Consider the following 55518-nt stretch of genomic DNA (forward strand, 5'->3'; position numbering starts at 1 on the left):
CGCGCGGGACGGCGACAGGATCCGCAACGCCTGAGGGTCTGCCGGCCCGAATGGACCGCCGCCGAGCTACCGCAGCCCATCCGCCCGGCCCAGCCGCCGATCAGCCTTTCAGCCGCCGGCGCGCACTGTGCCGCGCCAGATGCTGCGAAACACCAGCAGCGCCGGCAGCGCCATGATCGCGATCGACACCCAGCCCAGCCAGGCCCCGGTCTCCAGCGCCTGCGACAGGCCGACCATCCAGCCGTAGCCCGGGCGCTCCATGCCTTCGAGGTAGAGGAAATCGGCCGCGCCGTCCAGCAGCATCTCGACGGCCACCACGCCGGTCACCAGCGCGGACAGGCGGAACAGGGCCAGGCTTTCCACCTGCGGGCCCACGCGCTTCCACAGCAGCACCAGCGCCGTCGCCATCGCCAGGCCCAGCACCACGCCCCCCTGCTGCGCTGCCGCCTTCTCGGGCTTCCACACCGAGTTGAGCAGCACCACGATCTCCAGCACCTCGCGCCCCGGCGACGAAGCACGCGAAGCCGGCCACCGCCCACGGCGCCTGCGCATGCCCCAGCGCCCGGCCCAGACGCGCCCGCGTATCGAGCGCGATGCGCGACTCGGCCAGCAGCGAGGTGCTCACCAGGAACAGGATGAGCAGCGCCATGGCGATGTGCACCACCGCCGTGGTGCGCAGATCGGGCTCGGCCCAGTCGAGCAGGCTGGCGCCCATCGCGCCGCCGATGAGCGCGCCCAGCAGGGTGCCGGCAGCCATCGCCGCCAGCCATTGCGCGCGACGTGCGGCATTGAGGCAGGCGTACAGGGTGCCCAGGATCAGCGCCAGCTCGGCCAGTTCCCTGAGCGTGATGAGGAACGTCCCCAGCATGCGGCCCTCCTTCGTTTTTGAGTTTGATTCGCATTCGATTCTAGCGAAGCGCCTACGGCAGAGCGTTGCTGGCTCACGTAGACTCGGCCGCCACGACCGCGCGAACGCTTCCTCATGACCAACCAAGAGTTAATCGAGATCATCGACCGGGCCACCGACGCCTTCCATGGCGATCTGGACGAGCTGGAGCGTGCGATCGGCATGCTCATGCTGGGCCGGCACTACGGCTGGCGCGTGCTCATGCTGATGCACAGCCAGGCCACCATCCGCAAGTACCTCAAGATCCTGGGCATCGACAACCTGCGCGACGTGGTGCCCGAAGTGGGCGTGCTGGCCGGCCGCTCGCGCGCCTGGCGCCTGGTCGAGGGAACCTCCAACTTCTGGCGCGTGGTGCGCGGGCAGGTGGCCAATGTGCGCAGCGGCAAGGTGGATGCCCCCGGCAGCGCGCTGCCGCCCCCCAGCCGGGGCGAACGGTAGTCCACCAAGTACTACCGCATACCGGCGCCGAACTGCGGCGCAGCGCACATGGAGGAGTGATCCTCCATTTTTTTCGCCCTTCAGTAGTACTTGACAGTACTACCAACGCCGCCTACATTTCATTGCAAATACGAATGCATTGCATTCTTATGCCTGGTACGCGACACCTGCCACAGGACCGATGCCAGCCCGCAGCGCCCCGCTTGGGGCGTGTTGTCCCTGCATCCTTCACTGCCGTTGTGCCATGAGTTGCCGCTGCCATCCTCTTCTGCACCGCCGCCTGCCGTCCTGCCGGCCGGCGCATGGCGAGCGCCGCGCGGTCGGCGCTGCCCTGTCGCCGGTGCCTGAGGTCGATGACGCCGCCCCCACGGCACGCCGCCTCCTGCCCCTTTCCGACCACCCGGAGCTTCAGATCTAGACCCCGCCCTGCCGTGGCGACGACACCGCGCTCCCGGCGGAGCGCGGCGCGGCGCGGCATGGCACCGCCCGCCCGGCCTGCGGCCAGAGCACGCACCGCACCCTTTTTTTGTTCTTGAGACCCAGCCTGTCCGCCCATCTATGAAGCCCAACCCCTCCCTCAAGAAGCCGAAGAGCCTGCGCCTGGCCGACACCGTCGCCGCCAGCCTCTCCACCGCCGTCCTGCTGCCCCTGGGCGCCATGGCGCAGATCGCCGCAGCGCCGGCCACGGTGCTGCCCACCGTGACGGTGCAGGAAAAGGCGATCGACCCCAACCCGAACGCAGAAGTGGGCGTGCCCTACAAGGCCAAGACTTCGGCCGATGTGCGCCACACGCGCCCGCTGGCCGAAACGCCCCAGACGATCTCCGTCGTGACCAAGGCCGCCATTGACGACTCCGGCGTCACGGACCTCAAGCAGATCCTGGCCGCGCAGCCCGGCATCACCTTGGGCACGGGCGAGAACGGCAACGCCTTCGGTGACCGCTACATCATCCGCGGCCAGGAAGCGCGTAGCGATGTCTTCGTGGACGGCCTGCGCGACCCCGGCATGACGACGCGCGAGAGCTTCGCCATCGAGCAGCTGGAAATCACCAAGGGCCCCAACTCCTCCTTCGCAGGACGCGGCTCCGCCGGCGGCGCCATCAACGCCATCACCAAGCAGGCCACGCTGGACTACGACTTCACCCGCTTCTCCGCGGGCGTGGGCACCGACAGCCATCGCCGCGTCACGGCCGACGCCAACAAGGCCTTCAACGACCAGTTCGCCCTGCGCGTCAACGCCCTGTACGGCAGCGAGGACGTGCCCGACCGCGGCCCGTCCGCGCGCCGCCGCGACGGCCTGGCGCTGTCCGGCCTGTGGGAAGCCAACCAGGACCTGTCCATCACGCTGGACTACTACGGCCTGCGCGCCAAGGACAAGCACCCCGACCTGGGCGGCTACCTGGTGGGCACCCCGCCCAACCGCAGCCCCGCCACGAACGTGCCCCTGTACGCACAGGACAGCGACTTCCTGCATTCCGACGTCGACACGCTGACCGCGCGCATCAAGTACCGCCTGGCGGCCGACAAGACCATCACCAGCCTGACGCGCTACGGCGAATCCAAGAACAGCTACGCCACCACCGGCGCCTCGCTCAACGCGAATGCCGGCCGCGCGGCGCTGGACGGCGGCCACACCGGCTGGCAGGAGGTGAAGTACTTCGCCCACCAAACCAACCTGCGCTGGGACACGGAGATCGCCGGCAAGAAGAACGAGCTGATCCTGGGCCTGGAATACACCGACCACCAGGTCGTCTCCGGCAACTACGGCATCACCACCAGCGGCACCCCCAACTGCCGCACGGGCGCGGGGGCCGGCCCCAACAACGGCTTCTGCATCACCGACACCGCCGGCAACGCCCTGCCCAACATCAGCGGGCTGACGGGCCGCAGCTACACCCGCAACGGCCGCAGCCGCGACTGGCAGGTCAAGAGCTTCGGCCTGAGCGCGATGGACACCGTGGACCTGACCGACCAGTGGACGGTCTTCGGCGGCCTGCGCGCCGACTACACCGACTTCCGCCTGCGCACGCTGACGCCCGCCACCGGCGTGCAGACGGCCGACTACGGCTACACCGACACCCTGCTCAACGGCCACCTGGGCGTGTCGTACAAAATCAACCCCATGGGCATGGTCTACGCCAGCTACGGCACGGCGCAGGACATCAATGGCGGTGAATCCGACACGGGCACCAGCGCCGGCTACGGCGGCCTGGTCGTGGGCCTGAACGGCAGCCCGGACGGCGCCAAGCCCGAGACCTCGCAGAACTTCGAGATCGGCACCAAGTGGAACGTGCTGGACGACAAGCTGTTGTTCACCGCCGCCGCCTTCCGTACCACCAAGAAGGACGTGATGGAAAGCGCGCCGACCGGCACCGGCTACCAGTCCGCGGGCTCGTTCAACACGGGCAAGAACCGCGTGCAGGGGCTGGAGTTCGGCCTGACCGGCAACGTGACCGACAGGTTCACGGTGCAGGCCGGCATCGCCTTCATGAAGTCCAAGGTGCAGAAGTCCGTGGCGGCAGCCAACCTGGGCCATCCGCTGTCCAACTTCGCCGACCGCTCCTACTCCGTGCAGGGCAAGTACCAACTCACGCCGGCGCTGTCCATCGGCGCGGTGGCGCGCTACGAAAGCGACCGCTGCGGCGGCCAGCCGGACACGGGCGCGGGCTTCAACGCCGCGGGCCAGTGCTCGCAGCCGGTGCCTTCGTACACGGTGTACGACGTGTTCGCTTCGTACCGCGTGAACAAGCGCCTGGACTTCCGCCTGAACGTGCTGAACGCCACCAACAAGGACTACTACACGGCGGTCTACCGCTCGGGCGCCTTCCTGTACAAGGGTGATGCCCGCGCCGTGCGCCTGACGGTGAACTACGACCTGTGATGCAGGCGATGGCGTTCGCGCCATCCGTCTGATCCAATGCCGGGCTCTGCCCGGCATTCCCGCTCCCGATGACGACCTCCGACCGCCCTTTGCACCAGCCGCCGCTCGCGCACCTTCCCGCCACTGTGCAGGGCGCCATCGACTACGCCCTGCGCGCGTCGCAGCACATGGACGCGGGCCACCACGCCTACGTGGCCGGCGGCTGCGGACACGACGTGTCGGCCGCGGCCAACCTGCAGGCATTCGCCCGCTGGGGCGTGGTGCCGCGGTTGCTGCGCGATGTGCGCCAGGGGCACACCCGCACCACGGTCGCTGGCGAGGCCTGGGCGCACCCCATCGCCCTGGCCCCGGTGGCCTACCAGCGGCTGGCGCACCCGCACGGCGAGGTGGACACGGCACGCGCCGCGGCCGCCACGCAGACGCAGATGGTGGCGAGCACGCTGTCGTCCGTGCCGCTGGAATCGATCGCCCAGGCCGCGGGGCCGGGCGCGTGGTTCCAGCTGTACTTCCAGCCGCGGCCCGGCGACACGCTGGATCTTGTGCGCCGCGCCGAGGCGGCCGGCTTTGGCGCCATCGTCGTGACGCTGGATGCCAGCATCCAGCTGCCCAGCCGCAGCGCATTGCAGGCCGGCTTCCGCATGCCGGCGGACTGCGTTGCGGCCAACCTCGCGGGACAGGCGCCCCCGCCGCCCGCGCAGGGGGGCGCCGCTGGCGGCAGCCGCATCTTCCAGGGCGCCATGCAGCACGCACCGACCTGGGCCGATCTGCAATGGCTGCAGGGCGCCACCCGCCTGCCCCTCTGGGTCAAGGGCGTGCTCCATCCCGACGATGCGCGCGCACTGCAGGCCCAGGGCGTGGCCGGTCTAGTCGTCTCCAACCACGGCGGCCGCAGCCTGGACGGCGCACCGGCCGCGCTGCAGATGCTGCCTGCCGTGCGCGAGGCGGTGGGCGCCGGCTTTCCGGTGCTGCTGGACGGCGGCATCCGCAGCGGCACCGACGTGTTCAAGGCCCTGGCCCTGGGCGCCGATGCCGTGCTGGTGGGGCGCCTGCAGGTGTACGCCCTCGCCGTGGCCGGTGCACTGGGCGTGGCGCACATGCTGCGCCTGCTCTGCGAGGAGCTGGAGGCCTGCATGGCGCAGGCCGGCTGCGCCACGCCGGCCGAGATCGGCCCCGGCGCGCTCGTGCCCGTGCCCGTGCCGGCGCCGGCGCCGCAGCCCACCGCCCTTTGACGCCCCTTCTTCTATCCCTTCTTCGCAGACCGCCATGCTGATCACCATCGACAAAGTCCTGGCCAAGGACGACGTGCAACAGTTCCGCCAGCGCCTGGACGCCGCCGCCTGGCAGAGCGGCACCGCCACGGCGGGAACGCTGGCCGGCAAGGTCAAGCAGAACCAGCAGATCGAGGACGGCTCGCCCTTGGCGGTGGAGTTGGGCCAGCACATCCTGCGCGCGCTGGGCCGCCACCCGCTGTTCATCTCGGCGGCACTGCCGCGCAAGATCTACCCGCCCAAGTTCAACCGCTATGCCGACGGCGGCACCTACGGCGCCCATGTAGACAGCGCGGTGATGCAGCTGCCGGGCTCGCACGAATCCATGCGCACCGACGTGTCGGCCACGCTGTTCCTCGCCGAGCCCACCGAATACGACGGCGGCGAGCTGGAGATCGAGGGCCCGTTCGGCGTGCAGAGCGTCAAGCTGGAAGCCGGCGACATGGTGCTCTACCCCTCCACCAGCCTGCACCGGGTCACGCCGGTCACGCGCGGCGCGCGCGTGGCCTCGTTCCTGTGGATCGAGAGCCTGGTGGCTGACGAGGGCGAGCGCACGCTGCTGTTCGACCTGGACCAGGCGATCCAGCAGATCACGCCCACCCTGGCCGCCGACGACCGCCGCCTGCTGCAACTGACCGGCGTGTACCACAACCTGCTGCGGCGCTGGGCCCAGACCTGAGGGGCGCCGCCCCCCGCCGCGCTTTTTAGCTGCGCCCTCGAAGCCATCGATGATCGACAGAACCACAAGGACTCCCCCCATGAGAATCTCCCACCGAATCGCCGCCGCCGTCCTCGCCCTGGCCGCAGGCAGTGCCTGGTCCCACGGCGGCGTGACCTGCCCTGCCCACCCCAAGGCCGAATGGCGCCCCCATACCGAGCTGCACGAGAAGCTGGTCAAGGAAGGCTGGACCATCCGCCGCATGGAGCGCTCGGCCACCTGCTATGAGGTCTACGGCAAGGACCCGCAGGGCAAGCGCGTGGAGGCCTTCTTCGATCCGAAGACCCTGGAACGTGTCGAAGAGTAAGCCGCAGAGGCTGCGGGTCTGGGACAGGCCCGTGCGCCTGCTGCACTGGTCGCTGGCCGCCAGCGTGGTGGTGGCCTGGCTCACGCGCAGCCAGCTGGGGCCGGTGCACGAAGTACCGGGCTATATCGCCTGCGCGCTGGGCGGCGCCCGCATCGCCTGGGGGTTCTGGGGCAGCCGGTACGCGCGCTTCGCCCAGTTCGTGCGCGCCCCCGCGCACACCCTGCACTACCTGCGCGGCGTGCTCGCGGCCCGGGCCCCGCGCTACCTGGGGCACAACCCGCTCGGCGGCTGGATGGTGCTGGCCCTGCTGGCCGACTTAGCCGCCCTCGGCGGCACCGGCTGGCTCTACAACACTGACCTGTTCTGGGGGTACGGCTGGCTGGCCCACCTGCACGCCGGCCTGGGCTGGATGCTGCTGGCCCTGGTCACGCTGCATGTCGGGGGCGTACTCCTGACCAGCTGGCAGCACCGCGAAAACCTGGTGCGGGCCATGCTCACGGGCGACAAGCCCGCCGCAAAGGACGACGACGTGGCCTGAGCGGCCCGCCGGCGTCACATCGGGAGGCTGGCGCCGTCGCCCTCAGAACCGGTGCTGCTGGGCGCAGCCCAGCACGTGGTTCGTGTTGCTGGACATGCACTGGTAGAAGGCGCGCTTGGCACCGGTGGACGATTCGCAGTCGCCCACCGTGATCTGTCCGCGTGTGCTGCGGATCTGCTGGGCGGTGGCGTCGAACTTCTCACGCGTCATGTACCCGTCGCGCATATTCTTCTCGCCGGTCTCCAGCATGGTGTCCAAGCCGTAGGTGGCGTTGCTCACCGCCACCGAGCACGACAGCTTGGGCGTACCCGGCTGGGTCTTCAGCAGCCCGCGGGTCATGTCTTCCACCTGGGCCTGCACTTCCTTGGGCAGTTTCTTGGAGGGCGCTGCGCCCCCACCGCCCGAAGCGCCCGGCCCGAGGTTGTGCAGCCTGGGCTGCTGGGCCGTTTCCAGATCGGGCGGCTGAGAGCCGTACTGCGTGCGGCCCTGCGCATCCACCCATTTGTAGACCGGCTGCGCCTGCGCGGCGCCCACCAGCAATGCGGCAGCAGCCGTCAGCGCTGCAGCCATCCCTCGTTCCAGCATGTGATTCTTCCGATCGCTTGCTTGGCGCAGGCCACCGCGGCCCGCGTCCTCCCACCTGTGCCGGTCCGCAGCGCCCTCCCCAGAGCGCTGCCCGCCGCATCACGTCGTGCGGCGGCCGGCCAGACGGGCGATCATATCGCCGCGTGCGCGCCGCAGGCGTTCAGGGCAGGTCCTTGTTGGGCTCGGGCACCGATGCATCGCGCGGCCCCACCGTCCCCAGCCGCGCCTTGAGGGACTGCGGCTGCCCCGTCAGGATGGCCGCGTAGCTGGTGGTGTTGGACAGCACCTTCTTCACGTAGTCGCGCGTTTCGGAGAAGGGCACGTTCTCGGCCCAGATGGCCGCATCCAGCACCGGTCCGTTGCGCCACACGCGGGGCCGGCCCGGGCCGGCGTTGTAGGCCGCGGCGGCCAGCGGCATGGAGCCGTCGAAGTCGTCCAGCGCGAGCTTGAGGTAGGCCGTGCCGATGGTGATGTTGGTGTCGCGGTCGTTGATCTGGTCGGGCGTGAAGGTCGTCAGCCCGATCTTGCGCGCCGTCCAACGTGCCGTGGCCGGCATCACCTGCATGAGGCCGGAGGCACCCACGCCGGAGCGCGCATCCATGATGAAGCGGCTTTCCTGGCGGATCAGGCCGTAGACGTAGGCCGGGTCCAGCCCGATGGCCTGCGCGCGGGCCACCACCGCGTTGCGGAACGGCATGGGAAAGCGCTGCGACACATCGGCAAAACCCTTGGTGCGCTCGCTGGTGTTGATGCAGCGGTCCCACACCTCGCGCTGGCAGGCCAGGTCGGCCGCGGCCAGCAGCTCGCGGTCGGGCATGCCGCCGGGCGTGTGCAGGTTGGTGGTGTAGTTCCACTCGCGCACGCCTTCGCTGCGCAGGCCCAGCTGGATGGCATAGAGCCCGCGGACCAGGCCGGGGTTGGCGCGTGCGGCCGCCTTCTCTTCGGGCGTGAGCGGTGCGGGCGCCGCCGGCAGGCCCACGCGCTGGCCCAGTTCCTCCAGCGCCAGCTGTTCGTAGAAGCCGCTGTGGCCGGCGATGCGCTCCAGCAGCTGGCGGATCTCGGCGCGGTCTTCGTCGCCGGGGCGGTTGGCGAGCAGGGAACGCGCCTTCCAGTACGTCCAGGTGCTGTCCTTACGCGCCTCGGGGCTCATGGCATCGATGGCGCGGCCGGCCACCTTCCACTGGCCGGCGCGCAAGGCGGCCCGCACCTTCCAGCCGAGCATGTCGTCGGTCAGGTCGGAGTCCTTGGTCACGTTGGCGAAGTAGCCGAGCGCATCGCCCGACAGCGCGATGGCCGATTGCTTGCCGATTACGCCCCACACCCAGTTGCGCTCTTCGGCGCCGAGCTGCACGCCCCACTTGGAATCCAGCAGCTGGGCGGTGGTGGCGAGGTCGCTCATGGCCATCTTGATGAGCGCCAGCCCGATCAGCTCCTGGCGCACCTTGCCGCCGGCCGTGGCGCGGCTGGCCAGGAACTTGGCTGGCGAGCCCAGCACATCGCGCAGCAGGGGCAGCGCCTCGGGCGCGACGATCTCCACCGCGTTCTGCACCACGCGCGAGCGGTTGGCCTCGGCGGCCAGGCGGGCCTTGCGCCACACGTCGGCGGCCTTGATGCGCTTGCTGGCGTACATCTGGGCGGCAGCATGTGTACAGCCGTCGTCCACCTCGCGCAGCGCATACCAGTTGCGCAGCACCTCCTCGTCGGCGCCGGCCGGGGCGGCGCCCTTGATCTGGTCCACCGTGAGGGCGTAGCAGCGCACCTCGCGGTCGTCGGACATGCGGTACTGCGGGTGCAGCTCGGCGAACTGCGCCCAGTCGCGGCGCTGGCCCACCAGCAGCAACCAATCGTTGCGCAGCCGGTCCTCCTGGTAGGTGCCGGCGTAGCGCTGCAGGAAGGCGCTGACCTCGCCGGGCGAGGCCTCGTTCAGCCGGGCCTTCAGCTCCCAGTAGGCGGCCCAGGGCTCCAGGGCGTGGCCCCGGGCAGCCGGCAGCAGCGCCGCCAGCGCGGCCTTGTCGCCCTTGCGGAAGGCTTTCTGCATTTCCAGCACGGCGTCGTCGCCGCGGTTTTGCGCCAGGGCAAGGGGCGAAACAGCCGTCATCAATGCGCCGGCCACGAGCGGTGTCAGAATCTTGAGCAATTGCATTGGGGAATTATGTGATGGACAAAGCCGCCCTGCGCCGCGAACTGGTAGAACAACGCCTCAATTTGGCAGACCGCCTACAGCGCGCAGACCAGCTGCAGCGCGTCATGCGCATCTGGCTGGTGGACCGGCCCGACACCATCATCGGCGCCTACTGGCCCATCAAGGGCGAGTTCGATCCTCTGCCCGCCCTGCACCGCTGGAAGGAAGACGGCGAACTGCTGGACGAGCCGCTGCGCCGGCGCATCGGCCTGCCGGTCGTCGACAAGGTGCACAAGACGCTGACATTCCACGCCTGGTACCCCGGCTGCCCGATGGAGGAAGACGCCTACGGCATCCCCAAGCCCAAGGACACCGAGCTGATCGTGCCGACCCTGCTCTTCGTGCCGTGCGTGGGCTACGGCCCCGGCGGCTACCGGCTGGGCTACGGCGGCGGCTTCTACGACCGCACGCTCGCCACGCTGCAGCCACGGCCCACCACGGTGGGGCTGGGCTTCACGCATGGCTATCTGGACGAGTTCGAGCCCGAGCCGCATGACCTGCCGCTGGACGCCATCCTGAACGACAACGGGGTGGTCTGGCCGGTATAAGGACCATCCCCCTGAGCGGGAGCGCCGCTCCGTGCAGCCGCCAGAGGCGGCAGCCCTTCGCGCACGTCCAAGCCTGCGAGCAGGCTTGGAGCCGCGGCGCTCAGCCCCTTCTCTCACGCTCACGCGTGGGAAGGGGAACGACGCCGGTGGCCGGGCAAAGCCCGTTCCACGGCGTCTGCTGGCATGGCCTGCTCCGCGGCCCTCTGAGGGTTGGAGTGCAGGGGGCAGCGAGCGATGCGCCCCGTGCATCAAACCGGGGCATGCAACGCAACACTGGCGCAGCGTGGGCTGGCTAGACTTTCGGCTCCCTTCATCCCTGTCCGGCAAGGCCTCCCATGCTCCAGCTCTACATCGGCAACAAGAACTACTCCTCCTGGTCCATGCGGCCGTGGGTGCTGCTGCGGCAGGCCGGCATTCCTTTCGAGGAGGTCGTCCTGCGCTTCGACAGCTTCGACGCGGGCTCGCAGTTCAAGCAGCAGATCGGCGCCGTCACGCCCACCGGCAAGGTGCCAGTGCTGGTGGACGACCGCTTCGCCGTGTGGGACACGCTGGCCATCGCCGAGTACGTGGCCGAGCGCCACCCCGACAAGCAGCTGTGGCCGGCCGACGTACAGGCCCGCGCCCGGGCCCGCTGCGTCGTGGCCGAGATGCACAGCGGCTTCGGCAGCCTGCGCAGCGCCTGCCCGATGAACATCGAGGCCCATCTGCCGGACGTTGGCGCCCTGATCTGGCGCGACAACGCCGGCGTGCGCGCCGACGTGCAGCGCCTGGCGGCCATGTGGACCGAGCTGCTGGCCGCCTACGGCGGACCCATGCTCTTCGGCCACTTCACCATTGCCGACGCTTTCTTCGCCCCGGTCTGCATGCGCCTGACCACCTACGCGCTGCCGCTGCCGCCCGCCATCGCCGACTACGTGCAGCGCGTGCGCGCCCTGCCGGGCGTGAAGGACTGGATCGACGGCGCGCTGGCCGAGAAGGATTTCCGCGACTTTGAGGAGCCGTACCGGCTCCAGGCGGACTGACGCAGACCGCTACTTTATTGATAGCTGGATGCGCTTGATTTGATGGGGATTTGGATAGTTTTCAATCCAAAGTCCGCTACTGACAAGCGCTTCACGCTCCTATTTAAGAAGCACATCTCGCGCTGCCCGTCGGCGCCCGCAGCTCAGCGGAACTGCTTGCGCAGATGGGCCCGGTGGCGCGCGATGTGGGCCATCTGCGCTGGCGCAATGGAGCCGCCCAGGTCCTCCCCGTCACCGTTGAGCACGGCGTTGGCATGGGCCAGCGCGCGGGCCACCACCTCCTGCTCGTCCAGGCCCTGCTGCGCCGCCAGGTCCAGCGCCACGCGGCGCATGGCGCGCTGGGCCAGCATCCACATGGCGCCGTAGCGGTCCCAGGCCAGGGCCGTTTCCTGCGCTTTCTCATGGTCGGCCAGGATCTCGCTGAGCGGCTTGTTCAGCACCTCCTGCAGGGCGTCGAGCCGCTCCTGCAAAGCCTCCACACGCTGTTCCATCTGCGCGGCCTGCACCGCCTTGTCGACCACCGCGTTGGGGTCGGCAGGCACGGGCACCGAGCCGTCGGGATTCATCTGGGCGATGGTGAGAGAAGAGGCGATGGACATGGCGGCGAACGCGGCGGCAAGAAAGGAACGCGCCGACTATAGAAGAACGGAACCGGCCGCTGCGCCCTCGCTACACTGCCCGCATGCAAATCTACATGGTCGGCGGCGCCGTGCGCGACAGGCTGCTGGGCCGCCCGGTGCACGACCGCGACTGGGTGGTGGTCGGTGCCACGCCCGAAGACATGGCCGCCCAAGGCTACCTCCCCGTGGGGCGCGACTTTCCCGTGTTCCTGCACCCGCAAACTCGGGAAGAGTACGCGCTGGCCCGCACCGAGCGCAAGAGCGGCCGCGGCTACCGCGGCTTCGCCGTGCAGGCCTCGCCCGATGTCACGCTGGAGCAAGACCTCTCGCGCCGCGACCTCACCATCAATGCCATCGCCGCCAGCGCGGACGATGCCCCCGGCGCGCCGCAGCTCATCGACCCCTACCACGGCGTGCGCGACATCGAAGCGCGCGTGCTGCGCCATGTGACCGACGCCTTCCGCGAGGACCCCGTGCGCATCCTGCGCCTGGCGCGCTTTGCCGCGCGCTTCACCGACTTCAGCGTCGCCCCCGAGACGATGCAGCTCATGCGCGAGATGGTCGAGGACGGCGAGGTGGACCACCTCGTGCCCGAGCGCGTGTGGCAGGAGCTGGCGCGCGGGCTGATGGAAGAGCGGCCGTCCCGCATGTTCGAGGTGCTGCGCGAGTGCGGCGCGCTCGCCGTGCTGCTGCCCGAGGTGGCGCGCCTGTGGGGCGTGCCGCAGCGCGCCGAATACCACCCCGAGGTGGACACCGGCGTGCACCTGATGATGGTGCTGGACATGAGCGCCCGGCTGCAGGCCCCGCTCACCGTGCGCTTCGCCTGCCTGGCGCACGACCTGGGCAAGGGCACGACGCCGGCCCACGTACTGCCGCGCCACATCGGGCACGAAGAGCGCAGCGCGCGCCTGCTCAAGGGCGTGGCCGAGCGCCTGCGCGTGCCGGTGGACTGCCGCGAGACCGCCGACGTGGTGGCGCGCGAGCACGGCAACATCCACCGCAGCGGCGACCTGGGCGCCGCTGCCCTGGTTCGCCTGCTGGAGCGCTGCGACGCCTTCCGCAAGCCGGAGCGCTTCGGGCAGATTCTGCTGGCCTGCGAGTGCGACGCACGCGGCCGCCTGGGAATGGACGAGCAGCCTTACCCGCAGCGCCCCCGGCTGCAGGCCGCCCTGGCCACGGCCAGCGCCGTGGACACCGCCGCCGTGGCCGCCGAGGCCCGTGCCCGCGGCGCCGAAGGTCCGGCCATCGGCCAGGCGATCCAGAAGGCGCGCGTGCGGGCACTGGAAACCGCCGCCAGCCCCACAGCGGAGTGACCGCCCCGGCCGAGCGGCCGGACCATGGGCGTTGCAGCCGCCCCGGACGCAGACGCGTTCAGCCCGCCAGAGCGCCTTGCACCCAGCGCACGATGTCCGCCGCGCCCATGGCGCCGGAGGTGCGCGCCACCTCGCGGCCGCCGCGGAACAACGCCATCGTCGGAATGCTGCGGATGGCATGGCGGGCCCCCAGCGTGGGGTGCGCCTCCGTGTCCAGCTTGGCCACGCGCACCTGCGGCTCCAGCGCCTGGGCGGCCTGTGCATAGGCGGGCGCCATCATCCGGCAGGGCCCGCACCACGGCGCCCAGAAATCCACCAGCACGGGGATGTGGTTGCGCTGGAGGTGCTTGTCGAAGGAGGCCGCATCCAGTTCCGCGGGCGCGCCGGTGAACAACGGCCTGTGGCAGCTGCCGCAGTCCGGCGCCTGGCCGAGCTGGGCACTCTGCACGCGGTTGGTGGTGTGGCAATGGGGGCAGACGATGTGCAGGGCTTCGGTCATGACAGGAGCGGCGCGAGGACGAAAGGAGGTGGCTTGAAATATGCAGTCTCCAGAGGGCGTTTTCAAGGCGCCTACAGGGCAGCGGGCAGGTCGCCTACAGTGTTTTCAAGCGCTTCTGCTAAGGTTCCAGCCAATGCAAACCACCCCTTTGCTGACACCGCACCACGCCCTGTTTCTGGACTTTGACGGCACCCTCGCCGATATCGCCGCACAGCCGCACGCGGTGCACGTTCTCCCCGAAGTCGTCCCCACCCTGCAATCGCTGCACCACTACCTCGGCGGCGCGCTGGCGATCGTGACCGGCCGCACCGTGGCCGACATCGACCACTTCCTGGCCCCGCTGCAACTGCCGCTGGCCTGCGAGCACGGCGCGCAGTACCGCCTGGGCAACGGCCATGCCGGCGGCGTGCCCGCCCCCGACCTCACCCCCGTGCTGGACGCGCTGCGCCCGCTGCTGGCGCTCTACCCGCAGCTCCTGCTGGAGCCCAAGAGCGCGGGGCTGGCACTGCACTACCGGCAGGCCGTCGAACTGGAGCCGCTGTGCCAGACGACCCTGGCACAGGCATTGCAACAGGTGCCCGGCATGGAGCTGATGCAAGGCAAATGCGTGCTGGAGGTCAAGCCCTCCGGCCCCAGCAAGGGGCGGGCGATCGGCGACTTCATGCGCCAGCCGCCGTTTGCCGGCCGCACGCCCCTCTTCGTGGGCGACGACGTGACCGACGAAGCCGGCTTTGCAGCCACGCAGGAACTGGGCGGCATGGGCGTGAAGGTGGGGCCTGGCGACACCCTGGCCATGGCCCGCTTCGAAAGCCCCGCCGCCGTGCGGGCCTGGCTGCAGCAGGCCGCCCTGCACCTCCACACCGTCCCCTCCAGCACGGGAATCGTTCCATGACCGCCACCTCGTTCGGCCCGCCCGCTGCGCCCTCGCTTTCCCTGGGCATGATCGGCAACTGCGCCATCAGCGCCCTGGTGGATGCGCAGGCCCACATCGTCTGGTGCTGCCTGCCGCGCTTCGACGGCGACCCGGTCTTCAACGCCCTGCTGCAGCCGGGCGAGCAGGGCAGCCGCTTCGCCATCGAGCTGGAGAACCTGGCCGCGACGCAGCAGTGGTACGAGCCCAATACCGCCGTGCTGCGCACGCTGCTCACCGACACCGAAGGCAACAGCATCGAGATCACGGACTTCGCGCCGCGCTTCTACGCCCGCTCGCGCTTCTTCCGGCCCATGACGCTGGTGCGCCGCGTGCGGCCCGTGAAGGGGGCGCCCCGCATCCGCGTGTCGCTGAACGTGCGCTTCGAATGGGGTCTGGCCGAGCCCACCATCACCCAGGGCAGCAACCACATCCGCTACGTGGGCGAGCACCTGACGCTGCGCCTGAACACCGATGTGCCCGTGGCCTACGTGCTGTCCGGCCAGCCGTTCGTGGTGAGCCACGAGCACAACTTCATGCTGGGCGCCGACGAGTCCCTGTCCACCGGCATCGCCGACACGGCACGGCATTTCGAGCAGGAGACGGTGGCCTACTGGCGCCAGTGGACACAGCGCCTGGCCCTGCCGCTGGAGTGGCAGGAAGCGGTGATCCGCGCAGCCATCACGCTCAAGCTTTCGCTGTTCGAGGACACCGGCGCCATCGTGGCCGCCATGACCACCAGCATCCCCGAATCCGCCGACAGCGGCCGCAATTGGGATTACCGCTTCTGCTGGCTGCGCGATGCCTTCTTCGTGGTACGCGCGCTGAACAGCCTGTCCGAAACGGCCACCATGGAGGACTACCTGCGCTGGCTGTCCAACGTGGTGGTGGAGGCCGGCAGCGGCCACATCCAGCCCTTGTACGGCATCGGCCTGGAGCGCGACCTGCCCGAGGCGCTGGTGCCGCAGCTGGCCGGCTACCGCGGCATGGGCCCGGTGCGCGTGGGCAACCAGGCGGCCGAGCATTTCCAGCACGACGTGTACGGCAACATCGTCCTGGGCGCCGCCCAGGCCTTCCACGACAAGCGCCTGCTGCACCCGGCGGGCGCCGCCGAGTTCGCCCGCATGGAGCTGATCGGCGAGCTGGCCGTGAAGGTTTACGGCCAGCCCGACGCCGGCATGTGGGAGCTGCGCACCCGCGCGCGCATCCACACCTCGTCCGCCCTGATGAGCTGGGCCGCCTGCGACCGGCTGGCCAAGATCGCCCAGGCCCTGCACCTGACGGACCGCGAGCCGTACTGGCGCACCCATGCCGACCGCATGCGCACCGAGATCCTGGAACGCTCGTGGTGCGAGCGCCGCCAGGCCTTTGCAGAGAGCTTCGGCGGCCACGAGCTGGACGCCAGCGTGCTGCTGATGGCCGAGGTCGGCCTGATCGACCCGCGCGACCCGCGCTTCGTGAGCACGGTGGACGCCATGGAGGCCACGCTCTGCGACGGCCCCTACATGCGCCGCTACGAGGCGGCCGACGACTTCGGCAAGCCCGACACGGCCTTCAACATCTGCGCGTTCTGGCGCATCGACGCCCTGGCCCGCATCGGCCGCAAGCAGCAGGCGCGCGAGATCTTCGAGGCCATGCTGGCCGCACGCAACCCACTGGGCCTGCTGTCGGAAGACACGCACGCCGAAACCGGCGAGATGTGGGGCAACTTTCCGCAAACCTATTCGATGGTGGGCATCATCAACGCCGCCATGCGGCTGTCGGCGCCGTGGGACACGGTGATCTGAGCCCCGCCCTCGCCTTCCAAGGACTTCCGCCATGAGCCGACTCGTCGCCATCTCCAACCGCATCGCAGACCCCCGCAAACCCGCCGCCGGCGGCCTGGCCGTGGCCCTGGGCGAGACCCTGAGCCAGACCGGCGGCCTGTGGTTCGGCTGGAGCGGCACCGTCACCGAGGACGGCCTGCCCGGCGAGGGCACGCTGCACACCCGCCAGGCCGGCAACGTCACCCTGGCCACCGTGGACCTGTGCCGCGAAGACCACGACAACTACTACTACGGCTACAGCAACAGCGTGCTGTGGCCGGTGTTCCACTACCGGCTCGACCTGGCGGACTTCAACGCCAGCTACATCGCCGGCTACCGCCGGGTGAACCAGATGTACGCCCGCAAGCTGCTGCCGCTGCTGCGCGACGACGACACCATCTGGGTGCACGACTACCACCTGATTCCGCTGGCGGCCGAGCTGCGCGCGCTGGGCTGCAAGCAGCGCATCGGCTTCTTCCTGCACATTCCCGTGCCGCCGCCGCTGGTGATGGCGGCCATCCCGCAGCACGAGTGGCTGATGCGCTCGTTCTTCGCCTACGACCTGGTCGGGCTGCAGAGCGAGGCCGACGTGGCCCACTTCACGCGCTACATGAGCAACGAGGCAGGCGCCGAAGACCTGGGCGGCCAGCGCCTGCGCGCCTTCGGTGCCACGGTGCGGGTGGGCGCGTTTCCCATCGGCATCGACGTGGACGAGTTCAGCCGGCTGACGCAGGCGCCCGAGGCCATGGACACTTTCGAGGGCATGCGCAACGAATACTCGCGCCGCCGCCTGCTCATGGGCATCGACCGGCTCGACTATTCCAAGGGCATCCCGCAGCGCGTGCGCGCCTTCCGCGAGCTGCTGGCGCGCTACCCGGAGAACCACCACAGCGCCACGCTGGTGATGATCGCCTCGCCCTCACGCGACAGCGTGAACGCCTACGCCGACCTGCGAACCGAGCTGGAAGGCCTGTGCGGCGCCATCAACGGCGATTACGGCGAGCTGGACTGGATGCCGCTGCGCTACATCCACCGCACGGTGGCGCGCAAGCGCGTGCCCGGCCTGTGCCGGGCCGCCGCCGTGGGCCTGGTGACGCCGCTGCGCGACGGCATGAACCTGGTGGCCAAGGAATACGTGGTGGCGCAGGACCCGGAAGACCCCGGCGTGCTGGTGCTGTCGCGCTTCGCGGGCGCGGCGGAGCAGCTCAAGGAGGCCCTGCTCGTCAACCCGTACGACACGCAGGGCATGGCGGACTCCATCCAGACCGCATTGCGCATGCCGCTGGCCGAGCGCCAGCGACGGCACCAGGCGCTGCTGCAGCACATCCGCCAGTACGACGTGCACTGGTGGCGCAAGAGCTTCCTGGATGCGCTGCAAAACGACAGCGAGCTGCCGGACATCAGCCAGTGACCGGTGGGGCCGGGGCGGGGATGCCCCAGGCAGCGCCCCTATCGGCCCACCGCCATCGCACCGGGGCGCTCACTCCGTCCATGCCTCGCGCCGCAGCAGGGCGGCGCGCAACAGCCAGGGTGTGAACAGCGGACGCTATCCGATCCGCGCGCCCTGCACCTTTATTAAAAAAAGGCCCCCAGCGCTTGATGGACAAGCGCAAGCAGCTACTCTATTGATAGCATAAACCGTCAAAGCGTTGGCAGCGATGCACGCGGCGGCCCGCCGCATTCAGTTCAGTGCACCAGCGCCAGGGCCGCGTAGTCGCCCACCTTGTCGGCCAGCCCGGCCGGCACCAGGCGCACGCCTGCCGTCAGCGCCGGCAGGCGGCTGGACACCTCGTGCTGCAGCCGCGGCAGCAGCAGATCCTGGTTGTGCCAGAACACGGCGCCGCCCAGGCTGATGCGCTGCAAGTCCATCAGCGCCACCAGGTTGTAGAGCATGCGGCCCAGCACGCGGCACAGCTCGTCGACCACGGCCAGCGCCGCCGCATCGCCCGCCGCGGCCGTCCGCATCAGCGCGGCCGCATCGGCCCAGCCGCCTTCCGAGAAGCGCCGCTGCACGGCGTTGCCCGCCACCAAAGCCTCCACATCGCCCCAGTTGCCGCAGCCGCACAGCAGGCCGATGGGATCGTCCGAGGCGAAGGTGTGGCCGGCGTGGCCGGCGTTGCCGTTCTTGCCGCGCAGCACGCGGCCATCCACGCACAGGCCGGCGCCCACGCCCGTGCTCCAGGTCACGTAGGCGCAGTGGTCCAGCCCCTGCAGCGCCCCCCAGATGCGCTCGGCCTCCAGTGCGGCGACGGCATCGTTCTCCACGCGCAGGCGGGCGAAGCGCTCGCGCAGCGGGGCCTCCAGCGGCACGGACACCCAATCGTTGCCCAGCCCGCGCCCCGGTCCGGCCATGCCGCCGCAGATGTTGGGGTTGCTGACTTCCACCAGCCCATCGGCGAACAGGAAAGGCCCGCACGACGAGACCCCGGCCTGCGTCACGCTGGCCGGGTCCACGCCCAGGTCGGCGCACACCTCGTCCACCAGCCGCAGGATCTGCCGCGCCAGCGCGCCGCGGTCACCCGTGGTGGCGGTAGGTTCCGCGCGGCGGCCTACCGGCGGTGCGCCCGTGCCGTCCGCCAGGCTCACGGCCACCTTGGTGCCGCCCACGTCAATGCATGCCTTCATCGTCATCTGCTCACGCGCCTCCACAGGAATACCGCCATCGGTACCGTGCGCCGGCGCCGTTCACACCCACTTCGCGATCAGGCTGGCGATGAAGCTCAGCAGCAGGGTGGAGGCCAGCGGCACGTCCCACTCGCGCCTGCCCAGGCGGAAACGGAAGTCCCCCGGCAGGCGCCCGAACCCCATGCGCCGCAGCAGCGGCGTCAGCCAGCTGATGAGCATGAGGGCCAGGAAGACGACGATAAACCAGCGCAGCATTCCGGCAGTGTAGGCCGGCCGCGTGTCTGCAGGGGCAAGAGCGGAAGGCCGCGCGCGGTGGACGTTCGCGGGAGGCGGCACTCCGAGGACCGCGCACCGGCTCCGCGATCCCCCAGGCGTGCGCCGCGCCGCCCTACCGCTGCACGCCCCAGCGCCGCACGGTGAGCCGCTCCAGCGTGTGAAAGCCCAGGCTTTCCACCAGCAGGCCGATGATGATCACCAGTGCCAGCCCGGCGAACACCCGGTCGGTGTACAGCTCGTTGCGGTTCTGGAAGATGAACCAGCCCAGTCCGCCCTTGCCCGACGACGCGCCGAACACCAGCTCTGCCGCGATCAGCGTGCGCCAGGCGAAGGCCCAGCCGATCTTCAGCCCCGACAGGATGGACGGCAGCGCTGCAGGCACCAGGATCTGCAGCACATAGCGGATGCCCGTCAGCCCGTAGTTGCGGCCCGCCATGCGCAGGGTTTCCGGCACGGCCTGAAAGCCGGCGTAGGTGTTGAGCGCCAGCGGCCACAGCACCGAATGGATGAGCACGAACACCAGGCTGCCCTGCCCCAACCCGAACCACAGCAGCGCCAGCGGCAGCAACGCGATGGCCGGCAAGGGATTGAACATCGAGGTGAGCGTGGACAGCAGATCGCGCCCGAACTGCGTGGAGACGGCCAACGTGGTCAGCACGAACGCGCCCACGATGCCGGCGAAGTAGCCCTTGAGCAGCACGGACAGCGAGATGGCCGTCTTCTCCACCAGTTCGCCCGACGCCAGGCCTTCGGCCAGCGCCTTGGCCGTCTGCAGGAAGGTGGGCAGCAGCAGGTCGTTGTCCTGCCAGCGCGCGACGATCTCCCACAGCACGGCCAGCACGGCGATGATGGCCAGCCGCCGCACCCAGCCCTGCTGCCAGATGCGCGCGCCCAGCGGCAGGGGCTGTTCGGGCGCGAAGCCGGTCAGCGGCGGCAGCACATGCTCGGCCTCGGGGCGCACGGGCGGCACGCGGGCGGCGGCGGAAGAAGATGGCAGGGCGTGGCTCATACGGAAATCCGGAAAGGCAGGTGCTGGCCGGCAGGCGAGCGGGCGACCAGCGCTGCATCCGCCGCCACGGAGCCGGGCGCTGCGTGCGCATCGGCGCCCGCGGCCGGTTCATCGAACAGCAGCCGGTGGATGCGCTGGGCCGTGGCCTGGAACGCGGTGCCGCCCAGGCTGTGCAGGCCGAACTGGTGGCTGTTGATCTCCGCCCGCAGGCGCCCGGGGTGCGGTGACAGGATGGCGATGCGGTTGCCCACCACCAGCGCCTCTTCGATGGAGTGGGTGACGAAGATCAGCGTGAAGCGGAACTCGTCCCACAGCGCCAGCAGTTCCTCCTGCATGCGCCGGCGCGTCAGGGCGTCCAGCGCGGCAAACGGCTCGTCCATCAGCAGTACGCGCGGCTGCATGGCCAGCGCGCGGGCGATGGCCACGCGCTGCTTCATGCCGCCCGAGAGCTGGTGCGGGTGCACGTCGGCGAACTTCGTGAGCCCCACCTTGTCGAGATAGAGCGCCGCGCGCTCGGCCGCCTCGGCCCGGCCCACCTGGCGGGAGGCCAGCAGCGGGAACATGACGTTCTCGCGCACCGTCTTCCACGGCGGCAGCTGGTCGAACTCTTGGAACACGACGACGCGGTCGGGCCCCGGCCGCGTGACGGCCTGGCCGCCCAGCAGGATGCGCCCTTCGGTGGGCGCGATGAAGCCGGCAATGGACTTGAGCAAGGTGGATTTGCCGCACCCCGAGGCGCCCAGCAGCACGAAGCGGTCGGCGCCATGCACGTCGAACGCCACCCGGTGCGTGGCGCGCACCACGCGCTCGTGCGTGCGGTAGTCGATGCTGACGCCGTCCACCCGCAGCAGCGGCGCGCCCAGGGCGGGCGCCGCTGCGGCAGCCTCCTGTTGGCCCGACGGCACGGTGCCGGCATGGCCCTCGCGGGGCGCGCCGGTCCACAGCGCCGGGCCGCCGACCTCGTCCTCCACTTGCTCCAGCAGGGCGCGGTGCCAGGGGCTGGAGCGCAGCGCCGGCACCTCGGACACCGCGCGTGCGTCAGCTGCCGCCATCGCCGTGCGCCTCGGCAAAGAAGTAGTCCTTCCACGAAGCGGCCTGGTTCTTGAGCACGCCGATCTTGTGCAGCTCCTGCGCGTAGACGAAGGTGCGGTGCGGCACGATGGTGAAGTCGTTCTCGGGGTCTTCGACGATCTTGCGCACGAACTCGGGCGACAGCTTGGACTTCTGCACCCGGATGAAAGTGTCTGCCGCCTGCGCCTTGTTCGCGCGGATCCACTGCGCGGCCTCGGCCAGCGCGGCGTAGAACGCCCGGTAGGTCTTGGGGTTCTCGTCGTGGAACTTCTGCGTGGTGTAGAGCACGTTGAAGGTCGCGGGGCCGCCCAGGATGTCGTACGAGCTGAGGATCTTGTGCACCGCCTTGTTCGCGTCCAGCGCCTGGTAGTAGAACGGCGCGCTCGAGAAGTGTGTATTGATCTCCGAGCCCCCGGCGATCAGCGCGGCCGTCGCATCGGGGTGCGGCAGGCTGACCGAGATGGCGTCGAAGCGCTTGAAGTCGCCCTGCCCGAAGACCTTGGCGGTCTCGATCTGCAGCGTGCGCGACTGGAAGCCCACGCCCGCGGCCGGCACGGCGATGCGGTCCTTGGGGCCCAAGTCCTTGAGCGTCTTCACCTGCGGGTTGTTGGTGATGAGGTAGTTGGGCAGCGAGCCCAGCGCCGCCACCGCCTTCACGTTCTGCCTGCCCTGCGTGCGGTCCCACAGCGTGAGCAGCGGCGGCACGCCGGCCGAGACCACGTCGAGCGAGCCAGCGAGCAGCGCCTCGTTCATGGCGGTGGCGCCGGAGATGCTGGCCCAGTCCACGTCGATGGCCAGGCCCTGGGCCTTGCCGTGCTTCTCGATGAGCTGCTGGTCGCGCACCACATCGAGGATCAGGTAGGCGATGCCGAACTGCTGGGCGATGCGGATGCGGCCCTCGGCGTGGGCCGCGGCGGGGCCCAGCAGGGCGATGCCCGCCAGGGCGCCAGAGAGAACGCCAGCCAGGGCACGGCGGCGCAGCGATGTCGTGGAAATAGGGGTCATAGGGGTCTCGTGCGTGCGGTGGAGTCGGTGCGGTCAGCTGCCATTGGCCGTGTGCGCGTCGTCGAAGAAGTAGTCCTGCACGGCCTTGGGCTCGTTCTTGATCGCGCCCACGCGGTGCAGGAACTGGCCCAGCCCCAGCGTGTTCTCGGGCTTCGTCTTGAACTGCACCTCGGGGTTCTGGATGATCTTGAGCAGCAGCGCGCGGTCGGTCTTGGCGCCCGTCACCTTCAGGTAGATGTCGGCCGCCTTCTCGGGGTTGGCGGCGATGAACTTCGCCGACTCATCGAGCGCATCGACGAAGGCCTTGTAGGTCTTGGGGCTCTCGTTGCGGAATTTCTCGGTGGCGTAGAGCACCGTGGCCGAGGCCGGGCCGCCCAGCACGTCGTAGGAATTGAGCACGATGCGCGCGTTGGGGTTGCCGGCCAGTTCCTGCTCCTGGAACGGCGGGTTGCCGAAGTGGCCCGTGATCTCGGTGCCGCCCTTGATGATGGCCGCCGCCGCATCGGGGTGCGGCACGGCCACCTGGATCTTGTCCAGGCGGTTGAACTCCTTGTCGCCCCACAGCTTGGCCGACGCGAACTGCAGCACGCGCGACTGCACCGACACGCCCACGGCCGGCAGCGCGATGCGGTCCTTGTCGGTGAAATCGGCAATCGTCTTCACGCTCGGGTTGTTGCTGACCAGGTAGTACGGGAAGTTGCCGAGCGAGGCCACGCCCTTCACGTTCTGGCGGCCCTTGGTGCGGTCCCACAGCGTGAACAGCGGGCCGACGCCGGCCCCCGCGATGTCGATGCTGCCGGACAGCAGCGCGTCGTTCACGGCCGATCCGCCCGAGAGCTTGAGGAACTCGACCTGGATGTCCACGCCCGCCGCCCTTCCGTGCTTCTCGATCAGCTTCTGGTCCTGCGCCACGTTGAGCAGCAGGTAGACGATGCCGAACTGCTCCGCGATGCGCAGCCGGCCTTCGGCGGCCTGGCCGATGCTTGGCGCCGCCAGCCCCGCGGCCAGCAGACCGGCGGCGGTGACAAGGGTGGCGGCCTTGCGCACGAAGCGGCGGCGCAGGGTGAAGGCGGCAGTGGCGGAACGTGGCATGGTGAAGACTCCCTCGACAGACTTAGAGTGAAAAGTGCCTCTAGCGCTTATCCATAAAGCGCCAGTAGCTATGAAATCAGAAGCACCACGCGCACCACCGACACCACCGAACGCCATCGCTCGAAGGGTCGCGGAGCAGGCTCCGTCCGGCCGCTGGCTTCGAGCAGCCTTTGGGCCAGCGCGCAATGCGTTGGAGAGTTGCGCAGGCGGCCCTGGAGCCGCAGCGCCTCAGGGGGGCGTTCCCTCGACCGTCGTGCGGTAGAGCTTGCGGCGCTCGGTGTCCGGCGTGCCCGCGGCCAGGTGCTGCACCGAGCGGTTGTCCCAGAACACAAGATCGTGCGGCTGCCACTGGTGGCGGTAGACGAACTCCGGCCGCACGCTGGCGGCGAACAACTGGGCCAGCAGATCGCGGCTTTCGTCCTCGGGCAGGCCGATGACGCGGGTGGTGAAGTGCTCGTTGACGAACAGCGCCTTGCGGCCCGTCTCCGGGTGCGTGCGCACCACGGGGTGCACGGCGGGCGCCACCTCGGCGATCTGCGCCTCGGTGAGCCGGGGACGCCACGGGCTCTTGGCACGCAGCTCTTCGTACTTGGCCAGGTAGCTGTGCTCGGCCTGCAGCGGGGCGATGGCCTGCTTCAGCGCCTCGGGCAGCGCGTCGTAGGCGGCGTGCTGGTCGGCGAACAGCGTGTCGCCGCCCTCGCCCGGCAGCTCCTGCGCGTGCAGCAGCGAGCCCAGGCTGGGCCGCTCCTTGTACGACAGGTCGGAATGCCAGAAATGGCCCGCATCGCCCAGCCCGATGGGCTGGCCGGTGGCCTCGTCCTTGATGTTGGAGACGATGAGGACCTCGGGGTGGCCGGCCAGCTGGAAGTTCTTCAGCACATGGATCTGCAGCGGCCCGAAGCGGCGGCTGAAGTCCACGTGCTGGCGCGGGGTGATGCGCTGGTCCCGGAACACCAGCACGTGGTGGTCCAGATGCGCCTGGTGCAGGCGCCGGAAGTCGGCATCGCCCAGCGGGCGGTTCAGGTCGAGCCCGACGACCTCGGCGCCCAGCGGGCCTGCGGCGCCGGGCAGCAAGCGGATCTCGAAGCCCTGCGGCGGCGCATCGTCCAGCGGATGCAAGGGCTGCAGGGGATGGGCGTCGGCATGGGACAGGACTGCGGACATGGAACAACACCTCGTTCGTTCGGGCCTGGCAGGCCCCTGAAGCGCCACTCTATGCAGCGCGCCTCATGCACGGAACGAATGATTTTTCAGTAGTTAACTACTTAAACAGCTATGAAGGCGGTGCACACGCCAGAACGGGCAGGCAGCCTTCATCGGGAGCGCGCCGTCGCGCTTACGATGGCCTGGCAGCACTCCACCCGAAGGCCCCGCATGCCCTCTTCTGCATACCACCACACGCTCGGCGGCCACCGCTGGCAGTTCGCAGACCTGCGCGACGTTCTGGCCAAGGCCAGTCCGGCACGGTCGGGCGACGCGCTGGCGGGCCTTGCCGCACAGTCTTCCGTCGAGCGCATGGCCGCGCGCCTGTGCCTGGCCGATGTGCCGCTGCGCCGGTTTCTCAGCGACGCCGTCGTGCCCTACGAGAGCGACGAGGTCACACGCCTCATCATCGACACGCACGATGCGGCGGCCTTCGCCCCCATTGCCCACCTGACCGTGGGAGGCTTTCGCGACTGGCTGCTGTCGCATGCCACCGACAGCGCCACGCTGGCCGCCACCGCGACCGGCATCACGCCGGAAATGGCGGCGGCCGTGAGCAAGCTCATGCGCAACCAGGACCTGATCGCCGTGGCGCGCAAATGCCGCGTGGTCACGCGCTTTCGCAACACCCTGGGCTTGCCGGGCCACCTGGCCGTGCGGCTGCAGCCCAACCACCCGACGGACGACCTGCGCGGCATCGCCGCGTCGATGATCGACGGGCTGCTGTACGGCGCGGGCGATGCAGTGATCGGCGTGAACCCGGCCACCGACAGCATCGCCGCGCTGACCGGTCTGGTGCATGCGCTGGCCGATGTGATCGAACGGCTGGAGATTCCCACCCAGGCGTGCGTGCTCACCCATGTGACGAACACCGTGCAGATGATCGAACAGGGCGCGCCCGTGGACCTGGTGTTCCAGTCCATCGCCGGCACGGAGGCCGCCAACAGCAGCTTCGGCGTCAGCCTGGCGCTGCTGCGCGAAGCGCGCGAGGCCGCGCTCTCGCTACGCCGCGGTGCGGATTTCAGCGATGGCGTGGGCGACCATGTGATGTATTTCGAAACCGGCCAGGGCAGCGCCCTGTCGGCCAACGCCCACCACGGGGTGGACCAGCAGACCTGCGAGGCGCGGGCCTACGCGGTGGCCCGCGCCTTCTCACCGCTGCTCACCAACACCGTGGTGGGCTTCATCGGGCCGGAATACCTGTACGACGGCAAGCAGATCATCCGCGCCGGGCTGGAGGACCATTTCTGCGGCAAGCTGCTGGGCGTGCCGCTGGGCTGCGACGTCTGCTACACCAACCACGCCGAGGCCGACTCCGACGACATGGACACGCTGCTCACGCTGCTGGGCGTGGCCGGCGTCACCTTCGTGATGGGCGTGCCAGGCGCGGACGACGTCATGCTGAACTACCAGAGCACCTCGTTCCACGATGCGCTGTACCTGCGCGACGTGCTGGGCCTGCGGCGCGCGCCCGAATTCGACGCCTGGCTGCAGCGCATGCAGCTGGCCGATGAGGCGGGACGGCTGCTGCCGGCCAGCGCCGCGCTGCCTGCGCTGGCGCGGCTGCGTCACGGCTCCCTGCCGCCACCTGCTTAGGACACTGCCATGGCTGACCGCCACACTCCCATTTCGCAGGACGCAGCACCGGATGCGGCGGCCCCCGACCCCTGGACCGACCTGCGCGCCCACACCGCTGCCCGCCTGGCGCTGGGCCGCTCCGGCAGCGCACTGCCCACCCGGGCGCTGCTGGAATTCGGCGTCGCCCATGCCCAGGCGCGGGATGCCGTACACGTGCAGCTCGATGCCGATGTGTTGGCGCACACCCTGCAGGCACAGGGCTGCGACACACTGCAGGTGGCCAGCGCCGCCGCCGACCGCGCCACCTACCTGCTGCGGCCCGACCTGGGCCGGCACCTGGGCGCCGCCGATGCCGAGCGGCTGCGCGCCGAAAACGTAGGGAGTTCCCATCCCACCGGGCCGGACGGCTGCGACCTGCTGCTGGTAGCGGCCGACGGCCTCTCGTCCGCTGCCGTGGCGCACCATGCCGCGCCACTGGTGCAGGCCATCCGCGCGCAGGCGCCGGGCGGCTGGCGCATCGGCCCGGTGGTGATTGCCACCGAGGCGCGCGTGGCGCTGGGCGACGAAGTGGGAGCGCTGCTGGGGGCCCGCCTGGTGGCGGTCTTGATCGGCGAGCGGCCGGGCCTGTCGGCGCCGGACAGCCTGGGCATCTACCTGACCTGGCATCCGCGGGTGGGGCGCCACGATGCGCAGCGCAACTGCATCTCCAACGTGCGCCCCGAAGGCCTGCCCGTGCAGGCCGCCGCCGCCAGGCTGTGGTGGCTGTGCCAGGAAGCGCGGCGGCTCGGCCTTACCGGCATCGGGCTCAAGGACCGCAGCGATGCGGCCGTGGTGACCGGCGCGGCGGGAGGCGCGCCGCTTCCGCGCCGGCCACAACAGGGATCGGAGAGCGGGGACCGTTGATCCGCTCCGCCGCCCCGCGGACCATCACGCGGCGCTCAAAGCCGGTGCGACCGGTCGCCCCGCGCAAAGCCCATGGGTTCCCACGGCTCGCCCACGCCCAGGGCCAGCACCTTGAACAGTTCGCCCATTTCGTGTTCCATCATCAATTTGGCCGCTTGTGCCCGTTCCGCCTGCGCCAGCAGCTCCAGATTCGATAGCAGACCGCTGTTGATGAGAAAGTGCGCCTGCGTGGTGTAGCCCAGCACGTTCAGGCCCGCGTCCTGCGCGGCCAGCGCCATGGCGGTGAAGTTGACGTGGGCCGTGATGTCCTTCAGGCCCACATCGGCCAGCGGGTCGCTGTCGGCCAGATGGCCGCGGTGGCACATCACCGTGCCCATGTGGCGCTGCGGGTGGTAGTACTCGCTCTCGCCGAAGCCGTAGTCGATGAGGAAGGCCGCGCCGCGCGTGAGGCGCTGCGCCAGCGTGCGGAGGAAACCTTCGCCCTGGGCGTGCGTCTCGGTCAGGTAGTCCTGCGGGCCCTCCGGCTCCACGGGCGGGCGCAGCGCGGTCGGGCGGTCGGCCCACACGAAGGCGCCGTTCTCGAACGCCACGCCGCGCTCGTGCCATACGCCCGTGCCGGCCCCGCCGTGGCGGGCCAGCAACTGCACGGGCATGGCGTCCAGCACCTCGTTGCCCACGACCACGCCCTGAAAGGTGTCCGGCAGCCGGTCTGCCCAGACCACACGGTCGCCATAGGCCGACAACGCCACCTGCTGGCGTGCGCGCAGGCTGCCCGACAGGTCGACGATGGTGTAGCGCCGCACGCGCTCGCCCAGGCTGCCGAGCAACTGGCCGGCCAGCGCACCGGAGCCGGCGCCGAACTCCCAGACCTCGTCGGTCTGGGTCACGTCGAGCGCCTCGCGCACCTGGTTTGCCAGCGTCTGGCCGAAGACGGGCGAGAGCTCGGGCGCGGTCACGAAGTCGCTGCCGGAGTCAGGCATAGCGCCGAACTTGGTGCTGTCATTGGCGTAGTAGCCCAGGCCCGGCGTGTACAGCGCCAACTCCATGAAGCGGTCGAAGCCGATCCAGCCGCCTGCGTCTGCAATGGCCTGGGCGATCTGCGCCTGCAGGGCGCTCGATAAAATGTCAGGTTCTGTCGTCACGACGCCGATTGTCCCCCATGCCCTCTACTTCCCGCCCCCGCACCGTGCTGGTGACCGGCGCCGCCCGGCGTCTGGGCCGCGCGATCGCGCTCGCGCTGGCGGCCGGCGGCTGGCAGGTGGCCGTGCACTACCGCCAATCGGAGCAGGATGCTATTGAAACAGTAGCTGAATGCGCAATACTGGCGGGCGCCAGCGCCCATTTTGATGCAGATTTCGAGGACGAGGATGCCATCCGCACCCTGCTGCCCCGGGTGGTGGCGCACTTCGGCGCGGTGGATGCCGTCGTCAACAGCGCATCGCTCTTCGAGCACGACGACGCGGCCAGCTTCGGTTTCGCGCGTCTGGAGCAGCACCTGCGCAGCAACACAGCCGCCCCCATCCTGCTGGCCCAGGCCCTGCACGCCCACGTGGGCGCGCGCGCGGCCGCCGGCGACGCCGACGCGCACGGCGCCGTCGTCAACCTGCTGGACCAGAAGCTCTGGAACCAGAATCCCGACTTCCTGAGCTACACCCTCTCCAAGGCCGCGCTGGAAGCCGCGGGCACCATGCTGGCGCTGGCGCTGGCGCCGCGGGTGCGCGTGGTGGGCGTCGCACCCGGCCTGACGCTGACCAGCCACATGCTGGAAGATGAGAAGTTCCGCCAGCTGCACGCGCTGAGCCCGCTGGGCCGCTCGTCCACGGCCGAGGACGTGGCCGCGACCGTCAAGTTCGCGCTGGAGAACCGTTCCATCACCGGCACCACGCTGCTGGTGGACGGCGGCCAGCACCTGATGCGCTTCGAGCGCGATTTTTCCCTGATGTGAGCGCACGCTCGCACCACCAACCCCAGCCCATCACCATGTACAACGCCGCAGGGACGCAGATCCTCAAGCTGACCGGATTGCGCTTCGATGCCAATCTGGGCATCCTGGCGCACGAGAAGACTGCGCCCCAGCCCATCCAGGTCGATGCCGAGCTGAACCTGGGCACCCAGCCCCTGGCGCCGCGCGACGACGACATCCGCCATGTGCTGGACTACCGCAAGGTGCGCCAGATCATCATCGACGAGTGCACGGCCGAGCACGTGAACCTGCTGGAGAGCCTGATCGGCAAGCTGGCCCAGCGGCTGATGCAGCTGCCCGGTGTGCTGGGCGTGCGGGTCAAGATCGCCAAGCTCGAAATTTTTGACGACTGCGAAGTGGCCATTCGCGTCGAAACCGGACAGTGGTAACTCCCATGAATGCAATCCTGAACGGCGACTGGATCGCCGAAACCCCTGAAGCCTCCGCCCCTGCCGGTGCAACCGATGCGGCTGTGCCCCAGGGCAACCGCCTGAAGATCGAGCGCGAGGCCCACAAGCTCGAGAAGCGCCTGTGCCGCGAGGTGGGCAAGGCCATCGTCGACTTCAACATGATCGAAGAAGGCGACAAGGTCATGGTGTGCATGTCCGGCGGCAAGGACAGCTACACCCTGCTGGACATCCTCATCCGCCTGCAGAAGCGCGCGCCCATCCACTTCGACCTGGTGGCGGTGAACCTCGACCAGAAGCAGCCTGGCTTCCCCGAGCACATCCTGCCGGAGTACCTGGCCAGCACCGGCGTGCCGTTCCACATCGAGAACGAGGACACCTACAGCATCGTCAAGCGCCTGATCCCCGAGGGCAAGACCACCTGCAGCCTGTGCAGCCGCCTGCGCCGGGGCATCCTGTACCGCGTGGCCGATGAGCTGGGCTGCACCAAGATCGCCCTGGGCCACCACCGCGACGACATCATGCAGACGCTGCTGCTGAACATGTTCTTCGGCGGCAAGCTGAAAAGCATGCCCGCCAAGCTGGTGAGCGACGACGGCCGCCACATGGTGATCCGCCCGCTGGCTTATGTGAACGAGAAGGACACGACGCGCTGGGCGGCGCAACAGAACTTTCCCATCATTCCGTGCAACCTCTGCGGCAGCCAGGAGAACCTGCAGCGCAAGCAGGTCGGCGAGATGCTGCGCGAGTGGGACCGCAAGTTCCCCGGCCGGGTCGAGAACATGTTTACCGCGCTGCAGAACGTGGTGCCTTCTCACCTGCTCGATGGAACGCTGCATGACTTCAAGGGTCTGAAGACCACGGGCGTCGCCAGCGAGGACGGCGACAAGGCTTTCGACCGTGAGGAATTCCCCGCTGCGCCCGGCCTGCCAGGCGTGCAGGTGGTGCAGCTGACCTGACGTATTGCGGGCCTGACAGGCCTGTCAGGCCCGGCGTACAACCGTACGTCGGATTTCCCCACCGGTTTCCAGCGCCAGCCAGCCGATCCTTCAGCCAGCGCCCTGCCCCTTTTGCGTGCCTTTCACGATTCCAGGAGCTCACCATGACGATCCCGCGCTGGTTCCCATCCCTCTGCCTGTGCTTTGTTGCGGCCTTCGCGCTGGGCGGTTGCGCGTCCACCCGCGTGGTGGACAGCGACGTGCGCAGCTTCTCCACCCTGTCGGCGCTGCCGGCGCCCCCCACCTACCGCCTGGAGCGGCTGCCGTCGCAAACGGCCTACGCCCAGTCGTTCTCCTCCATCGAGGCACTGGCCCAGCAGTCGCTGGCGCGCGTGGGCCTGCAGCGTGACGATGCGAACGCCAAGCTGGTGCTGCAGATCGGCGCCCAGGGCAGCTACACCCTGCCGGCCTACTGGCCCTACTACGGCGATCCGTTCTATGGCCGGTTCGGTTGGGGCTTCGGCTACGGCGGCCGCGGCGGCTGGGGCTTGGGAATGGGCACCGGCTGGATGATGGACCGCCCCCCCACCCTGCACCGCCGCGAGGTCAGCCTGGTGCTGCGCGACGCCGCCACGCAGCGCGTGGTGTACGAAACCTCAGCCCTGTACGAGGACGTGTGGACCGACGACCCCGCCATCTTCGGCATCCTCTTCGATGCAGCGCTCACCGGCTTCCCGCAGCCGCCTGCGGGCATGCGCAAGGTGCGCACGACCATCGGCCCGGTCGAGCAGCGCGGAAGCGGCGCCGCGCCGGCCACCGTCGCCCCGGCAAATGCGCCCGCCACCGCCACGCCCGTGCCCCCGGCCACGCCGGGCACGGTGGTGAAGTAATCCACTCCTGGAACGCCGCCACTGCATGGAAGCCACCCGCATCATCGCCATCCGCCACGGTGAAACTGCCTGGAATGTCGACACCCGCATCCAGGGCCATCTGGACATTCCCCTCAACGACACCGGCCTGTGGCAGGCACAGCAGGTGGGCCAGGCGCTGGCCGGCGAGCCCGTCGCGGCGGTCTACACCAGCGACCTGCAGCGTGCGCGGGTCACCGCCCAGGCCGTGGCCGACAGCACCGGCGCCCCTCTGGTGCTGGAACCCGGGCTGCGCGAGCGCAGCTTCGGGCAGTTGCAGGGCCGCACCTTTGCAGAGATCGAGACCCAGTTGCCCGAAGAGGCCCGCCGCTGGCGCCAGCGCGACCCCCACTTCGAGCCCGAGGGCGGCGAATCGCTGATCGTGTTCCGCGAGCGCATCACCCGCATCACCGACCAGCTGGTGCAACGGCACCCGGGCGAACTGGTGGTGCTGGTCGCGCATGGCGGCGTGCTCGACGTGCTGTACCGCGCGGCCACGGGACAGGAGCTGCAGGCGCCCCGCACCTGGAAGATCACCAACGCGGCCATCAACCGCCTGCTGTGGACCGAGAGCGGCCTGACCCTGGTAGGCTGGGCGGATACGCAACACTTGGACAATGCCTCCCGCGATGAAGCCCATTCCTGAACCGCTGCGCCAGTCCGTCGGCCAGCGCGTGGACCTGATCGACACCCCCGCCCTCGTCATCGACCTCGACGCCATGGAGCGCAACCTGCAGCGCATGGCCGAGTTCGCCCGCAAGCACCAGGTGCGCTGGCGACCGCATGCCAAGATGCACAAGAGTGCCGAGCTGGCCCTGCTGATGCAGCGCGCGGGCGCATCCGGCGCCTGCGTGCAGAAAGTGGCCGAGGCCGAGGCGCTGGCCGCGGGCGGCGTGCTGGACCTGTACATCAGCAACGAGGTGGTCGCCCCGGCCAAGCTGCTGCGCGTGGCGCGCCTGGCCCACCAACTGGCCGCCAAAGGCGGGCGCCTGGCCATCGCCGTGGACAGCCTGGAAGGCATCCAGCGGCTGGCCGAGGCCATGGGGCCCGCCAGCGCAGCCGCTGCCATCGACGTGTTCGTGGAAATCGACGTGGGCCAGGGCCGCTGCGGCGTGCAGCCCGGCGAACCGGCCCTGGCACTGGCACGCGCCGTGACACAGCACCAGGCCCTGCGCTTTGCCGGACTGCAGGCCTACCATGGCCGCGCTCAGCATCTGCACAGCGCTGCGGACCGCCGCGAAGCCATCGCCGAGGTGGTGCAGGCGGCACGCGCCACGCGCGACCTGATCGCCGCGGCGGGCATCCCCGTGCCCCTGGTCACAGGGGCCGGCACCGGCACGCTGGTGCACGAGGCCGCCAGCGGCGTGTACGGCGAGCTGCAGGCCGGTTCCTTCCTCTTCATGGATGCCGACTACGCTTCCAACGAACGCGAACTGGCCCAGCCCGCCTTCGAACATGCCCTGTTCGTGAAGACGCAGGTCATCTCCCGCTCCGACACGCATGCCGTCTGCGACGCGGGCCACAAGAGCCACGCCATCGACTCGGGCCTGCCTGTGGTGGCTCTGCTCCCCCCCGAGCGCGCGCTGCAGTACGCCAATGGGGGCGACGAGCACGGCATCCTGCGCGCGAACGACGCCAAGGCGCGCCTGCCCGCCATCGGCCGCATGCTGTGGCTGATTCCGGGCCATTGCGACCCGACGGTCAACCTGCACGACTTCATGATCGGCGTGCGGGGCGGCCTCGCCCACGGCGTGGTCGAGCGCATCATCACCGTGGACGCGCGCGGCGCGCTGACCTGAGCCTCTCTGAAGCGCTCGCCGGCCATCGGCCAGCCGCAGCACCGGACGGTCGACCCGTTCAGGTCGCGAACAGGTCCTGCCCGCCCGTGCGCGGCGGCGTCACCCCCAGGTGCCGGAAGGCCGCCAGCGTGGCCACGCGCCCGCGCGGAGTGCGCTGCAGATAGCCCTGCTGGATGAGGTAAGGCTCGATCACGTCCTCGATGGTGCCGGACTCCTCACCGATGCTGGCGGCGATGTTGTCCAGTCCGACCGGCCCGCCGTCGAAGCGGTGGATCACCGCCTCCAGCAGCTTGCGGTCCATCACATCGAAGCCCTGCGGGTCCACGTCGAGCATGGTGAGCGCGCGCTGGGCGATATCGAGCGTGATGCGTCCATCACCCTTCACATCGGCGTAGTCACGCACGCGGCGCAGCAGGCGGTTGGCGATGCGGGGCGTGCCGCGCGAGCGGCGGGCGATCTCGAAGCCGCCCTCCGGGTCGATGGGCGCGTTCAGCAGGCCGGCACTGCGCATCACGATGCGCGCCAGCTCGTCCGGCGTGTAGAACTCCAGCCGCGCGACGATGCCGAAGCGGTCGCGCAGCGGGTTGGTGAGCATGCCGGCCCTGGTGGTGGCCCCCACCAGGGTAAAGGGCTGCAGGTCCAGCTTGATGCTGCGCGCGGCCGGCCCCTCGCCAATCATGATGTCGATCTGGTAGTCCTCCAGCGCGGGGTAGAGGATTTCCTCAACCACGGGCGAGAGGCGGTGAATCTCGTCGATGAAGAGAACGTCGTTCTTTTCCAGGTTGGTCAGCAGCGCCGCCAGGTCCTTGGGCTTTTCCAGCACCGGGCCGCTGGTCTGGCGCAGGTTCACCCCCAGCTCGGCCGCGATGATGTGGCTGAGCGTGGTCTTGCCCAGACCCGGTGGCCCGAAAAGCAGGACGTGGTCTAGCGCCTCAGACCGCTTCTTCGCGGCGCCGATGAAGATCTCCAGCTGCTCCCGGGCCTTGGCCTGGCCCACGTACTCCTGCAGCAGCTTGGGGCGCAGGGCACGCTCCAGCGCCTCCTCCTGCGGGGAGGCCGGTGCGGCGGACACCACGCGCTTCGGAGGGGGAACGGGAGCGAAATCGTCGGTCTGAATGCTCATGTGCGCAGTGAAAGGCGACGCGCGAGACGACGCGTCCGAGAAAACGTGTGGCCAAGCCTCAATCAAAGGCTGCTGGACCAGGCGTTGTAGGCGATGCCTTCGTACTTGAATGTGGCGTAGTTGGCGATTACGAAATCGCGCTCTGAGGCACTAACGGTATAGAAATGTACGCCGGTGCGTTGGTTGTAGAAGCGATAGATAGGAATCGAACTGCTATTTGCAACAGTCTGCGCATACCAACTCATGCCTTCATATTGGAATGAAGGGAGCGTCCCTTGTACATAGTCCCGCTCATCGGGACTGATGGTGTAGAAGTGCGTTCCGGTTTGCGTGTTATAGAAGCGAAAGACAGACGCCTGCCCCACGGTAGGTGACCCATATACGTAGAAAGCCACGCCTTCGTAGTTAAATGAAGGCAAGGTGCTCAGAACGTTGTCGCGTTCCTGCGCGCTGGCCGTGAAGAAGTGCGCCCCACTCGCTTGGTTATAGAAGCGATAGACGGCATTACGTGGTGCGCTGAGAGGGCCGGCCGGTGCCAGCCACTGGCTCAGTGCGGACTGGTAAGGCAGGTCGAAGCGGCCATAGCTGGAGGCCGTCGATTTGCTGCAGGATACTGCGCTGCTGCCGCCGTAGAGCGTTCCGATCAGATAGTTGCCCTGAAACAGACCCGAGCCGCTGCTGCCGCCTTCCGTCGTGCCCCGCGACCACGACACATAGTAGTAGCTGCCCTGCAGCCCTGAAGCCATGCTGCAGGAGATACCCGTGCCACCCGAGCTCTGGCAATTCAGCGTGGCACTGATCTGTCCAAAGCTGATTTTGAGCAGGTCGCCCTTGGGATGATGCACGCCGATGGCAGTGCTGTTGAGCGCACTTCCGCTGGCTTTCCAGCCCGCGAAGACGGCACCCGCCGGCGGCGTATCGTTCAGCCGCATGAACGATGTGTCCGTGGCAGAGGTGGCGTACAGCAGTGTGGCGCCACCCGTGCGGCGCACCGTGTTGCCAGCCGCGAAAAGGCTGTTGCACGAGGACGCGCGAAAGAACCAATCGGTCTGCAGAGTGGACGCCACCGTCTGGCTCGAGATGCAGTGGTTCGCCGTGAGGAAGTACGGGGTGCCGGATGAACTGCTGTCGTTGATCAACGTGCCTGTGCAGAGATAGCCGCTGCCGTCTTGGACGAACGTCATTCGTGCGACGGCGTTACGCATACTGTTCGATTCGGAGTAGCACATGACATCGAGTTCACAGCTGTTGGAGTCGCCGACCTCTTTGGTGACCAGATCGCCATCCTGATACCGGGACAGATCGACGAACATGTGCGACACCAGCGGGATGGCGACCTGCAACGCGCTGGCTGGGGTACCAGTTGGCAGCTCGATTTCGAGCGTGGTTTCGCTGCCGCCGGTGTCAGGGGTCCACCACGTGCGCGCGGCATCGGTGGTATTGCCGGACTGCAGGTTGCGGTCGATGATCTGAAGCACCTCCTGCCCCGACAGCTCCTGCACGACGGTGGGCCGAAACTGGCTGTAAACGCGTACGATCGCGCTGCCCGGCAACTGCGTGACCAGCAGGCCCAGGCGCAGGCCATGCGCGCCTTCGGCATCTACGCTGACAGCAGCCACCAAGCCACCGGCCACAGACGGACGCCACTGCAGCTGCCGTTGCATGTCGTTCGCGGTGGCCGTTGCAGCCACGGCGCGCGCTGCGCCAATCTGCATCGGCACGAACGCGCCGGGGGTCGAGGACGATGGGGAACTGTCGACCTTGGTCTGCCCCCAGGGGCCCAGGGCAATACGCGCGGGCTGAATCTGCTCGGCCGCCGTCAAGGACCTCACCTTTGTTCGCACGACATCCTGTAAGGCGGTCGCAGGCTGCTCGTAGGGTTCGACCTGGGTCACCTGCGGACGAACGGATGCCGTGCCGGAGCCTGCCGCCGGAGCGCTCCCGCCCTCGTCGTTTCCGCCTCCGCATGCGGTCAGCAGCGCAGCGGCCAACAGGGAGGTGCCCACGCCACGACACCACTTATTCCTTGCTCGTCTCCACATCTTTCACCCTCTCTTTGTCTTTGATCTTCTAGAACGACCGACAAGCCTTTCGTTTGCCGTTGCCACACCGTCTGCAACCCTGGACGGCGAATGGGCATTCTTTTACCACTGCCTCAGGGGTTCAGCCACTGCCGCAGGGTGGCGCGGTAGGGTTGGTCGAAACGGCCGTATTGGTCCAGGCCGCCGGGATTGGCGCAACTCGCCGTTCCGCCCAGCAGCTGGCCGGAAACGTAGCGGCGGCTGCCGATCCCCATGAACAGCGCAGAGCCGCTGCTGCCGCCTTCGGTCGTACCTTCCTGCCAAGCCGTGGTGATGAACGTGCCGGTATCGGATGTGCTGGACTGGCAGGTGTTCGACGTGCAGGTGCTGTAGAAGCGCACCGTGCCCTGGCTGACCTTTTGCAGGTCGCCGCTGGGATGGTGCACGCCAGCCACCGGCGTTTGCAGGGGCACACCGCCGAAGTACGAACCGGCATACACCACGCCAGCGGGCGGCGGGCTGTTGAGCCGCAGGAAAGAGGTGTCCGTCGTGGCCGTGGCGTACAGCAGCGTGGCGCCTCCGTTGAGTCGAACGGCAGCCGGATTCACCGCACTCACATTGCAGGTGGGAGAGCGGTAGAACCAATCGGTCGTGAGCGTGGATGCCACCACCTGGCTGGAGATGCAGTGGTCGGCGGTCAGGAAGTAGGGGGTGCCGGAGGAACTGGCATCGTTCAACAGCGTGCCGGTGCACAAATACGAGTTGCCGTCTTCGCGGGTGTAGATCATGCGTGCCACGGAACGGCTTTCGCTGCTGAACTCAGGTTTGCAGGTCACGTCGACGTTGCAGGAGGCAGACTCGCCCACCTTGGTGGTGAAAGCGCCCTCGGCCACCGCGGGGTCGAGCGTGAAGTGCGACACACGCGGCACCGCCAGCCGCACGGCGGCCGGGGAGGCGCCGGCAGGTATCTCGACCTCCAGCGTGGTGGCGCTGCTGCCGAAGTCAGGGCTCCAGTACGTGTGCGCGGCCACGTCGTCCGCGCCGCGCCCTGCGCATTGCGCGCGGCAATGGCGGAAAGCTCCGCCTCGGACACCTGCACGGCGGCAGCGGCGTCCGCGCCATAGAAACGCAGCACGGCCCCGGCGGGCAGGCTGCGCACCAGGACGCCCAGGCGCACGCCGCGTGCACCAGCCGCGTCGAATGCGATCGCCGCCACCTGCGTGCCCCGCTCAGTGGCGCGCCACGACAGAGCAGACTGGGCGGCTGCCACGGTAGCCGTGTCAGCCACGCTGCGGACCGTGCCGATCTGTTGCGGCACGCCGGGGGCGGCGGGAGCAGAGCTGGCCTTGGCAATGGCAGCCTGCACGAGCGCGCCCAGCTGCACGCGCCGCACGGCGTCTGCCGGCGCGATGCCCTGCGCCGCGGTGGGTGCAGCGGCCTCCTTGGCTGTGGCCGCCGAGGCGGACGCGGCGGCGATGGCGCTGGGGTCGTAGGGCTCGATGCGGTCCGTCGTCACGCCGATAGGACCACCACCGCCGGTCCCCGGTGCAGGCGCAGGCGTGGGACTCGAACTGTCGCCACCACCGCCACCACCACAGGCGGCCAGTACCAGCAGCACTGCCGTCGCCGGCATCCATCGCTTGAAAGCATTGATCTTCATGTCAGACCTTTCGCGTTGGCTCAAGAAAAGCATCAAAAAAAGAACGAAGAAGGCGCGGCGCAGCCGCCGGCGCCCTCTGCCCCACGTACCTCATGGGGCCATCCTCGCGTCACTTCGCCAGCGCCTTCAGCGCCAGCTTGATCCCCTCGCTCACGCCGACGTCCTTGGGCAGGGCCTTCAGGGCGGCGGCGGCCTCCTTGTCGTTGTAACCCAGGGCCAGCAAGGCCTGCAGGATATCGGCCTGGGCGTCGCTGGCAGCGTGGGCCGGGGCGCCGATGTCAGCGCCCAGTTTGCCCTTGAGTTCCAGCAGCAGGCGCTCGGCGGTCTTTTTACCGATGCCGGGCACCTTCACCAGCCGGCCGGCCTCCTGAAGCGTGACGGCCTGGGCCAGGTCGGCCACGCCCATGCCCGACAGAATGGACAGCGCCGTGCGCGGGCCCACGCCGCTGATCTTGATGAGTTCGCGGAAGGCCTGCCGCTCGGTGTGCGTAGCAAAGCCGTAGAGCAGCTGTGCATCCTCCCGCACGATGAAGTGGGTGAGCAGCGCCACGCGCTCGCCCACGACGGGCAGGTTGTAGAACGTGCTCATCGGCACCTGCACCTCATATCCCACGCCATGGCAATCCAGCAGCACCTCGGGCGGGTTCTTCTCCAGCAGGGTGCCGGTCAATTTGCCTATCATTGATGTCCTTTGGCCGTATTCCTGCGGCATTCAACCGGAATTATCCGCGTGATCCTGCGCCACACTTTCACCCCCCATAACAACACGCGACTGTCCCACCTGTGCGGGCCGGCGGACGCCCATCTGCGCACCATCGAGACGGCGCTGCAGGTGCGCATCGCCCACCGGCACGAGCAGTTCAAGGTCGACGGCCCCAAGGCCAAGGCGACCCAGGCGATGGAGCTGCTGCAGGCGCTGTACGAAATGGCCGACCACGCCATTTCCGAGGACCACCTGCAGCTCATGCTGGCCGGCGACAGCGCCCTGGTGGAGGCGCCGGAGGGCGCGGTGGTGCTGAACACGCGCCGGGCGGACCTGCGGGCCCGCACGCCCACGCAGAACGTCTACCTGGACAACATCGCCAGCCACGACATCACCTTCGGCATCGGCCCCGCCGGGACCGGCAAGACCTACTTGGCGGTCGCCTGCGCAGTCGATGCGCTGGAGCGCAGCAGCGTGCAGCGCATCGTGCTCACGCGCCCGGCCGTGGAGGCCGGCGAGCGCCTGGGCTTCCTGCCGGGCGACCTGACGCAGAAGGTGGACCCCTACCTGCGACCCCTGTACGACGCGCTGTACGACCTGATGGGTTACGACAAGGTGCAGAAGGCGTTCGAGCGCAACGCGCTCGAGATCGCCCCGCTGGCCTTCATGCGCGGGCGCACGCTCAACAACGCCTTCATCATCCTGGACGAGGCGCAGAACACCACGCCCGAGCAGATGAAGATGTTCCTCACGCGGATCGGTTTCGGCGCCAAGGCCGTGGTGACGGGCGACGTGAGCCAGATCGACCTGCCCAAGGGCGCGATGAGCGGCCTGATCGACGCCGAGCGCGTGCTCAAGCGCGTCAAGGGCATCGCCGTCACGCGCTTCACCACGGCGGACGTGGTGCGCCACCCGCTGGTGGCGCGCATCGTGGACGCCTATGACGCCAGGAAGGGCACAACCCCCTGAGCCGCTACGCGGCTTCCCCCTTCTCTCGGCTGCGCCGGGAAGGGGGAGTGAGGACCGCGGCTCCATGCCCGCCTGCGCGGGCATGGACGGGACGAACGCCCCTCGCCTCTGGCGAGGGGCCGGACGCCAGCGGCCTGGCAAAGCCAGTTCCACGGCGTCTGCTGGTCTGGGCCGCGCCTGCATCAGCACCGTCGCAAACTACTAAAACAATAGCTTCCAGCGCTTGCTGGATAAGCGCTGGAGGCCAAAATGGCTCTGAATCGCCTTTCGCTCTCGTTGCAATTCGCCCGCTTCGACGGCGTGGCCGAGCACCGCTCCGCCCTGCCCCGCCACGCCGCGGCGCGCTACATCCGCCACGCGCTGGCGACGGACGCGGAGATCACCGTGCGCATCGTGGACGCCGAAGAGGGACAGGCGCTGAACCGCGAGTACCGCAAGAAGGACTACGCCACCAACGTGCTGACCTTCGACTACAGCCAGGAGCCGGTGGTGACGGCCGACCTGGTGCTCTGCGCCCCCGTGGTCGCACGCGAGGCGAAGGAGCAGAACAAGTCCCTGCAGGAGCACTATGCCCACCTGCTGGTGCACGGCACGCTGCACGCCCAGGGCTGGGACCACGAGACCAGCGAAGCCGACGCCGACGAGATGGAAGCCTACGAGACGGCGATCATGCAAGAGCTGGGCTTCGCCGACCCGTACGCCACCTAGGCGCGGCGCTCACTCGGCCCGCAGGCCGATGCGCGCCATCAGGCACGCTCCTCCATGCCGGGGTGCCGTCTGCTGCCCCTGCCGGCCGACGGGTCATCGAAGCGCCCGGGCTGCGCGCGCGCCGCGGCGGTGAAATCTTGCACCGTGCGCAAGCCATGGCGCGGATGGCCGACCCGCACGAAGTCCACCTGCCCGAGGGAGACCACCGGCACGACGTCGCGCCGCACGTCGCAGGGCAACTGCTTTTGCAGCTTGGGCATGAAGGGTGATGGCGCCGTCGCCCCAACCAGCAGGCGACGCCGAGCTGCCGAGCAGGCCCGCCATCGCCCCCCGCCGCAGAAGAGCCTGCCCAGGCCCCATCCACGGGTCAAATCAAGCCATTGCGCCCGCCCAGCAAGCGCAATCAGCTATCATTTTTGATAGTTCTTTCCACCCACAGGCGCGATGTTCAGCGGAATGGTCACCGGCCCGTCGTTGACCAGATGCACCTGCATGTCCGCGGCAAAGCGGCCGGTCGCCACCACCGGGTGCGCAGCGCGGGCCTGGGCCACGACGTAGTCGTACAGCCTTCGGCCCTCGTCGGGCGCTGCGGCGCTGGTGAAACTGGGGCGGTTGCCGCCGCGCGTGTCGGCGGCCAGGGTGAACTGGCTTACCAGCAGCAGGCCGCCGCCCACGTCCTGCACGCTCTGGTTCATCTTGCCGGCGCTGTCCGCAAAGATGCGCAGCTTGAGCAGCTTGGCCAACAGCCGGTCGGCCTCGGCCTCGGTATCGCCGCGTTCGGCGCACAACAGCACCAGCAGCCCCGGGCCGATGCGCCCGACGACCTCGCCATCGACCTCGACACATGCTTCGCGCACGCGCTGCAACACGCTCATCATGGGGTGGAATCCTCCGGTGTATCCAGATAGGCCTCGACCTGGGTGGGGAGCAGCTCGATCGTGGTGCGCAGGCCGGGCACGGCCTGCATGAGCGCGGCCTCGACCTCGCCGCGCAGCTGGGCGGCGCGGCCCAGCGTCCAGTGCGCCGGCACATGCATGTGCAGCGCGGCATAGCGGCGCTGGCCCGCCCGGCGCGTGGCCAGGTGGTCGAACCGTAGCGGTGCGCCGGCGGCGCCGCCGTCCTGCCCTGGACGCTGCTGCCGAGCGAATCCGTCCAGCACGGCGTGCACCGCTTCCAGTTCCTGCGGCTCCATGGCCTCATCCATCAGGCCCTGCGCTGCGCGCCACACCATGCGGGCGCCCTCGCGCAGGATGTTCAGCGCCACGCCCATCGCCACCACCGCATCCAGCCACAGCCAGCCGGTCGCCGCGACCGCTGCGATGCCGGCCACCACGCCTGCGGAGGTCCACACATCGGTGAGCAGATGGCGTGCGTCGGCCTCCAGGGCGATGGAGCGGTGCGTGCGCGCGGAGCGCAGCATGAGCCACGCCAGCGCGCCGTTGAGGACCGAACTCGCCACCGACAGCGCCAGCCCCCAACCCACCTGCTCGAGGGGCTGCGGCTGCGCCAGGCGCAGCGCGGCGGCCCAGAAGATGGCGACCGCCGCGCCCACCACCAGGATGCCCTCGAAGCCCGAAGAGAAGTACTCGGCCTTGTGGTGGCCGAACGGGTGGTCTTCATCCGCCGGCCGCTGCGCGATGGTCACCATGACGAGGGCGAATACCGCCCCCGCCAGGTTGACGAAGGACTCCAGCGCATCGGACAGCAGGCCGACCGATCCGGTGAGCAGCCAGGCGGCGCCCTTGAGCGCGATGGTGACGACGGCCACGCCGACCGACATCCACAGAAGCGTACGGGGCGCCAGGGTCATGCCTCGGGCGCTCCCGGCGGAGCGAAGCAGAGGCAGGACCAGCCGCGAGCGCAGCGGCGGTGTGCGGAGCCGATCCACAGGACCGGGTTCAGGCGTTGGCAGGGCATGGTGAGGACGGTTAGCGGCGGATTGTGCCGCAGCAAGGCCGCACTTGCGGTGGTTGCGCGGCCGTGTGCGGCGCCGCGCAGGCCCTGACCGGTCGGCCCCGCCCGCCGGCGACCGTCGAAGCAAGGCGGCCTCGGCATCCCAGCCGTTCGGCTCTGCGCTCCTGTGGCGCTCCGGCTCACGCCGAAGCTGCGATCCGCCGCTCGCGCACGACCTTGGCCCAGAAGGCACGTTGCGCCTGGATGAACCTGGCGGCCGCCTCCGGCGAGGTATCCGCCAGCGGCTGGCCGCCGAGGGCGCTGATGCGTGCCGACACGTCCGGATGCGCCATAGCGGCACGAACGGCAGCCACGAGGCGAGCGCGCGGCTCGGCAGGCATGCCCTGCGGCGCCAGCACCGGGTTCCACTCCAGCACGTCGAAAGGTCCCACGCCCACTTCCGACAGCGTGGGCACCTGCGGCAGCGGACGGGCGCGCACCGGCGCCGTGACGGCCAAGGCCCGCAGCCGGCCCGACTGGATGTGGTGCAGCGACGAGCAGAGGTTGGCGAAGAACAGCGGCACCCGGCCGGCCATCACCTCTGCCAGCGCTGGCCCGCCCCCCGGCTGGGGCCGGTGCGTGAGCTGGATGCCGGCGCGCTGCTCGAACAGGGCGCCGGCCAGGTGCTGGGCCGAGCCGTTGCCCGACGAGGCGAAGGCCACGCTGCCGGGTTGGCTGCGCGCCAGCTGGATCACTTCCTGGATCGAGCGTGCCGGATAGGCGGGCGGGCAGACCAGCACATTGGGAAAGGTGGCCAGCACCGCGAGCGGAGAGAAAGCCCGGTCGCTGTCGTAGGGCAAGCGCGGGTAGATCGACGGATTGACGGCGAACGACGAGGCATCCACCAGCAGCGTGGCGCCATTCGGCGCGGCGCGGGCCACGCGTGCCGCGGCGAGCCTGCCGCTCTCTCCCGGCTGGTTCTCCACGCGCACGGGCCGGCCCAGCGCATCGGCCAGCCGCGGGGCCAGCAGGCGGGCCATCAGGTCGGCGCCTCCGCCTTCGGGGTAGGAGACGACCAGCGTCAGGACGCCGGCGCCGGGCGCCTGCTGTGCGCGCGCCGTCAGCCAGGACCCGGCCACGCCGGCCGCGGCGCCCATCAGCAGGCGGCGGCGCGTGGGCCGGGCCGCTGGCGGGCAAGGGAGAGCCCAGGGGGAAAGGAACAGCGCAGGTGGGGTGTGCATGGTGCCTCCTGGCGATGGCGCAGCGCACTTGCAATCTAACGCAACGCGTCCCCACAGGGAAGCCCCGAGAGGGCCATCGCTCATCGTCGCCGATGACGACCTCTCTGCACGCGCTGGTGCCGCGGCGGGCTTTCCGCAGTCAGGGCCGCGGGTCGTCGACCAGCCGCGCCCGCACCGCCTTGCCCTTGACCCGGCCGGACGACAGGCGCTGGGCCACCTCCCGGGCGATGGTCCGGTCCACCGCCACATAGGTGGAGAACTCGTTCACGTTGATCTTGCCGACCTGCTCGCGCGCAAAACCCATCTCTCCGGTCAGCGCCCCCAGCACATCGCCGGCGCGGATCTTCTCCTTGCGTCCGCCCACGATCTGCACCGTGGCCATGGGAGGCAGCAGCGGACCGCCTGGCGCGGGCGTCAGTTCGGCCAGCGGATGCCAACGCGATTCGCGCCCCTGCAACTGCTCGATCTTGCCCACGCTGCCCATCTCCGGCAGGCTGGCCAGGCTGAGGGCCAGGCCCTCGGCATCCGCCCGGCCGGTACGGCCAACGCGGTGGATGTGCACCTCGGGGTCGGGCGTCACATCGACATTGATCACCGCCTGCAGCTGGGCGATATCAAGGCCGCGCGCCGCCACGTCGGTAGCCACCAGCACCGAACAGCTCCGGTTGGCGAACTGCACCAGCACCTGATCGCGTTCGCGTTGGTCCAGCTCGCCGTACAGCGCCAGCGCACTGAAGCCCTGCGCCTGCAGCACGGCCACCAGGTCGCGGCACTGCTGCTTGGTATTGCAAAACGCAATGGCCGACTCGGGCCGGAAGTGGTTGAGCAGCAGCGACACGGCATGCAGGCGCTCGCCCTCGGTCACCTCATACCAGCGCTGCTCGATCTTGCCGGCGCTGTGCTGGGCCTGCACGGTGACCTGCTGCGGCTGCCGCATGAACTGCTGCGCCAGACGGGCGATGCCCTCCGGGTAGGTGGCCGAAAACAGCAGCGTCTGCCGCTCGGGCGGACACTGGCGGGCCACCTTGGCGATGTCGTCGAAGAAGCCCATGTCCAGCATGCGGTCGGCTTCGTCCAGCACCAGCGTGTTGAGCGCGTCCAGCGCCAGCGTGCCGCGTTCCAGGTGATCCATCACCCGGCCCGGCGTGCCCACGACGATGTGCGCACCGTGCTCCAAGCTGGCGATCTGCCCGCGCAAAGGGACGCCGCCGCACAGCGTGACGACCTTGGTGTTCTCATGGGCCCGGGCCAGGCGCCGGATCTCCGTGGCCACCTGGTCGGCCAGCTCGCGCGTGGGGCACAGCACCAGGGACTGCACCGCGAAGCGGCGCGGGTTCATGCGTGACAGCAGCGCCAGGCCGAATGCGGCCGTCTTGCCGCTGCCGGTGCTGGCCTGGGCGATCAGGTCCTTGCCGAGCAGGGCCGGCGGCAGGCTGGCCGCCTGGATGGGCGTCATGCGCGTGTAGCCGAGCTGCTCGAGGTTGGCCAGAACGGCCGGGTGCAGCGCCAGCGCGCCGAAGCCGTTGTCGGCATCTTGGGAAAGGGAAGTCATACCCGTGATTATCCAGGGCCGCTCCGCCGCCCCCTGGGGCGCGCCGCGCCGCGCAGCACCGGGAGTCTCCCCTCGTCACCGGCCCGCCGATCGGCTATAAAACCCAGTGACCCCGCGCCGCGCCCATGCCCACCCCCACCCCACCCCGGCCTACTTCTGACCTGGACGCCCAGTCTCAGGAGTCGCTGTTGCGGATCATTGCCGACTCGGTTCCCGTGCTGCTCGCCTATTACGAGCTGCCGTCCATGCGCTGCGTCTTCGCCAACGAAGGCTATGCCGCCTACATCGGCCACTCCGTGGCCGACACCGTGGGCAGGACGGCGCGCGAGGCCATCGGCGAGCCAGCCTGGGAAACGATCCAGCCCCATGTCGACCGCGTGCTGCGCGGCGAGTCGGTCAAGTACACGCGCGAGCAGACGCTGCCCAGCGGTGAGGTGCGCGTCATCGAAGTGAGCCTGACGCCCCACCTCGGGCTGGACGAGGGGCGGCCCGGCCAGCTGGGTGCCTTCGTCCTCATCAACGACATCACCCACCACTGGCTGGCCGAGCGGGCGGTACGCGAGAGCGAGGAACGCATGCGCAAGTTCTCGCTGGCCACCGAGGAAGCCATCGTCTTCCACCGCCAGGGCCTGGTCGAAGACTTCAACGATGCGCTGACCCGCCTGCTGGGCTATTCGCTGGACGACGCCCGCGGCCAGCCCACGCTGAGCTTTCTGAGTGACGAATACCGCGCCGCAGCCGAGGAGTACGTCCGCGAAGGGCGCGAAGACCCTTACGAGGCCACCGTGCGTCACCGGGACGGCCGGCTGATCCCCGTAGAAATCGTCGGCAAGACCATGCCGGCCCAAGACGGCTCCTACCGCATCGCGGTGCTGCGCGATATCTCCGCGCGCAAGCAGGCGCAGGAGCGCGTGGAATTCCTGGCGCTGCACGACTCCCTCACCCACCTGCCCAACCGGCGCCACCTGATGGACCGCATGGTGATTGCGCTGGCCGCGGCGCAGCGCAAAAGGGCCCGCGCTGCCCTGCTGTTCGTCGACCTGGACCATTTCAAGACGGTGAACGACTCGCTTGGCCACGAGGCCGGTGATCTGCTGCTGTGCGAGGTGGCCCGGCGGCTGACCCACAGCGTGCGCTCGTCGGACCTGCTGGCCCGCGTGGGCGGTGACCAGTTCGTGGTGGTGCTGCCCGACATCCACAACCGCAGCGATGCGGCCACGGTGGCCGACAAGCTGCTGCAGGACGTTCGCGCCGTCTTTCACGTGCAGGGCACGCCGCTGTCCCTGTCGCCTTCCATCGGCATCAGCATCTTTCCGGAAGACGGCTACGGCCCCGAAGAGCTGCTGCGCCGCGCCGATGCGGCCATGCACCTGGCCAAGGAAACCGGCCGCGGCAACCGCCAGTTCTACCTGCCAGGGATGGACGGCCGGGCCACCGACATCCTGCAGCAGGAACACCTGCTGCGCGATGCCATCGCCCAGGGCGCCTTCGTGCTGCACTACCAGCCGCAGGTGAACGTGGTGGATGGACGGCTGGTCGGCTTCGAGGCGCTGGTGCGCTGGAAGCATCCCGAGCGGGGTCTCGTCGGCCCCAACGAATTCATCGAGATCGCGGAAACCCGCGGCCTGATCACGCCCATTGGCCGCTGGGTGATGCATGCGGCCTGCCAGCAGATGAAGGCGTGGCACGACGAGGGGCTGCCCCGCGTTCCGGTGGCCGTCAACCTGTCGGCGCTGGAGTTCCGCCAGCGCGACGTGGCCGGCGAGATCGCCGCCGTGCTGCAGCAGACCGGCCTGGCGCCGCGCTTTCTGGAGCTGGAGATCACGGAGTCGGTGCTCATGCACCACAACGACCAGATCAACGCCACCCTGCGCGCCCTGCAGGCCCTCGGCGTGGGCGTGTCCATCGACGACTTCGGCACGGGATATTCGTCGCTGGCCTATCTCAAGCGCTATCCCATCAACAAGATCAAGATCGACCGCTCCTTCGTCAAGGACACTCCGGACAGCGACGACGACGTGGCCATCGTCACGGCCATCATCCAGATGGCGCACAGCCTGCAGCTGCAGACGGTGGCCGAGGGCGTGGAAACCCCGGAACAGATGGCCTTGCTGCGCGGTCTGGGCTGCAATCTGGCCCAGGGCTTCGGCATCTCTGCGCCCATGGACGCCCGGCAGACCCGAGCCTGGCTCAGGACCCAGTCCGACAGCTGAGCAAAGGCAGGCGGGGGGACTCGACCGACCGCGGCCCACCGCCGGGGCGGCGACAATAGCGCCATGGCCCAGATTCCCGACTTCACGGAGCCGACGCTCCACACCGACCCCGCCGACGCACTGGCCCAGGTGCAGCGCATCTACCAGCAGCAGATCGGGCATCTGCGCGACGCCATGCAGCGCTTCGTGGCGGGCGAGACGCCCTCCGGGCATGTGCGGGCGTTCTACCCCTTCGTGCGGGTACAGACCACCACCGTGGCCCGCGCAGCCACGCAGCTGGCCTACGGCTTCGTGGAAGGTCCGGGGCGCTACGAGACAACCCTCACCCGGCCCGACCTGTTCGCCCGCTACTACCTGGAACAGCTGCGCCTGCTGCGCGCCAGCCACAACGTGGAGCTGGAGGTCGGCGTGAGCAGTCAGCCCATCCCGATCCACTTTTCGTTTGCCGAGCACGACCACATTGAGGGCACGCTGAGTGCCGAGCGGCGCATGCTGATGCGCGACGTGTTCGACCTGCCCGACCTGGCGGCCATGGATGACGGCATCGCCAACGGCACGTGGGAACCGCGCGCAGGCGAGGCGCATCCGCTGTCGCTCTTCACGGCGCCGCGCGTCGACTACTCGCTGCACCGCCTGCGCCACTACACCGGCACGGCGCCGGAGTGGTTCCAGAACTTCGTGCTGTTCACCAACTACCAGTTCTATATCGACGAGTTCGTGCGCCTGGGCCATGCTGAAATGGCCAAGGAGGACAGCGAGTACATCGCCTTCATCGAGCCCGGCAATGTCGTCACACGCCGCAAGGGCCTGCCGGCCGAGCCGGCCGACGATCTGGGCGTGGCCCCGCCCCGCCTGCCCCAGATGCCGGCCTACCATCTGGTGCGTGCCGACCGCAGCGGCATCACCATGGTGAACATCGGCGTAGGCCCGTCCAACGCCAAGACCATCACCGACCACATCGCGGTGCTGCGCCCACACGCCTGGATGATGCTGGGCCACTGCGCAGGCCTGCGCAACAGCCAGCAGCTGGGCGACTACGTGCTGGCCCACGCCTATGTGCGCGAAGACCATGTGCTGGACGAAGAACTGCCCCTGTGGGTACCCATCCCGGCACTGGCCGAGATCCAGATGGCGCTGCAGCAGGCCGTGGCCGACGTGAGCCAGGTGCCCGAGGACCAGCTCAAGCGCATCATGCGCACGGGCACCGTGGCCAGTACCGACAACCGCAACTGGGAACTGCTGCCCGACAACATGCCCCAGCTGCGCTTCAGCCAGAGCCGCGCCGTGGCCCTCGACATGGAAAGCGCCACCATCGCGGCCAACGGCTTCCGATTCCGAGTGCCCTACGGCACCCTGCTGTGCGTGAGCGACAAGCCTCTGCACGGCGAGATCAAGCTGCCCGGCATGGCCAACCACTTCTACCGCGAGCGGGTCGACCAGCATCTGCGTATCGGCATGCGCGCGGTGGACATCCTGCGCGCCGGCGGGGTGAGCCGGCTGCACAGCCGCAAGCTGCGCAGCTTTGCCGAAGTCGCCTTCCAGTGAACGGCTGAAAGCGAGCGGCTCGCCCGGCCATGCCCCTGGATTTCGTCACGCTGCTGGCGATCACGGCGATCAACCTGTGCATGCTGGCAGCCGTGCTGCCGCTGATCATGGGCGCCGGCGTCAGCCGCGCCGCCCGCAGCGTGCAGGCCAGCATCCTGCTGCAGGCACTGGGCTGGGTCGCTCTGATCGTATCGACCCGCGTGCGCGGCACCGTCTGGGACCAGATGCTTTCCACCGCGTCCATGGCCGCCATCGCGGGGGCCCAATGGACACTCTTCATCGCGCTACGTGACTGGCTCGGTCCTCGCCCGGGTGCCCGCTGGGTGCCCGTGCTGGCCATCGCCATTCCGCTGGGCTACACGCTCGGGTTCGGACACTACGCCTTTCGCGTCGGCTGGTCCAACTTCCTGCTCGCGGCTCTGGTGCTGCTCGTGGCCCGCGCGACGCTCGCGCCCCAACGTCCGGCGCAGGGCCGATGGCGCATGCTGCTGTGTGCCTGCCTGCTGCTCATGGCCGGTTTCACCGCCGCGCGGGGGGCGCTGGGGGCGTTCACCAGCGCCTATCCGAGCTTCAGCACGCCCCATCCCGTCAATGTGGGCTCCGCCATCGCAGCGAACGTCACCGCGGTCCTGGGCATCGTGGCCCTCATGGTGGCCTGGCGCACCGAGGCCGAGGACCGGCTGCGCGCCCTGGCCACGACCGATGCACTGACAGGCATCGCCAACCGGCGCGGCTTCGACCTCCATGCGCAAACGCTGCTCGCCGAGGCGCTGGAGGCCCGCGACTCCGTGACCGCGGTGATGTTCGACCTGGACCACTTCAAACGCATCAACGACACCTACGGCCACGACGTGGGCGACCGTGCCCTGAAGTTGTTCGCACGCCTGCTGAGCGAGGCTCTGCCCTCAGGCGCCTTGGCGGGACGCATGGGCGGCGAGGAGTTCGTCGCGCTGCTGAAGCACCGCTCGGACACGCCCGCTGCGCAGCAGCTGGACAGGCGCCTGCGGGCCCGGCTTGCCGCAGAAACCGGCCCGCATCTGGGCTTCTCGCTGGACTACAGCGCGGGCGCGGCCACGGTCTCGCCTCAGCGCATGCCCGCACCGGTTCACCTGCGCATCGACCTGACGGCGCGCGCAGATGCCGCGCTGTACCAGGCCAAGGAACGGGGCCGCGGTCTGCTCATGGAAGCCGGTGTACCGGCCTGACATAGGAAATGCAGGGCTGGCACGCTTCCCGCACGGCCTGCTGCGAGCGGACCCCAGGTCGAGAGTAAAAGCCTGGCAATGCAAGCAGGCAAGCGACTGACGGCCTCATGGCACTGGCCGCGCAGAAAGCAAAAAGGGTCACGACAGTGTCGTAACCCTTGATTGCTGGGACTTTGGTTGCGCGAGAAGGATTTGAACCTCCGACCTTTGGGTTATGAGCCCAACGAGCTACCAGACTGCTCCATCGCGCGGTAATTGGTTTCTAACGCGCTTCCCTAACCATCAGGAAGCCGCCGGCATTGCCGAAGCACACGAGTATATCCCTGAAAGCGCCGACGCCATGTGAAGGCGCACAATTTGACCGGAAGGCAATGTGGCAGGCTACCGTGCAGACGCTACAGTGAAGCGCCCGGCAGTGCGCCGCATCACACCGGCCCAGAACCTGCGTGGCCTGTGCTGCAAGCCTGGCGCAGGCGCGCCAGCGGGCAATCGCATTACAGAGTGAAGACCATGACCACCAACTTGGACATCATCCGAGCGACCTATGAAGGTTCGCCGGAAGAGAACGGCCGCCATCTGCTCGCAGCACTGGCGCCCGATGCCAGTTGGACAGAGGCGGCGGGCTTTCCCTACGCCGGCACCTACGTCGGCGCCGAACAGATCCTTGCGGGCGTCTTCCAGCGGATAGGCGCCGAATGGGAAGGCTTCAGCGCCAAGGTTCATACCTACCTGGCCGATGGTGACCGGGTGGCTGCATTTGGCATCTATTCAGGCACCTCCCGCAAGACCGGCAAGGCCATGACGGCGAGCTTCTCCCATCTCTACCGGCTCAAGGACGGCAAGATCTTGAGCATGGAACAGTGTGTGGACAGCCACCCGGTGCAGCAGGCGCTGCTGCCCTGACCGGAACCGCCCCGGCCCCCCGTGAGCGACGCTCTTCTTGATCTGCACCGCATCCTGGCATGGATGCGGGCCGGCCAGTGGAATGCCGCGCACGACCAGGTACAGCAGCACGAGGGCCCGCTCGCCGCCTGGCTGCATGGCCTTCTGCACCTGCAGGAGGGCGATCTGGAAGACGCCGAGAACTGGTACGAACGCGCGGGTCAGCTCTTCAGGCAACGCGGCACGTTGGAGGAAGAATTGATCCGCTTTGAGGCCGCCATCAACGCGCAATGCGGCAGGTGATCGCCTAGGGCTTGAACAGGCCCCAGGCTCTCTGCGGCGGGCCCGTAAGCTTGCCCGCCAGGTTCCTCCTGCGCATCGCAACGACAATGCGGCATGGAACAAGAGACCCCTTCCGGTTCGCCCATCAGCGATCTCCGGCCTTCAGGCAAAGCCCCGGGCTCCACGCGATGCCGTCACAACGACCAGAGAGACGCCGAAAGGCACCGCTGATGGCCAAGCTCCCTCCTCCGGTCCTCCGTACGCTGCCAAATGGAGTTCGACTCCTGGCGCTTCCCATGCCCCATGTGCAGAGTGCGAGCGTGGGGGTTTTCCTGCGCGTGGGCTCCCGCGACGAGACGCCAGCCACCAATGGCATCAGCCATGTCCTGGAACACATGGCCTTCAAGGGCACGACCACGCGCTCCGTGCAGGACATCAACCTCGATGCCGAGCGGCTGGGTGCCGATGTCAACGCCTACACCGGCAAGGACAGCACCGGCTACTTCATGACCGGCCTCGGACAGCACGCGCAACGGCTGCTCGGCATGACGGCAGACATCGTCCTCCACAGCACTTTCCCCGACATCGAGCTGCAACGCGAACGGGAAGTGATCCGACAGGAAGCCATCGAGTACGACGAAGACCCTGAAGACAGCTCCAATGACCTGCTCGACCGCGCCCTCTGGGGCGACGCCTCCATGGGCATGCCGGTGATAGGCACCGTGCAGAACATCGAAAGGTTCACCCGCGATGATCTCGTTCGCCATGTGCAGCAGCACTATGTGGCGGAAAAGACCGTTGTTGCCGCCGCAGGCCAGTTCGACATCGACGCCTGGATGGCACATGCCGAAGCCCTCTTTGCATCCATGCCGGCAACGGCCGATTGCGCAGGCTCGCAGCCACCGGAGGCCTGCGCGTATGTCGGGCAAGCGGTCGCCCGGCGCTTCACACAGGTGTCCCAGGTCTTCCTGAACATCGCCTATCCGCTACCGCCCGCAGGTCCGGACACATCACCCCAGCGGTGGCGCCTGGCGGCCGCGCTCGCAGCCAACCTGTTCGGCGGCGGGATGTCGGCCCCGCTGGTCGACACGGTGCGCGAACGGCTCGGCTTGGCCTACACCGCCGACGCCACCATCGACAGCGGAGACGCCTGGATCAACTTCGTGGTCCACGCCGTCACCACCCCCGACAAGGTCGAAGCGCTGGTGCGTGCCACAGGCGAGCTGCTGCACGCCCAGGCCGCGGCCATGGACCCGGTTCATCTGGAACGAGCGAAGAACCAGCTGACCGTCTCCCGCGTACGGGCGAGTGAACGCCCCTTCGCCACGATGGAAAGAGCTGTCGAGGACCTCTTCGCCCATGGCGCCGTGACCCCCTTGGCCGAGACGATCGCGTTGATCGACGGCATTCGATCGGAGGAGGTACGGGAGGTTTTCGTGCAGATGCTGGCGCATCCTCCGGCACTGTCGATCACAGGAAAGGGCGTCAGCGCGAAGTCCGCGAAGCAGTTGGCGGCGGCACTGGCACCCTGAACCCGAGAAACAAGAAAAAAGCCGTTGAACAATCAACGTTTCTCGATGCCTTGCCGGATGCGTGCGTGCGCCTCGGTGGTTTTCGTGAGTCGCTGAGCGTCGCTTTCGGGTGGCCAGGGGAAGCTCCGACCGTTGAGGAAACAGGCTCGGGAGCCGGCGCATCGGAGCCCGGCTGAGTTTGGGCTGGCGGAGATGCAGAACACGTGTTGTTGGACATGGAAGTTGGACGTTTTGGACAAACAACTTCGAAGCCCTGCCGCACAAAGAAAAAAGCCCTTGAAAATCAAGGGCTTAGTTCATTTTGGCGGAGAGGGTGGGATTCGAACCCACGGTAGTGTTGCCACTACGCCTGATTTCGAGTCAGGTACATTCGACCACTCTGCCACCTCTCCTGTGTGTCGAAGCTCGCATTCTAGCAGGAAGTTAAGCGGCGAGAACGCTCAGGCCGCCCATGTAGGGACGCAGCACTTCGGGAATGGTCACGCTGCCGTCGGCGTTCTGGTAGTTCTCCAGCACGGCCACCAGGGTGCGGCCCACGGCCAGCCCGGAGCCGTTGAGGGTGTGCAGCAGTTCGTTCTTGCCCTGCGCATTCTTGAACCGGGCCTGCAGGCGGCGCGCCTGGAAAGCCTCGCAGTTGCTGACCGAACTGATCTCGCGGTAGGTGTCCTGCGCGGGCAGCCATACCTCCAGGTCGTAGGTTTTGGCCGCACCAAAGCCCATGTCGCCCGAACACAGCAGCATGACGCGGTACGGCAGGGCCAGCTTCTGCAGCACGGTCTCGGCGTGGCCGGTCATCTCCTCCAGGGCGTCGTAGCTTTTCTCGGGGTGCACGATCTGCACCATCTCGACCTTGTCGAACTGGTGCTGGCGGATCATGCCGCGCGTATCGCGGCCGTAGCTGCCGGCTTCCGAACGGAAGCACGGCGTGTGCGCCGTGAGCTTGATCGGCAGTTCGGCTTCGGCCACCACCACGTCGCGCACGAAGTTGGTCAGCGGCACTTCGCTGGTGGGAATGAGGTACAGCGCGGCGTTGTCTGGCACCGGTTCGCCGTCCTGCCCGCCCTTCTTCGCCGCGAACAGGTCGCCTTCGAACTTGGGCAGCTGCCCCGTGCCCTTGAGCGAATCCGCATTGACGGCGTACGGCACGTAGCACTCGCTGTACCCATGCTCCTGGGTCTGCACGTCCAGCATGAACTGCGCGAGCGCCCGGTGCAGGCGGGCGATGCCGCCCTTCATGACGGTGAAGCGCGAGCCCGACAGCTTCACACCCATGTCGAAGTCCAGGCCCAACGGCGTGCCCACGTCCACATGATCCTTGACGGCGAAGTCAAACGTCTTGGGCGTGCCCCAACGGCGCACTTCCACGTTGCCCTGCTCGTCCCTGCCCACGGGCACGCTGGCGTGCGGCAGGTTAGGCACCGCCACCAGCATGGATTGGAGTTCGGCCTGGATCTGCTCCAGGCGTGCGGCGGATTGCTCCAGCTCGGCCTTGAGCGCACCCACCTGCGCCTTGGCGGCCTCCGCGCCGTCCTTGTCGCCCCGGCTGATGAGCATGCCGACCTGCTTGGACAGCTGGTTGCGCTGCGCTTGCAGCTCTTCGGTACGCGTCTGCAGCGCCTTGCGCTCGGACTCCAGGGACTGGAAAGCCTCCACATTCAGGAAGGCCTGGGGCTTCTTGCGGGTTTCCAGCCGCGCGAGGGCGGAGTCGAGGTCTTTGCGAAGGAGAAGGATATCGAGCATAGCCCGCAATTCTAGTGGGCCGGCCGGCGTCGGACTCGCCGGTTGGGGCTGCGTGCAGCGGCCTGCAGGCCCAGGTCCGCTGCGGGCGCAGGGCCTCCGCCTGCCGCATGGGCGGCCCGTTCAGGCGAGCGTGGACGGATCGCAGTTGGCGCCGCACACGATCAGGCCCACGGTCTCCTGCGGGCCCGGCCGGTACACGCCGCTGTGCAGCGCCGCCAGGCCCAGCGCGGCCGCCGGCTCGACGGCGAGCTTGAGTTCGCGCCACAGCCAGCGCTGCGCGTCGCGGATGGCTTCGTCGCTGACGAGCAGCGAGCGCTGCACGTGGCGCTGGGCCACCTCCCAGGCAATGGCACCGATGCGGCGCGCGCCCAGTGAATCGGCCGCCACGCCCCCCACCTCGACATCCACCGGTGCGCCCACCTGACGCGCAGCGTGCAGCGTGGGCGCGCGCTCGGGCTCCAGCGCGACCACCTCGGCCCGGCCGGCCACCCAGGCCGCCACGCCGCCGATCAGTCCGCCGCCGCCCACGCTGACCAGCAGGCTGTCGGGCAGCGCGCCGGCCTGCGCTTCGATCTCCAGCGCCAGCGTGCCCGCGCCCGCCACCACTTCGGGCTGGTCATAGGCGTGCGTGAGCAATGCGCCGGTGGCCTGCTGGCGCTCCAGGCAGGCTTGCAGCGCTTCGGAGTACGTCGCTCCGTGAACGACGACCTCGGCCCCCAGGGAGCGCAGCCGCGCGCGCTTGGCCTCGGGCGAGACCTCGGGCACGAAGACCTCGCAGCGTGCGCCCAGGGCCTGGGCCGCCGCCGCCGTGGCAATGCCGGCGTTGCCGCCCGAGGCGATGATCACGCCGCTGGCTGGCAGGGGCTGCGCCAGCAGCCGGTTGAGCATGCCCCGCGCCTTGAAGCTGCCGCCGATCTGCAGGTGCTCCAGCT

Annotated in this window: 54 protein-coding genes and 2 tRNA genes (2 of these 56 cut by a window edge); 30 read left to right on the forward strand and 26 right to left on the reverse strand. The window is 68.9% G+C overall.

Going from position 1 to position 55518, the window contains the following annotated elements; all coding sequences use genetic code 11:
• Positions 1-34 carry the 3' portion of an MBL fold metallo-hydrolase gene (locus QE399_RS02875; protein WP_309825941.1) on the forward strand. Its footprint begins 911 nt before the window's first position, so only the last 34 of its 945 coding nucleotides appear in the window; its start codon lies off the left edge, out of view; its stop codon occupies positions 32-34.
• Positions 35-108: 74 nt separating this feature from the next.
• Here the strand turns inward: QE399_RS02875 and QE399_RS02880 are convergent, their stop codons facing one another.
• Positions 109-552: a hypothetical protein gene (locus QE399_RS02880; RefSeq protein WP_309825943.1), complete on the reverse strand. Its 444-nt coding sequence runs from the start codon at positions 550-552 to the stop codon at positions 109-111.
• Between QE399_RS02880 and QE399_RS02885 the strand changes: the two genes are divergently transcribed.
• From QE399_RS02885 to QE399_RS02915, 7 genes are all read left to right on the forward strand, one after another.
• On the forward strand, positions 551-889 hold the full coding sequence (locus tag QE399_RS02885; RefSeq protein WP_309825946.1) for a hypothetical protein: 339 nt from the start codon (positions 551-553) through the stop codon (positions 887-889). The two genes, QE399_RS02880 and QE399_RS02885, sit on opposite strands and share 2 nt — an antisense overlap.
• Positions 890-982: 93 nt before the next feature.
• On the forward strand, positions 983-1345 hold the full coding sequence (locus QE399_RS02890; RefSeq protein ID WP_309825948.1) for a hypothetical protein: 363 nt from the start codon (positions 983-985) through the stop codon (positions 1343-1345).
• A gap of 558 nt (positions 1346-1903) precedes the next feature.
• Positions 1904-4225 (forward strand): TonB-dependent receptor, encoded by a 2322-nt coding sequence (locus QE399_RS02895; protein WP_309825950.1) that lies wholly within the window; start codon positions 1904-1906, stop codon positions 4223-4225.
• A 68-nt stretch (positions 4226-4293) separates the two neighbouring features.
• Positions 4294-5454, forward strand: a complete 1161-nt coding sequence (locus QE399_RS02900) for an alpha-hydroxy acid oxidase (RefSeq protein WP_309825952.1) — start codon at positions 4294-4296, stop codon at positions 5452-5454.
• A 34-nt stretch (positions 5455-5488) separates the two neighbouring features.
• A complete protein-coding gene (locus tag QE399_RS02905) occupies positions 5489-6172 on the forward strand; it encodes a Fe2+-dependent dioxygenase (protein ID WP_309825953.1) in 684 nt (227 codons plus the stop codon).
• A gap of 79 nt (positions 6173-6251) precedes the next feature.
• The gene (locus QE399_RS02910; RefSeq protein WP_309825955.1) at positions 6252-6518 is read left to right on the forward strand and encodes a PepSY domain-containing protein; all 267 of its coding nucleotides are present in this window, start codon (positions 6252-6254) and stop codon (positions 6516-6518) included.
• Between the two features lie 10 nt (positions 6519-6528).
• Positions 6529-7056 (forward strand): cytochrome b/b6 domain-containing protein, encoded by a 528-nt coding sequence (locus QE399_RS02915; RefSeq protein ID WP_405044060.1) that lies wholly within the window; start codon positions 6529-6531, stop codon positions 7054-7056.
• A 42-nt stretch (positions 7057-7098) separates the two neighbouring features.
• Here QE399_RS02915 and QE399_RS02920 read toward each other — a convergent pair whose 3' ends face one another.
• A complete protein-coding gene (locus QE399_RS02920; protein ID WP_309825958.1) occupies positions 7099-7626 on the reverse strand; it encodes a DUF4124 domain-containing protein in 528 nt (175 codons plus the stop codon).
• A gap of 175 nt (positions 7627-7801) precedes the next feature.
• A complete protein-coding gene (locus QE399_RS02925; RefSeq protein ID WP_309825960.1) occupies positions 7802-9784 on the reverse strand; it encodes a lytic transglycosylase domain-containing protein in 1983 nt (660 codons plus the stop codon).
• Between the two features lie 14 nt (positions 9785-9798).
• Between QE399_RS02925 and QE399_RS02930 the strand changes: the two genes are divergently transcribed.
• Positions 9799-10371, forward strand: a complete 573-nt coding sequence (locus QE399_RS02930; RefSeq protein ID WP_309825963.1) for a 5-formyltetrahydrofolate cyclo-ligase — start codon at positions 9799-9801, stop codon at positions 10369-10371.
• A gap of 335 nt (positions 10372-10706) precedes the next feature.
• On the forward strand, positions 10707-11393 hold the full coding sequence (locus QE399_RS02935; protein WP_309825965.1) for a glutathione S-transferase family protein: 687 nt from the start codon (positions 10707-10709) through the stop codon (positions 11391-11393).
• A gap of 143 nt (positions 11394-11536) precedes the next feature.
• Here QE399_RS02935 and QE399_RS02940 read toward each other — a convergent pair whose 3' ends face one another.
• Positions 11537-11992 carry a hypothetical protein gene (locus QE399_RS02940; protein WP_309825966.1) on the reverse strand — a complete coding sequence of 152 codons (456 nt, stop codon included), beginning with the start codon at positions 11990-11992 and terminating at the stop codon, positions 11537-11539.
• An 83-nt stretch (positions 11993-12075) separates the two neighbouring features.
• On the opposite strand from QE399_RS02940, the gene QE399_RS02945 reads away from it, so the two are divergent.
• On the forward strand, positions 12076-13326 hold the full coding sequence (locus tag QE399_RS02945; protein ID WP_309825968.1) for a multifunctional CCA addition/repair protein: 1251 nt from the start codon (positions 12076-12078) through the stop codon (positions 13324-13326).
• Positions 13327-13384: 58 nt separating this feature from the next.
• Here QE399_RS02945 and trxC read toward each other — a convergent pair whose 3' ends face one another.
• Positions 13385-13825 (reverse strand): thioredoxin TrxC, encoded by a 441-nt coding sequence (gene trxC / locus QE399_RS02950; RefSeq protein WP_309825970.1) that lies wholly within the window; start codon positions 13823-13825, stop codon positions 13385-13387.
• Positions 13826-13958: 133 nt separating this feature from the next.
• Here trxC and otsB point away from each other — a divergent pair, with 133 nt between their 5' ends.
• From otsB to otsA, 3 genes are read left to right on the forward strand one after another with little or no spacing between them, the layout of a single operon-like run.
• Positions 13959-14717, forward strand: a complete 759-nt coding sequence (gene otsB, locus QE399_RS02955; protein WP_309825972.1) for a trehalose-phosphatase — start codon at positions 13959-13961, stop codon at positions 14715-14717.
• Positions 14714-16522, forward strand: coding sequence for a glycoside hydrolase family 15 protein (locus QE399_RS02960; RefSeq protein WP_309825973.1), 1809 nt, complete (start codon positions 14714-14716; stop codon positions 16520-16522). The genes otsB and QE399_RS02960 overlap by 4 nt, the downstream gene beginning before the upstream one ends.
• A 31-nt stretch (positions 16523-16553) precedes the next feature.
• Positions 16554-17951 (forward strand): alpha,alpha-trehalose-phosphate synthase (UDP-forming), encoded by a 1398-nt coding sequence (gene otsA, locus QE399_RS02965; protein ID WP_309825975.1) that lies wholly within the window; start codon positions 16554-16556, stop codon positions 17949-17951.
• A gap of 275 nt (positions 17952-18226) precedes the next feature.
• Here otsA and QE399_RS02970 read toward each other — a convergent pair whose 3' ends face one another.
• The 7 genes from QE399_RS02970 to QE399_RS03000 form a co-directional block, all read right to left on the reverse strand.
• On the reverse strand, positions 18227-19165 hold the full coding sequence (locus QE399_RS02970) for an ROK family protein (RefSeq protein WP_309825977.1): 939 nt from the start codon (positions 19163-19165) through the stop codon (positions 18227-18229).
• Between the two features lie 60 nt (positions 19166-19225).
• A complete protein-coding gene (locus tag QE399_RS02975) occupies positions 19226-19420 on the reverse strand; it encodes a DUF2905 domain-containing protein (RefSeq protein WP_309825980.1) in 195 nt (64 codons plus the stop codon).
• Between the two features lie 133 nt (positions 19421-19553).
• On the reverse strand, positions 19554-20450 hold the full coding sequence (locus QE399_RS02980; RefSeq protein WP_309825982.1) for an ABC transporter permease: 897 nt from the start codon (positions 20448-20450) through the stop codon (positions 19554-19556).
• Complete coding sequence (locus tag QE399_RS02985; RefSeq protein WP_309825984.1) at positions 20447-21502, reverse strand: ABC transporter ATP-binding protein; 1056 nt, start codon at positions 21500-21502, stop codon at positions 20447-20449. The genes QE399_RS02980 and QE399_RS02985 overlap by 4 nt, the downstream gene beginning before the upstream one ends.
• A complete protein-coding gene (locus QE399_RS02990; protein WP_309825986.1) occupies positions 21489-22526 on the reverse strand; it encodes an ABC transporter substrate-binding protein in 1038 nt (345 codons plus the stop codon). Before QE399_RS02990 ends, QE399_RS02985 begins: the two co-directional genes overlap by 14 nt.
• A gap of 33 nt (positions 22527-22559) precedes the next feature.
• The gene (locus QE399_RS02995) at positions 22560-23618 is read right to left on the reverse strand and encodes an ABC transporter substrate-binding protein (protein ID WP_309825988.1); all 1059 of its coding nucleotides are present in this window, start codon (positions 23616-23618) and stop codon (positions 22560-22562) included.
• A 228-nt stretch (positions 23619-23846) separates the two neighbouring features.
• A complete protein-coding gene (locus QE399_RS03000) occupies positions 23847-24782 on the reverse strand; it encodes a TauD/TfdA dioxygenase family protein (protein WP_309825991.1) in 936 nt (311 codons plus the stop codon).
• 210 nt (positions 24783-24992) lie between these two features.
• Here QE399_RS03000 and QE399_RS03005 point away from each other — a divergent pair, with 210 nt between their 5' ends.
• On the forward strand, positions 24993-26417 hold the full coding sequence (locus QE399_RS03005; RefSeq protein WP_309825992.1) for an ethanolamine ammonia-lyase subunit EutB: 1425 nt from the start codon (positions 24993-24995) through the stop codon (positions 26415-26417).
• 9 nt (positions 26418-26426) lie between these two features.
• Positions 26427-27302 carry an ethanolamine ammonia-lyase subunit EutC gene (gene eutC, locus QE399_RS03010; RefSeq protein WP_309825993.1) on the forward strand — a complete coding sequence of 292 codons (876 nt, stop codon included), beginning with the start codon at positions 26427-26429 and terminating at the stop codon, positions 27300-27302.
• A gap of 35 nt (positions 27303-27337) precedes the next feature.
• On the opposite strand, the gene QE399_RS03015 is transcribed toward eutC, so the two are convergent.
• The gene (locus QE399_RS03015) at positions 27338-28444 is read right to left on the reverse strand and encodes a class I SAM-dependent methyltransferase (RefSeq protein ID WP_405043102.1); all 1107 of its coding nucleotides are present in this window, start codon (positions 28442-28444) and stop codon (positions 27338-27340) included.
• A 17-nt stretch (positions 28445-28461) separates the two neighbouring features.
• On the opposite strand from QE399_RS03015, the gene QE399_RS03020 reads away from it, so the two are divergent.
• The 6 genes from QE399_RS03020 to QE399_RS03045 all read left to right on the forward strand — a co-directional run bounded on the left by QE399_RS03020 (position 28462) and on the right by QE399_RS03045 (position 33317).
• Entirely contained in the window at positions 28462-29247 is a 786-nt protein-coding gene (locus QE399_RS03020; RefSeq protein ID WP_309825994.1) for an SDR family oxidoreductase, read from the forward strand.
• 35 nt (positions 29248-29282) lie between these two features.
• Positions 29283-29654: a dihydroneopterin aldolase gene (locus QE399_RS03025; protein ID WP_309831909.1), complete on the forward strand. Its 372-nt coding sequence runs from the start codon at positions 29283-29285 to the stop codon at positions 29652-29654.
• A 5-nt stretch (positions 29655-29659) separates the two neighbouring features.
• Positions 29660-30631 carry a tRNA 2-thiocytidine(32) synthetase TtcA gene (ttcA, locus tag QE399_RS03030; RefSeq protein ID WP_309825996.1) on the forward strand — a complete coding sequence of 324 codons (972 nt, stop codon included), beginning with the start codon at positions 29660-29662 and terminating at the stop codon, positions 30629-30631.
• 143 nt (positions 30632-30774) lie between these two features.
• On the forward strand, positions 30775-31500 hold the full coding sequence (locus QE399_RS03035) for a DUF4136 domain-containing protein (RefSeq protein WP_309825997.1): 726 nt from the start codon (positions 30775-30777) through the stop codon (positions 31498-31500).
• A gap of 25 nt (positions 31501-31525) precedes the next feature.
• The gene (locus tag QE399_RS03040) at positions 31526-32164 is read left to right on the forward strand and encodes a histidine phosphatase family protein (RefSeq protein ID WP_309825999.1); all 639 of its coding nucleotides are present in this window, start codon (positions 31526-31528) and stop codon (positions 32162-32164) included.
• Positions 32148-33317, forward strand: a complete 1170-nt coding sequence (locus QE399_RS03045) for a DSD1 family PLP-dependent enzyme (RefSeq protein WP_309826000.1) — start codon at positions 32148-32150, stop codon at positions 33315-33317. The genes QE399_RS03040 and QE399_RS03045 overlap by 17 nt, the downstream gene beginning before the upstream one ends.
• A 58-nt stretch (positions 33318-33375) precedes the next feature.
• Here QE399_RS03045 and ruvB read toward each other — a convergent pair whose 3' ends face one another.
• From ruvB to ruvA, 4 genes are all read right to left on the reverse strand, one after another.
• Positions 33376-34440 carry a Holliday junction branch migration DNA helicase RuvB gene (ruvB, locus tag QE399_RS03050; protein ID WP_309826002.1) on the reverse strand — a complete coding sequence of 355 codons (1065 nt, stop codon included), beginning with the start codon at positions 34438-34440 and terminating at the stop codon, positions 33376-33378.
• Positions 34441-34502: 62 nt separating this feature from the next.
• Positions 34503-36446 carry a trypsin-like peptidase domain-containing protein gene (locus QE399_RS03055; protein ID WP_309826004.1) on the reverse strand — a complete coding sequence of 648 codons (1944 nt, stop codon included), beginning with the start codon at positions 36444-36446 and terminating at the stop codon, positions 34503-34505.
• Between the two features lie 149 nt (positions 36447-36595).
• Positions 36596-37492, reverse strand: a complete 897-nt coding sequence (locus tag QE399_RS03060; protein WP_309826007.1) for a trypsin-like serine peptidase — start codon at positions 37490-37492, stop codon at positions 36596-36598.
• Positions 37493-38230: 738 nt separating this feature from the next.
• Positions 38231-38803, reverse strand: coding sequence for a Holliday junction branch migration protein RuvA (gene ruvA, locus QE399_RS03065; protein ID WP_309826009.1), 573 nt, complete (start codon positions 38801-38803; stop codon positions 38231-38233).
• 48 nt (positions 38804-38851) lie between these two features.
• Here ruvA and QE399_RS03070 point away from each other — a divergent pair, with 48 nt between their 5' ends.
• Together QE399_RS03070 and ybeY are read left to right on the forward strand one after the other, a co-directional pair.
• Positions 38852-39793 (forward strand): PhoH family protein, encoded by a 942-nt coding sequence (locus tag QE399_RS03070; protein WP_309826010.1) that lies wholly within the window; start codon positions 38852-38854, stop codon positions 39791-39793.
• A gap of 249 nt (positions 39794-40042) precedes the next feature.
• Positions 40043-40501: an rRNA maturation RNase YbeY gene (gene ybeY / locus QE399_RS03075; protein WP_309826013.1), complete on the forward strand. Its 459-nt coding sequence runs from the start codon at positions 40043-40045 to the stop codon at positions 40499-40501.
• A 38-nt stretch (positions 40502-40539) separates the two neighbouring features.
• Here ybeY and QE399_RS03080 read toward each other — a convergent pair whose 3' ends face one another.
• From QE399_RS03080 to dbpA, 5 genes are all read right to left on the reverse strand, one after another.
• Positions 40540-40761, reverse strand: a complete 222-nt coding sequence (locus tag QE399_RS03080; protein WP_309826015.1) for a tripartite tricarboxylate transporter substrate-binding protein — start codon at positions 40759-40761, stop codon at positions 40540-40542.
• Between the two features lie 150 nt (positions 40762-40911).
• Complete coding sequence (gene dtd / locus QE399_RS03085; protein WP_309826017.1) at positions 40912-41379, reverse strand: D-aminoacyl-tRNA deacylase; 468 nt, start codon at positions 41377-41379, stop codon at positions 40912-40914.
• Positions 41376-42311, reverse strand: a complete 936-nt coding sequence (locus QE399_RS03090; RefSeq protein WP_309826018.1) for a cation diffusion facilitator family transporter — start codon at positions 42309-42311, stop codon at positions 41376-41378. The genes dtd and QE399_RS03090 overlap by 4 nt, the downstream gene beginning before the upstream one ends.
• A 283-nt stretch (positions 42312-42594) precedes the next feature.
• Entirely contained in the window at positions 42595-43635 is a 1041-nt protein-coding gene (locus tag QE399_RS03095) for a tripartite tricarboxylate transporter substrate-binding protein (RefSeq protein ID WP_309826019.1), read from the reverse strand.
• A gap of 139 nt (positions 43636-43774) precedes the next feature.
• Positions 43775-45187, reverse strand: a complete 1413-nt coding sequence (gene dbpA, locus QE399_RS03100; RefSeq protein WP_309826020.1) for an ATP-dependent RNA helicase DbpA — start codon at positions 45185-45187, stop codon at positions 43775-43777.
• 125 nt (positions 45188-45312) lie between these two features.
• Between dbpA and QE399_RS03105 the strand changes: the two genes are divergently transcribed.
• The 3 genes from QE399_RS03105 (at position 45313) to QE399_RS03115 (ending at position 50150) form a co-directional block, all read left to right on the forward strand.
• Positions 45313-47400, forward strand: coding sequence for a putative bifunctional diguanylate cyclase/phosphodiesterase (locus tag QE399_RS03105; protein WP_309826022.1), 2088 nt, complete (start codon positions 45313-45315; stop codon positions 47398-47400).
• Positions 47401-47463: 63 nt separating this feature from the next.
• Positions 47464-48945, forward strand: coding sequence for an AMP nucleosidase (locus QE399_RS03110; protein ID WP_309826024.1), 1482 nt, complete (start codon positions 47464-47466; stop codon positions 48943-48945).
• Positions 48946-48974: 29 nt separating this feature from the next.
• The gene (locus QE399_RS03115) at positions 48975-50150 is read left to right on the forward strand and encodes a GGDEF domain-containing protein (protein WP_309826025.1); all 1176 of its coding nucleotides are present in this window, start codon (positions 48975-48977) and stop codon (positions 50148-50150) included.
• 174 nt (positions 50151-50324) lie between these two features.
• On the opposite strand, the gene QE399_RS03120 is transcribed toward QE399_RS03115, so the two are convergent.
• A tRNA-Met gene (locus QE399_RS03120) sits at positions 50325-50401 on the reverse strand.
• A 259-nt stretch (positions 50402-50660) separates the two neighbouring features.
• Here QE399_RS03120 and QE399_RS03125 point away from each other — a divergent pair.
• The 3 genes from QE399_RS03125 to QE399_RS03135 all read left to right on the forward strand — a co-directional run bounded on the left by QE399_RS03125 (position 50661) and on the right by QE399_RS03135 (position 52846).
• Positions 50661-51053 carry a nuclear transport factor 2 family protein gene (locus QE399_RS03125; RefSeq protein ID WP_309826027.1) on the forward strand — a complete coding sequence of 131 codons (393 nt, stop codon included), beginning with the start codon at positions 50661-50663 and terminating at the stop codon, positions 51051-51053.
• A gap of 63 nt (positions 51054-51116) precedes the next feature.
• Positions 51117-51335, forward strand: coding sequence for a hypothetical protein (locus QE399_RS03130; RefSeq protein ID WP_309831911.1), 219 nt, complete (start codon positions 51117-51119; stop codon positions 51333-51335).
• A 209-nt stretch (positions 51336-51544) separates the two neighbouring features.
• Positions 51545-52846, forward strand: coding sequence for a M16 family metallopeptidase (locus QE399_RS03135; protein WP_309826029.1), 1302 nt, complete (start codon positions 51545-51547; stop codon positions 52844-52846).
• A gap of 302 nt (positions 52847-53148) precedes the next feature.
• Here the strand turns inward: QE399_RS03135 and QE399_RS03140 are convergent.
• From QE399_RS03140 to QE399_RS03150, 3 genes are all read right to left on the reverse strand, one after another.
• Positions 53149-53238: transfer RNA gene (locus tag QE399_RS03140), tRNA-Ser, on the reverse strand.
• Between the two features lie 31 nt (positions 53239-53269).
• The gene (serS, locus tag QE399_RS03145) at positions 53270-54586 is read right to left on the reverse strand and encodes a serine--tRNA ligase (RefSeq protein WP_309826030.1); all 1317 of its coding nucleotides are present in this window, start codon (positions 54584-54586) and stop codon (positions 53270-53272) included.
• A 120-nt stretch (positions 54587-54706) separates the two neighbouring features.
• Positions 54707-55518: the 3' portion of a threonine/serine dehydratase gene (locus QE399_RS03150; RefSeq protein WP_309826032.1), read on the reverse strand. 130 nt of this gene lie beyond the right edge of the window; 812 of the gene's 942 nt are visible here — the last part of the coding sequence; the start codon falls outside the window, past its right edge; its stop codon occupies positions 54707-54709.

Origin of the sequence: Paracidovorax wautersii (genome assembly GCF_031453675.1) — a bacterium.
Classification (GTDB): Bacteria; Pseudomonadota; Gammaproteobacteria; order Burkholderiales; family Burkholderiaceae_C; genus Paracidovorax.

Bases quoted from the DNA above. Each gene is read 5' to 3' on its own strand.
- QE399_RS02885 (WP_309825946.1), top strand. From the start codon at position 551: ATGCCCCAGCGCCCGGCCCAGACGCGCCCGCGTATCGAGCGCGATGCG.
- QE399_RS02880 (WP_309825943.1), bottom strand. From the start codon at position 552: ATGCGCAGGCGCCGTGGGCGGTGGCCGGCTTCGCGTGCTTCGTCGCCG.
- QE399_RS02890 (WP_309825948.1), top strand. From the start codon at position 983: ATGACCAACCAAGAGTTAATCGAGATCATCGACCGGGCCACCGACGCC.
- QE399_RS02895 (WP_309825950.1), top strand. From the start codon at position 1,904: ATGAAGCCCAACCCCTCCCTCAAGAAGCCGAAGAGCCTGCGCCTGGCC.
- QE399_RS02900 (WP_309825952.1), top strand. From the start codon at position 4,294: ATGACGACCTCCGACCGCCCTTTGCACCAGCCGCCGCTCGCGCACCTT.
- QE399_RS02905 (WP_309825953.1), top strand. From the start codon at position 5,489: ATGCTGATCACCATCGACAAAGTCCTGGCCAAGGACGACGTGCAACAG.
- QE399_RS02910 (WP_309825955.1), top strand. From the start codon at position 6,252: ATGAGAATCTCCCACCGAATCGCCGCCGCCGTCCTCGCCCTGGCCGCA.
- QE399_RS02920 (WP_309825958.1), bottom strand. From the start codon at position 7,626: ATGGCTGCAGCGCTGACGGCTGCTGCCGCATTGCTGGTGGGCGCCGCG.
- QE399_RS02925 (WP_309825960.1), bottom strand. From the start codon at position 9,784: ATGCAATTGCTCAAGATTCTGACACCGCTCGTGGCCGGCGCATTGATG.
- QE399_RS02930 (WP_309825963.1), top strand. From the start codon at position 9,799: ATGGACAAAGCCGCCCTGCGCCGCGAACTGGTAGAACAACGCCTCAAT.
- QE399_RS02935 (WP_309825965.1), top strand. From the start codon at position 10,707: ATGCTCCAGCTCTACATCGGCAACAAGAACTACTCCTCCTGGTCCATG.
- QE399_RS02940 (WP_309825966.1), bottom strand. From the start codon at position 11,992: ATGTCCATCGCCTCTTCTCTCACCATCGCCCAGATGAATCCCGACGGC.
- QE399_RS02945 (WP_309825968.1), top strand. From the start codon at position 12,076: ATGCAAATCTACATGGTCGGCGGCGCCGTGCGCGACAGGCTGCTGGGC.
- trxC (WP_309825970.1), bottom strand. From the start codon at position 13,825: ATGACCGAAGCCCTGCACATCGTCTGCCCCCATTGCCACACCACCAAC.
- otsB (WP_309825972.1), top strand. From the start codon at position 13,959: ATGCAAACCACCCCTTTGCTGACACCGCACCACGCCCTGTTTCTGGAC.
- QE399_RS02960 (WP_309825973.1), top strand. From the start codon at position 14,714: ATGACCGCCACCTCGTTCGGCCCGCCCGCTGCGCCCTCGCTTTCCCTG.
- otsA (WP_309825975.1), top strand. From the start codon at position 16,554: ATGAGCCGACTCGTCGCCATCTCCAACCGCATCGCAGACCCCCGCAAA.
- QE399_RS02970 (WP_309825977.1), bottom strand. From the start codon at position 19,165: ATGAAGGCATGCATTGACGTGGGCGGCACCAAGGTGGCCGTGAGCCTG.
- QE399_RS02975 (WP_309825980.1), bottom strand. From the start codon at position 19,420: ATGCTGCGCTGGTTTATCGTCGTCTTCCTGGCCCTCATGCTCATCAGC.
- QE399_RS02980 (WP_309825982.1), bottom strand. From the start codon at position 20,450: ATGAGCCACGCCCTGCCATCTTCTTCCGCCGCCGCCCGCGTGCCGCCC.
- QE399_RS02985 (WP_309825984.1), bottom strand. From the start codon at position 21,502: ATGGCGGCAGCTGACGCACGCGCGGTGTCCGAGGTGCCGGCGCTGCGC.
- QE399_RS02990 (WP_309825986.1), bottom strand. From the start codon at position 22,526: ATGACCCCTATTTCCACGACATCGCTGCGCCGCCGTGCCCTGGCTGGC.
- QE399_RS02995 (WP_309825988.1), bottom strand. From the start codon at position 23,618: ATGCCACGTTCCGCCACTGCCGCCTTCACCCTGCGCCGCCGCTTCGTG.
- QE399_RS03000 (WP_309825991.1), bottom strand. From the start codon at position 24,782: ATGTCCGCAGTCCTGTCCCATGCCGACGCCCATCCCCTGCAGCCCTTG.
- QE399_RS03005 (WP_309825992.1), top strand. From the start codon at position 24,993: ATGCCCTCTTCTGCATACCACCACACGCTCGGCGGCCACCGCTGGCAG.
- eutC (WP_309825993.1), top strand. From the start codon at position 26,427: ATGGCTGACCGCCACACTCCCATTTCGCAGGACGCAGCACCGGATGCG.
- QE399_RS03020 (WP_309825994.1), top strand. From the start codon at position 28,462: ATGCCCTCTACTTCCCGCCCCCGCACCGTGCTGGTGACCGGCGCCGCC.
- QE399_RS03025 (WP_309831909.1), top strand. From the start codon at position 29,283: ATGTACAACGCCGCAGGGACGCAGATCCTCAAGCTGACCGGATTGCGC.
- ttcA (WP_309825996.1), top strand. From the start codon at position 29,660: ATGAATGCAATCCTGAACGGCGACTGGATCGCCGAAACCCCTGAAGCC.
- QE399_RS03035 (WP_309825997.1), top strand. From the start codon at position 30,775: ATGACGATCCCGCGCTGGTTCCCATCCCTCTGCCTGTGCTTTGTTGCG.
- QE399_RS03040 (WP_309825999.1), top strand. From the start codon at position 31,526: ATGGAAGCCACCCGCATCATCGCCATCCGCCACGGTGAAACTGCCTGG.
- QE399_RS03045 (WP_309826000.1), top strand. From the start codon at position 32,148: ATGAAGCCCATTCCTGAACCGCTGCGCCAGTCCGTCGGCCAGCGCGTG.
- ruvB (WP_309826002.1), bottom strand. From the start codon at position 34,440: ATGAGCATTCAGACCGACGATTTCGCTCCCGTTCCCCCTCCGAAGCGC.
- ruvA (WP_309826009.1), bottom strand. From the start codon at position 38,803: ATGATAGGCAAATTGACCGGCACCCTGCTGGAGAAGAACCCGCCCGAG.
- ybeY (WP_309826013.1), top strand. From the start codon at position 40,043: ATGGCTCTGAATCGCCTTTCGCTCTCGTTGCAATTCGCCCGCTTCGAC.
- QE399_RS03080 (WP_309826015.1), bottom strand. From the start codon at position 40,761: ATGCCCAAGCTGCAAAAGCAGTTGCCCTGCGACGTGCGGCGCGACGTC.
- dtd (WP_309826017.1), bottom strand. From the start codon at position 41,379: ATGATGAGCGTGTTGCAGCGCGTGCGCGAAGCATGTGTCGAGGTCGAT.
- QE399_RS03090 (WP_309826018.1), bottom strand. From the start codon at position 42,311: ATGACCCTGGCGCCCCGTACGCTTCTGTGGATGTCGGTCGGCGTGGCC.
- QE399_RS03095 (WP_309826019.1), bottom strand. From the start codon at position 43,635: ATGCACACCCCACCTGCGCTGTTCCTTTCCCCCTGGGCTCTCCCTTGC.
- dbpA (WP_309826020.1), bottom strand. From the start codon at position 45,187: ATGACTTCCCTTTCCCAAGATGCCGACAACGGCTTCGGCGCGCTGGCG.
- QE399_RS03105 (WP_309826022.1), top strand. From the start codon at position 45,313: ATGCCCACCCCCACCCCACCCCGGCCTACTTCTGACCTGGACGCCCAG.
- QE399_RS03110 (WP_309826024.1), top strand. From the start codon at position 47,464: ATGGCCCAGATTCCCGACTTCACGGAGCCGACGCTCCACACCGACCCC.
- QE399_RS03115 (WP_309826025.1), top strand. From the start codon at position 48,975: ATGCCCCTGGATTTCGTCACGCTGCTGGCGATCACGGCGATCAACCTG.
- QE399_RS03125 (WP_309826027.1), top strand. From the start codon at position 50,661: ATGACCACCAACTTGGACATCATCCGAGCGACCTATGAAGGTTCGCCG.
- QE399_RS03130 (WP_309831911.1), top strand. From the start codon at position 51,117: ATGCGGGCCGGCCAGTGGAATGCCGCGCACGACCAGGTACAGCAGCAC.
- QE399_RS03135 (WP_309826029.1), top strand. From the start codon at position 51,545: ATGGCCAAGCTCCCTCCTCCGGTCCTCCGTACGCTGCCAAATGGAGTT.
- serS (WP_309826030.1), bottom strand. From the start codon at position 54,586: ATGCTCGATATCCTTCTCCTTCGCAAAGACCTCGACTCCGCCCTCGCG.